Consider the following 57,671-nt stretch of genomic DNA (forward strand, 5'->3'; position numbering starts at 1 on the left):
TCGCCGCTGACTAGGGGGTGTACAGTCGGGGCGACAGGACTCGAACCTGCGGTCTCCTGCTCCCAAAGCAGGCGCGCTAGCCACTACGCTACGCCCCGGTGGCCGTCGAAACCCCTGTCAGTGGAGCCTGACAAGGGGCTTCGACGACTCGAGCGGATGACGGGAATCGAACCCGCGTAGTTAGTTTGGAAGACTAGGGCTCTACCATTGAGCTACATCCGCAGAACCGTCGATGACTCTACCAGCCGACTGCTGGAGAGCGCGATTCCAACTCACCCGATCGCATCGCGTCGGCGCCGCGCCAACTGACGACGGACATCCCTGGTGACCGCGGAGTTGAACGGCAACGCGCCGCCCGCAAGGTCGTCGTCGAGGGACGAGGTGGCGCGCAGCGCGGTGTTCAATGCCCGCTCGACCACGCCGGTCGGCAGGCCGAGCCCCCGCCCGAAGTCCACGAGGTGCCGCCGGATGAGGCCGTCGGTGCGGCCGCCGACGCTGAGCGCGAGCGTGTGGTCACCGTAGGGGAGGGTGCTCAGAACGTCGTACATGGGTGCCACTCGCCACTCGCCGCCCGGGTTCTGCAGCACGGACACGTTCTTGGCGTGCACATCGCCGTTGCCGATGAGCCAGGCGAAGATGAGCTGGATGAAGACGTTGCGCATCGCGACGGGTCGTGCCGCGCATGCGTCCGCCACCGCGGTCGCTGCCTCTTCCGCGGACAGGAGGTACTTGTCGCTGGGATAGCGACCGAGGAGCTGGCATGCGTCCTCGACCGCGCGGCGACCATCCGCCCGGTCGAAGCGGTGCACCACAAGCCCCGATCTGCCCCTCGTGTCGGTAATGATCGCCGCTTCCACGACGGAGAGGCCGAGGCGCCTGGCCACGCGGAGGAAGTACGCCTCGTTCTCGACGGCGAAAGGGTAGTCGGGCGGCGACAGTTTGATGATCGTCGATGCCCCTGATCCGGAGTGACCGGGGAGTGTGATCATCCCGGCGGACAGCTTGTCCTGAACGCCTGGCATGCCGACGGGATCGATGCCGTAGTCAGCGAGCAACGCCGCGAAGTCCAGCGGCTCCTCCACCTCCACCAGCGGGCGGGCGGGAACTGGTGGCCTGCCTTGCGGCAACACTTGGACGTCTCCGATGGTGTCGGTACCTGTAGCGAGCAGCAGGGTCAGTTCGTCGTCTCCAGAGGTCTTGACCGCGCGCTGGAGTGCAGCGAGGCGGCGCCCCTCGGGTAACAGGTTGGTGAAGAAGGGCGGCAAGGTGCGCCCGGGGCGCACGAACCGTGAACCTAAGGGGAGCGAATGGGCGACGGGAGCGCCTGAGTAGCGGTTCACATAGGCAAACGTGGTGTCCACGCCGTCGGCGTCGAGCGTCGCGGCGAGCACCCCGTCCTTGTAGACGTCGGCGACGGTCACGGCTTGACCCTGACAACGAACTCCAGCCCTAGGGTGTCAAGCAGGGCGCGGAGTTTGTCGAACTGCACGGAGACCTTGCCCGCCTCGACGGTGCGGACGAAACGCTCGGAGACCCCGGCGAGGTCTGCGGCGTCGAGTTGCGTCAGGCCCAGCGCTCGGCGCCTGTTGACCACGGTGGTGGCGAGATCCATGCTGCTCCAATCGGCGCGAACGTGCCGGTTCAGGTCATTCTGCCCCTGCGGCACGGCGGGGTCAACCCTATTCGGTGCGTTCGTGCCGAATCTTGCTCGTCAAAGCTCTTCCTCAAGGCGTCGAGGGAGAAATCGGCACGCTTGTGCCGGTCAGCGCGATCCGGTCGAAGTGCTCAGAGGCCGAGGAAGGCGCGGATGGCGTCGAGTTCGCGCCCGGCCTGGGAGCGCCCCGCCTGGAACACCGAGCGCAGCACGGGAACGCGTCGCTCCGAGTTGCGGATCGGCATGGAGTCCGGGAACACCAGATAGGCGCGACCCTCCCGCTCCAGCTCGAGGAGCTCGCTGAGCGAGCGATTGTAGTTGGCCGGCCGCTCAATCAACCCCTGGGCGACGGCGGGGTAGCGCCGGAACAGCGTCCGCATGGCGGCCGTCGAACGGACCGGGGCCTTCCGGTAGCCACGTGGGCGGGTCATCACCACGAGGAAGCGCTCGTAGCCGTCCCCCCTCGCCGCATCGAGGGCGAACCCGCCCGTGGGGCCGAGGGCGCCGTCGCAGTAATCCACCCCGTCGATCGTGGTCAGCGGCATGAGCAACGGCATCGTCGACGACGCCCTCACCCGCTTGGCCAGGGACATGACGTCCTGAAGGTCCTCGCGGCCCCAGTAGATCATCTCGCCGTCCGCGCAACGGACCGCTCCGATGCGGACCTGGGCCGGGTTGGCCCGGAAGGTGTCGAGATCCAAGGGGAGGACCTGGTGGGGGAGCGAGGTCTGCTCGTAGATCCACTCGGCGTTGAACATGCCCTTGCCTGCCACCCAGGTGCGCCAGTCGCCGAACTGGGGCTCGGCCGCGACGTCGACGAACGACCGCTCCGCCCGCCCGGGGTCACGGGAGATGTAGTTGACGGTGCAGCTGGACCCGGCCGAGATGCCGCCCACCCAGTCGAGGTGGATGCCCGCCTCCAGGAAGGCGGCGAGCACCCCGGAGGAGAAGGCGGCCCGCATGCCGCCGCCCTCGAAGACGAGTGCGGTGTCGGTCACGGTGCTGGTCATCACGGGCACCCACTCTAGAGCGGTCCCGGGCCAGAGCGGCGCGGAGGGGCGCGCTGCCGATTGGTGGGCTGGGCATTGACCGATAGACTCGATCCCGATCATTCCAACTTCAGGAGTCCATTCGTGCCTAGCACCTCCCAGAAGCTGAGCCCGACGCGGGTGAAGCTCACCGTCGAGATCCCCTTCGCCGATCTCAAGCCCTACCTCGATGACGCCTACAAGGGGATTGCCGAGCAGATCAACATTCCCGGCTTCCGCAAGGGGAAGGTGCCTGCCACCGTCATCGATCAGCGCTACGGCCGCGGCGTTGTGCTGCAGGAGGCCATCAACGAGGCCATCCCCTCGGCGTACAACGCAGCCATCGAGGAGCACAAGGTTGTGCCCATGGCGCAGCCTGAGGTTGAGGTCACCAAGCTGGAGGACAAGGAGCTCGTCGAGTTCACGGCCGAGGTGGACATCCGCCCGGACGTGACCCTGCCTGACTTCACCAAGGTCGAGGCCACCGTGGACAACGCCGCCAGCATCGACGCGCTCGTCGAGGAGCGCATCGGCCTCCTGCGCGAGCGCTTCGCCACCACCACAGAGGTGGACAGGGCTGCGGCCGAGGGCGACGTGCTCACCCTGGATCTCGTCGCCTCGCAGAACGGCGAGCCGCTCCCTGAGGCCACCGCCGAGGGCCTCACCTACAAGGTGGGTCAGGAAGCCAACATGCTCGAGGGCCTGGACGAGGCCGTGACCGGGCTCAAGGCCGGCGAGTCGAAGACCTTCACCTCCACCCTGGTGGGCGGCCAGTTCCGCGGCCAGGACGCGGAGATCGAGGTGACCGTGATCAAGGTCTCCCAGCAGGACCTGCCCGAGGTGGACGACGAGTTCGCGCAGCTCATCTCTGAGTTCGACACCGTCGAGGAGATGAAGGAAGACCTGCGCAAGGGCGCCGAGCAGCAGGTGAAGGCCGATCAGCTGGCAGATGCCCGTGACAAGGTGCTGGAGGCCGTTCTGGAGGCCACCGAGTTCGAGTTGCCCGAGTCCGTGCTGGCCCGTGAGCTTGAGGCTCGCCGGGCTGAGGTCCAGCGTCAGCTGGCAGGCGGCGGCATGACGGTCGAGGACTACCTCGCCAACTCCGAGGACGAGGAGGCCAAGGATGCCGACGAGTTCTGGGCCATGATCGACAAGCGCTCCGAGCAGGCTCTCAAGGCGCAGGTGGTGCTGGACGTCTACGCCGACACCAACACCGTCGACGTCTCCCAGCAGGACCTGACCGAGCTCATCTTCCGCAAGGCGCAGCAGAACGGCTCCAGCCCGCAGGACGAGATCAACCACATGATGGAGCACAACCACATGCCCGAGTGGATGCAGGAGATCCGTCGCGGCAAGGCGCTCGCGGCCATCTGCGCAGACGCGAAGGTCACCGATGAGGACGGCAACCCCGTCGAGACCGCGCTGGCGGTCGACGCCATCGAGGCCGCCGAGGAAGTCATCGCCGAGGAGGAGGCCGAAGAGGCCGAGGTCGACGCCAAGTAACACCCAGCACAGGATCGCCGCGGGACCCGTTCCCGCGGCGATCCTGTCGTCTCCGGTGACGCCTCGGGCGAACACGGCCCCGCGCTCTTGGGTCCTTGGCGAATGCCGGTAGGTTAGTGGGGTGACTGAGACTCGAAACGACATCCGGATGGCCGGGCCCTCGGGCGCCGGCCTCGGCATGACAGACAACGTGTATTCGTCCCTCCTGGCCAACCGGATCATCTTCCTCGGGTCGGAGGTGCGCGACGAGAACGCCAACGCGATCTGTGCACAGATGCTGCTGCTGAATGCGGAGGACCCGCACCAGGACATCTACCTCTACATCAACTCGCCCGGCGGCTCGGTGGACTCCGGCATGGCCATCTTCGACACCATGCAGTGGATCAGCAACGACGTCGCCACCGTCGCCATGGGCCTGGCGGCATCGATGGGGCAGTTCCTGCTCTCGGCCGGCACGCCCGGGAAACGCTTCGCCCTGCCGCACAGCCGGATCATGATGCACCAGCCCTCCGGCGGGCTCGGCGGCACCGCCTCCGACATCAGGATCCAGGCGGAGCAGTCGCTCCACATCAAGCGCACCATGGCCGCCCTCATCGCCAAGCACACCGGCCAGACGGTGGACCAGATCGAGGCCGACTCAGACCGTGACCGGTGGTTCACCGCCGAGCAGGCGCTCGAGTACGGATTCATCGACCACGTCTACGAGCGCGCATCCCAGATCAAGACGGAGGCCCCGAACCAGTGATCACCAACCTGCCCCAGGGCTCCGCACCCACCGGAATGGACATGAGCTACTACATCCCCCAGTGGGAAGAGCGCACCAGCTACGGCATGCGCCGGGTGGACCCCTACACCAAGCTGTTCGAGGACCGGATCATCTTCCTCGGCACCCCCATCAACGACGACGTGGCCAACGCCGTCATGGCGCAGCTCCTCTGTCTGCAGTCGATGGACCCCGAGCGCCAGATCTCGATCTACATCAACTCGCCCGGCGGCTCCTTCACCGCGTTGACCGCCATCTACGACACGATGCGCTACATCAAGCCGGACATCCAGACCGTCTGCCTCGGCCAGGCTGCCTCCGCCGCCGCAGTGCTGCTGGCCGCCGGCACGAAGGGCAAGCGGCTCGCGCTGCCCAACTCGCGCATCCTCATCCACCAGCCCGCCACCGAGGGCGGCTACGGCCAGTCCTCGGACCTCGAGATCCAGGCCAGGGAGATCCTGCGGATCCGCGCGCTGATGGAGACCATGCTGGCCGCGGACACGGGCCAGGACCTCGACAAGGTGAGCAAGGACATCGAGCGCGACAAGTACCTCACCGCCCAGCAGGCGGTCGAGTACGGCATCGTCGACGACATCCTCCCCTCGCTCAAGGGACTCGACTGAAGACCCCGGAACACTCCGGGCTCGGGAAGGCGTTTCGCAGTCCCCAGCCCGGGTGTCCCGGGTAGGGTGGGAAATCGGAGATCAACGCAAGACACTCGAGCCAAGGAGGTGGAGACGTGGCACGCATCGGCGAGTCAAGTGACCTGTTCAAGTGCAACTTCTGCGGCAAGAGCCAGAAGCAGGTCAAGAAGCTGATCGCCGGTCCCGGCGTCTACATCTGTGACGAGTGCATCGGGCTGTGCAACGAGATCATCGAGGAGGAGTTCCCGGCTCCGGTGGACGCCGGCCTCGTCACTGAGCTGCCGAAGCCGCGCGAGATCCGGGACTTCCTGGACACCTACGTCATCGGCCAGGACGGCGCCAAGAAAGCCCTCTCCGTGGCGGTGTACAACCACTACAAGCGCATCCAGTCCCAGCAGGAGGCGCACGGCCGGCGCGCCGAGCACGACGACGTCGAGGTCGGCAAGTCGAACATCCTCCTCATCGGCCCCACCGGCTGCGGCAAGACCTACCTGGCCCAGACGCTGGCCAGGATGCTCAAAGTTCCGTTCGCGATGGCCGACGCCACTGCCCTCACCGAGGCGGGCTATGTCGGCGAGGACGTGGAGAACATCCTGCTCAAGCTCATCCAGTCCGCTGATTTCGACATCGCCAAGGCCGAGACCGGCATCATCTACATCGACGAGATCGACAAGGTGGCGCGCAAGTCCGAGAATCCGTCCATCACCCGGGACGTCTCAGGCGAGGGAGTGCAGCAGGCCCTGCTGAAGATTCTTGAGGGCACTGTCGCCTCCGTCCCCCCGCAGGGTGGCCGCAAACACCCCCATCAGGACTTCCTCCAGATCGACACCACCAAGGTGCTGTTCATCGTCGGAGGTGCGTTCTCCGGCCTGGAGGACATCATCAACCAGCGCATCGGCAAGCGCCCGCTCGGGTTCAACAACTCGGCGGACGCGCGGAAGCCGGACGTGGACCCGTTCACGGCGGTGCGCTCCGAGGATCTGCACAAGTTCGGCCTCATCCCCGAGTTCATCGGCCGGCTGCCCATGATCACCTCGGTCTCCCAGCTTGACCGAGACGCCCTGGTGCGCATCCTCATCGAGCCGCGCAACGCGCTCGTGCGCCAGTTCCAGAAGCTCTTCGAGCTAGACGGGGTGCAGTTGGAGTTCACCGACGAGGCCATCGTCGCCATCGCGGACCTGGCGCTCCTGAGGGGCACTGGTGCGCGCGGGCTACGCGGCATCCTTGAAGAGCTCCTCCTAGACGTCATGTTCGACGTCCCCTCCGAGGACGACGTGGCCCAGGTGCTCGTCACCAAGGACGCCGTCGACGGTGTCGCGGCGCCCACGATGGTGCCGCGCGCCAAGCTCGCCCGCCGCCGCGACCTCTCGGCCTGATCCCTCACCCGCCACAGTGGCAGGCATGGAGCTTCACCGACTGGTCGCCACGTCGGCGGCCGTCGCCGCCACCCGATCACGCCTGGAGAAGCGACGCCTCCTCGCCGAGGCGCTGAACGCGGCGGACCCTGCAGACGTGGAAGTGGTGGCCACCTTCCTCGCCGGCGGCATCAGACAGCGACGCACAGGGGTGGGATGGCGCACCCTCGCCAGCCTGCCGGCGCCCGCCCTTGAACCCACGCTGACCGCCGCCGCCCTGGACGACGCGCTGGCCCGGCTCGCTGACCTGGCCGGGCCGGGGTCCCAGGAGGAGCGCACACGCGCAGTGCGCGCACTGTTCGGCGCGGCCACCGCGGCCGAGCAGGAGTGGATCAGGGGACTCATCTCCGGTGAGTTGCGCCAAGGCGCGCTCGACTCGTTGCTCCTCGAGGCCATCGCCGAGGCCGCCGCGCTGCCTCTCGCGCTCGTCCGACGCGCCGCGATGTTCTCCGCCCCCACCGGCCCCGTCGCCGCCGCGGCCCTGACGGGGGGCCGCCAGGCGCTGGCCGACTTCCGGCTCGCGGTGGGTCGGCCGGTGCGGCCGATGCTTGCCGCTTCCGCCCCCGATGTGGACGCGGCCCTGGTGGGCCTCGGCGGCGAGGTCGCGGTCGACGGGAAGATCGACGGGATCCGCATCCAGGTCCACCGGGCGGGCCAGGACGTGGCGGTGTTCACCCGCTCGCTGGACGACATCACTGATCGGCTGCCGGAGGTGGTGGCGATGGTGCTGGGGCTGGATGTCAAGGCCGTGGTGCTCGACGGGGAGGCCCTTGCGCTCGGCCCGGACGGCCGGCCACGGCCGTTCCAGGAGACCGGCGCCCGGGCGATGAGCAGGGACGACACCCTCCATGAGGCGGTCCCGCTCACCCCGCTGTTCTTCGACGTTCTGCACATCGATGGCCGGGACCTGATCGACGAGCCGGCCCGGACGCGCTTCGAGGCGCTGGCCGCCGTCGTCCCGGAGGCCGCGAGGGCCCCCCGCGTGATCACCTCTGAGCCCGCCGTCGCGCACGAGTTCTTCGCCCAGATGCTGGCGCTCGGACACGAGGGGGTGGTGGTGAAGGACCTCGCGGCCCCCTATGACGCGGGGAGGCGGGGCTCCGGGTGGGTGAAGGTCAAGCCGCGACACACACTGGATCTGGTGGTGCTGGCGGTCGAGTGGGGCAGCGGCCGCCGCCGGGGTCTGTTGTCGAACATCCACCTCGGGGCCCGCGACGGCGACGGCTTCACGATGTTGGGGAAGACGTTCAAGGGTATGACGGACGAGATGCTGGCCTGGCAGACCGAGCGCTTCCTCGGGTTGGAGGTGCGACGGGAGGGCCACGTCGTTCACCTGCGCCCCGAGCAGGTGGTGGAAGTGGCCTTTGACGGGGTCCAACGTTCCAGCCGCTATCCCGGCGCCGTGGCCCTCCGATTCGCCCGGGTTCTCCGCTACCGCGACGACAAGACCGCCGCCGAGGCCGACACCCTGGAGTCGGTTCGGGCTCTCGCCTAGGCGGTATCGTGGGGCGGTGACTGATGGCTACCTGCGCTTCCCGCACCTTCACCGCGACACTGTCGTCTTCGTCGCCGACGACGACCTCTGGCTTGGATCGCTCGGAGGCGGACGCGCCTCGCGGATCACACTGGGGGAGGAGACGCCCCGCAACCCCCGAATCTCGCCCGACGGCTCCCGGGTTGCCTTCACCGCCACCACCAACGGCGGGTGGGACGCCTACGTCGTTGACCTCGACGGCGGCACGAGGCGGCTGACCTGGCTGAGCGGGCGGCCCATGCTGGTGTCCGGGTGGCTGGATGCCGAGCACATCCTGGTCTGCTCCCAGCACGAGGGCTTCCACCGCGTGGACTCGTCCATGTATTCGTTGTCGCTGGACGGCCGGCTCACCCGGCTTCCGTGGGGGCTGGCCACCTCGGCGGCGGTGCACAGGAAGGGTCGCGTCGCTATCGCGTCGGCGAACTTCCGGGATCCCTCGGGATGGAAGCGGTACCGGGGTGGCATGGCCGCCCGCCTGTACCTCTCTGCGGAGGGCAAGGGCGACTGGAAGCGGCTCCTGCCGGACGTGACCGCCGGCCTCTTCTGGCCCTCCTGGGTGGGGGAGCGGCTGATGTTCACCTCGGATCTGGGGGAGGGGCCGGACGTGCAGGGGCAGGTGTGGTCCGTGAACTCCGCAGGCAAGGACCTGCGTCAGCACACCCGGCACAGCGCCGAGCAGGGCTACGTGCGCGACGCCACCACGGACGGCCAGGCCGTCATTTATCACGCCCGGGGTCGTCTGCACTACCTGGCCACGTTGAAGGCCGAACCCCAGGCCCTGGACATCACCGTTCCCCTGGGGCGCCCCCAGCCGGTGCCGGTCGCGCCCACGGACCGGCTCGAGTCGATCGCACCGGACCGCGGTGGGGACGCCTCACTCGTGGAGTGGCGCGGCGCCGCCTACCTGCTCACCCACCGCGGAGGCCCGGCCCGCGCCGTCGCCGAGTCGCCGGGCGTGCGCATCCGCGAGCCGCGTTTCCTCGCGCAGACAGGACGCGGGGTGTGGGTGACAGACGAGGGGGGCGAGGACGCGCTGGAGATCCGGCAACTAGACGGCTACGGCCCGGCCCGCCGCCTCGGCGCAGGGCGCCTGGGTCGCGTGATGACGTTGGAGCCCAACGCCGAGGGCAGCAAGGTCGCGGTGGGCAGCCACGACGGCACGGTCTACATCCTGGACGTGGCCCGCGGCTCCGCTCGGAAGGTGGGTCGGTCTCCGGTGGGTGAGGCCACCGGCCTGACCTGGTCCCCGGACGGCCGCTACCTGGTGTGGCGCAACGCCGTGGCGAACGAGGGCATGCTGGGCCAGCTCGTCGGCTACGACATGACGGCCGAGGCAGGATTCACGCTCACCCGCGGGCAGTTCAACGACTACTCGCCCACCTTCACCGCGGACGGCAAGTACCTGTGCTTCCTCTCCAGCCGCACCATCGACCCCACCTACGACGAACTCGGGTTCGACCTGGCGTTCACCAACTCCACCCGTCCCTGGCTGGTGCCGCTCAGCGCCACCGAGCCGGCCCCGTTCGGGCCATCGGCCGATGGATGGCCCATCAGCGAGTCCGACGACAAGGATGATGAGAAGAAGTCCGACGTTGCCAAGGACGGTGAGGGGGCGCAGGAGGAGGCGGCCCCCGTCGTGGTCTTCGACCTGGATGGTGTGGAGGACCGGATGGTGCCGCTGCCGGTGGCGTCGTCGCGGTACGCCTCGCTGCAGGCCGCCAAGGAAGGCCTGGTGTGGGTGGCGCTGCGCTCCACCGGTGAGCTGGGTGCCGCCCGGGCCGGGGTCGAGGGCGAGGTCAAGGACCACGTCGAGCACTTCTCGTTCAAGACCCGCAAGCTGACGGTGGTGGTCGAGGGCTGCGACGGCGCCGCGATCAGCGGGGACGGCGAGCGCCTCGTCGTGCGCAGCGGCGAGGACATCTGGGTTCAGCAGGCAGACCACGAGCCCGACGGCGACGACGCCAAGATCCCCGTGGACCTCAGCCGCCTCCGCCGCGAGGTGGACCCGCGGGCGGAGTGGCGGCAGATGTTCGAGGAGAACGCCCGGCTCATGCGGGACCACTACTGGCGCGACGACTTCGACGGCACGGACTGGGCGGCCGCCGTCGCCCGCTACCGGCCGCTGCTCAACCGGATCGCCAGCCACGACGACCTCGTCGACGTGCTCTGGGAGACGGTGGGGGAGCTCAACACCTCCCACGCCTACGTCGATCCGCCGTCGCATCATCACGACGGCGCACACGTGGCGTTCCTCGGTGCGGAGTTCACGCGCAACACCAAGGGCGAGGTGGTGATCTCGCGGATCCTGCCGGGGGAGACCTCGGACCCGTCCGCCCGGTCCCCGCTTCGGGCCGCAGGGGTCGCGGCGGCGCCAGGTGACGTCATCGCCGCAGTCGACGGGCGCTCCACGGCAGAGGTGCCAGACATCGGTGCGCTCCTCCAGGGCGCCGCTGACAAGGTGGTGGAGCTCACCCTCGTGCAGGGGCGGCAGCGCAGGCGCGTCGCCGTGGTGCCCACGCCCAGTGAGGCGCCCATGCGCTACCACGAGTGGGTGGCCGGCCGCGTGGCCCACACCCGCGCCCGGTCCCAGGGGCGCGTCGGGTACGTGCACGTGCCGGACATGGTGGCGCGGGGGTGGGCGGAGTTCCACCGCCTCATCGACGCGGCCATGCGGTGCGAGGCCGTGGTGGTGGACGTCCGCTTCAACGCCGGCGGTCACACCTCCGAGCTGGTCATCGAGCGGTTGTCGCGGCGGGCCGTGGGCTGGAACGGGGCGCGGCATCACGACGACGTCACGACCTACCCCAGCCAGGCCGCTCGCGGGCCGGTGGTGTTCCTCACCAACGCCTATGCCGGATCCGACGGCGACATCGTCACCGCAGCCGCCCAGGAGCTGGGCCTCGGCCCGGTGGTGGGGGAGCGGAGCTGGGGAGGCGTCGTCGGCATCGACGGCCGGTTCACGCTGGTCGACGGCACCGAGGTCACGCAGCCGCGGTACTGGATCGCGTTCGACAAGTACGGCTTCGGCCTGGAGAACCACGGTGTGGACCCGGACATCGTGGTGGAGACGGGGCCGGCCGAGTGGGAGTCCGAGGACGACGTGCAGCTGGACCGCGCCATCGACGAGGCGCTGTCGCGGCTGGCCGATCGACCGGCGGCGAGCCCGCCGTCGTTCGACGCCCCCCGATTCGCGCGCAGGGAGAACTGAGATGACAGGGAAGAACTGGGCCGGCAACGTCACCTACTCCGCACGACGCCTGGCCGAGCCCACGTCCGTCGAGGAGCTGCAGGAGCTCGTCGCGGCCGAGGAACAGATCCGGGTGGTGGGGTCGCGGCACTGTTTCAACGACATCGCGGACACCGTCGGGGTCCAGGTCTCGCTGGGGAGACTGAGCGATGAGGGCCCCGTGCGGGTGGGCGAGGCCACGGTCAGGGTCCCGGCGTGGTGGCGCTACGGCGACCTGGTGCCCGCGCTGCGCGACGAGGGCGTGGCCTTGGCCAACCTGGCCTCCCTGCCCCACATCTCCGTGGCGGGGGCCGTCCAGACCGGCACGCATGGTTCCGGGGACCGCATCGGTTCGCTCGCCACGCAGGTGTCCGCGCTGGAGGTCGTCGACGGTCGCGGTGAGCTGGTGCGGATGGAGCGCGGCGGCGCGGACTTCGACGGCGCCGTCGTCGGACTCGGTGCCCTGGGAGTGCTCACGCACGTGGAGCTCGACGTGGCGCCGGCGCGCCCGGTGGCGCAGAGGGTCTTCGAGGGGGTGCGCCTCGACGCCGTCCTGGGTGATCTGTCGGCGGTCACGGGGGCCGGGGACAGCGTCAGCATGTTCACGACCTGGCAGGACCCGGCAGTCATCGAGCAGGTGTGGGTGAAGTCCGCGGGTGAGCCGTCCGTTGGCGGGATTCTCGCCGCGGGCGGGCGCCCGGCAGGCGGGCCGCGGCACCCGATCGCGGGCATCGACCCCACCCCCTGCACCCCGCAGATGGGCGAGTTCGGGCCGTGGTACGACAGGTTGCCGCACTTCAGGCTGGAGTCCACCCCGTCGGTGGGGGCGGAGCTGCAGTCGGAGTACCTGGTGCCGCGGACTGATGCTGTCGCGGCGATCGAGGCGGTGGCCGGGCTGGCACCGAGGATCGCGCCGCTGCTGTTCGTGTGCGAGATCCGCACCATGGCCCCGGACCAGCTGTGGCTCTCCCCGGCCTTCGGGGCGGACACGGTGGGGCTCCACTTCACCTGGAAGCCGGACGAGGCGGCGGTGCGCGCGCTCCTGCCCGAGCTGGAGGCGGCCCTGCCGGGCACGGCGCGCCCCCACTGGGGCAAGGTTTTCACGATGCCCGGCGGCGAGGTGGCCGCCCGCTACCCGCGGTGGTCGGACTTCGCGGAGCTGCGCGGCCGGATGGACCCGGCCCGCCGGTTCGCCAACCCCTACCTGACCAGGCTCGGCCTGTAGCTCACGACCGACGGACGGGACCGGCGCGCCGTTACTGGTCGGCCGTGGGAGCCAGCTCCACCTCGACACCGAGCGGGGCGTCGACCTCGGCCCACGTCACCTCGCCGACGAGCCGACCCACCGCGCGGAGGTCCGCCTCGATGGTGCGCAGCCTCGCGACGACGCCCGCGGGGCCGGCGAACGCCGCCCGCGACACTTCCGCCTTCATCGAGACCTTCGCCGTCGATTTGGCGCCCCGGATGGCGATCAGCGCGGTGGCCACGTCCGCGAGCAGCGCGGGGTCGCCGGTGGGAAGCTCCTCGACAGTGGGCCACCCCGCCAGGTGCACCGAGGCGCCGTGCGTCCAGCGCCACACCTCCTCGGTGACGAACGGGAGGATGGGGGCGAACAGCCGCAGCTGCACGTCGAGCGCCAGCGCCAGCGCGGCCTGCGCGGAGGCCTGCGCCTCGGGCCCTTGGGCGCCGTATGCGCGTTCCTTGACCAGCTCCAGGTAGTCGTCGCAGAAGGACCAGAAGAACGACTCCGTGGCCTCGAGCGCCCCGGTGTAGTCGAAGTCGTCGAACGCCTTCGTCGCGGTGGCCACCACTCCACGCAGGCCAGCCAGCATCGCAAGATCGACGGGGCTAGTCACGGCCTGGAGCCCGCCCGGATTCTCGGCCATCGTGAGCACGAACTTGCCGGCGTTGAGGATCTTCATGGCGAGGCGACGACCCACCTTCATCTGGGTCTCGTCGAAGGGCGAGTCCATCCCGGGGCGCGCCATCGCGGCGCGCCAGCGCACGGCGTCCGAGCCGTACTTGTCCAGGATGTCTGTGGGCACCACGACGTTGCCCTTGGACTTGCTCATCTTCTTGCGGTCCGGGTCCACCACGAAGCCGGAGATGGTGGCGCGCTTCCACGGCAGGGAGCCGTTCTCGAAGTGCGCCCGCACCACCCGGCTGAACAGCCAGGTCCGGATGATGTCGTGGGCCTGCGGCGCCACGTCCATCGGGAACGTGAGCGCGAACAGTTCCTCATCGCGTTCCCAGCCCGTGGCCAGGTGGGGGGTGAGCGACGACGTGGCCCAGGTGTCCATCACGTCCGGGTCCGCCATGAACCCGCCTGGCTGGTCGCGCTGATCGGCGGTGAACCCGGGCGGGCACGCGGTCACGGGATCGATGGGCAGCGAGGCCTCTTCGGCCACGATGGGGGACTCGTAGTCGGGCTCGCCGTCGGCGTCCAGGCGGTACCAGACGGGGAACGGCACCCCGAAGAAGCGCTGCCGGGAGATCAGCCAGTCGCCGTTGAGCCCCCCCACCCAGTTCTCGTAGCGGTGTGCCATGTGCTCGGGGGTCCACTGCAATTCGTGGCCTCGCGCGAGCATCTCCTGCTTGATGTCCTCGTCGCGTCCGCCGTTGCTGATGTACCACTGGCGGGTGGCCACGATCTCGAGCGGCTTGTCGCCCTTCTCGTAGAAGTTGGTCATGCGCGTGGTGGGCTTGGGGTCGCCGTCGAGGTCGCCGGTCTTGCGCAGCATCGCGACGGTGGCCTCCCGTGCGGAGAACGCGGTCTTGCCGGCGATGGCTTCGTAGGCGCCGGCGTTGACGATCCACTCGGGCGTCTCCCCCTGGATGCGGCCGTCGCGGCCGATCACCGTGCGGGTGGGGAGGTTGAGCTCGCGCCACCACGTGACGTCCGTCAGGTCGCCGAAGGTGCAGCACATGGCAATGCCGGCGCCCTTGTCTGGCTCCGCCGCCTCGTGCGCCAGGACCGGGATCTCCACGCCGAAGAGGGGAGAGGTGACGGTGCTGCCGAAAAGCGGCTGGTACCGCTCGTCGTCCGGGTGCGCGATGAGCGCGCAGACGGAAGCCAGCAGCTCCGGGCGGGTGGTCTCGATGTGCACCGGGGTGCCGTCGGGCCGGTGGAACGCCACGCGGTGGTAGGCGCCCGGGTATTCGCGCGCCTCAAGCTCGGCCTGCGCCACGGCGGTGTGGAACGTGACGTCCCACAGGGTCGGGGCGTAGCTGAGGTAGGCCTCTCCGCGGGCGTGGTTGCGCAGGAAGGCCTTCTGGGCCACGGCCTGCGAGCTCGCGGAGATGGTGGTGTAGAGCGTGGACCAGTCCACCGAGAGGCCGAGCTGCTTCCAGAGGGCCTCGAACGCCTGCTCGTCGACGGCGGTCAGCTCGTGGCACAGCTCGATGAAGTTGGCGCGGCTGATCGGCACCTGCCGCTTGGGGTCCGGCTTGGCGGGAGCCTCGAAGCCCGCGTCGTAGGGGATCGACGGGTCGCAGCGCACGCCGTAGAAGTTCTGGACCCGGCGCTCGGTGGGCAGGCCGTTGTCATCCCAACCCATCGGGTAGAACACGTGCTTGCCGCGCATCCGCTGGTAGCGGGCCACGGTGTCCGTGTGGGTGTAGCTGAACACGTGGCCCACGTGCAGCGAGCCCGACACCGTCGGCGGGGGCGTGTCGATGCTGAACACGTCCTCGCGGCTTGAGGGCCTCACGAACGCGTAGGTGCCCTCCTCGGCCCATACCTGCCCCCACTTGGCCTCCAGGCCTTCGAGGACGGGCTTGTCGGGGAGGGCGCGCGCAGACGCGTTCGAATGGGTCATGGGACCCGATCTTAATAGGCAGCGCGCGCCCGCCCGAACCGTCGCCCGGTCAGCTCTCGAGCTGCTGGCCGCCCGACTCGAACGCCTCGGTGATGGCCCCGAGCAGGCTCTCCGCGGTGGGCTGGATCAGGACGGTCTGGGACTCCTGGTCGTAGAACTCCAGGGCCTGACCGCTCACGAGGAAGGTGGGCGTGGCGCCGATCTGGTCGTCGTTGAACTTCTGGTTGGCGGCGTCGGTGAAGTCGTTGAAGGCCCGGGTGTCGTAGAGCTCCTGGTACCGGGTGAGGTCCTCGCCCTCGATGCCGGCCAAGGCCGGGAACTCCACCCGCAGCTGCTGATCGGTGAAGCCGGTGCCCTCCTGGGCAGGATGGTTGGCGTAGACCACGCGGTGGAAGGCGTCGAACGCGCCCACCTCGTCGGCCGCTGCGGCGGCCAGGGCGGCGCGCTTCGACGAGTCGTTGCGCAGCCCGGCGTCCAGGAAGAACGCGGTGCGGATCTCCGCGGTGATCGAACCGTCGGCCACCAACTGCTCGATGATGGGCCCGTAGCTCTCCTCCCGCGAGGCGCAGGCCGGGCACTGGAAGTCCTCCCACACCACCAGGTGGGGGGTGCCCTCCTGTGGCTGCTTGCCCGCCAGAGCGATGCCGGAGGAGGCCGTGGCGTTGGGGGGCGTCAGCTGCTCCGTCGCTACAGGCGCCTGCTTGGCCAGCGCCTGCATGATCACAATCGCCAGCACCGCGACGATGGTCAGCGCCGCGAGTCCCGCGCCGACGGCGAGAATGCGGCGCGTGCGCTTGGTGCGCTCTTCCATCTCCTGCTGCTGGCGCAGGGCGGCGCGCTTGCTCAGCGACGAATTGTTGGCCATATTGCGAAGCTCCTTGAGGGGCGTGAACGGTGCGGCGGAGCGATGGAACATGGCCCATCGCTGCCTACGGGTCATCCTAACCGGGCAGCTCAAAGGCCCGAATCGGCCATCAGGGTCCACGCGGCCATCGCGGCCCAGGCGCGGTTCGGCCTCGCCCCGACGCCGCTACGCCGGGGCCTTGAGCTCACCGTCGAGGCTCTTCGACGAGAGGCCGGTGCCCACTAGGCTGGGGTGCACCATGACTGACACCACGCACCACGAGTTGACGGCCGCCTTGACGAGCCGGTGGCCCGAGCACCGGGTGGCGCCCAGCCTGACGCGCATCTCGGCCCTCATGCATCTCCTCGGCGACCCGCAGAAGGCCTTCCCCGTGATCCAGGTGGCCGGCACCAACGGCAAGGGCAGCACCGCCATCATGATCGAGGCTCTGCTGCGCGCCGCGGGCCTGCGCACCGGACGCTTCGCCAGCCCGCACCTGAGCGATGCCAGGGAGCGGATCAGCGTCGACGGGGAGGCGGTCAGCGAGGAACGCTTCGGCGAGGTCTGGCGTGACATCGAGCCGTACGTCGCCATGGTGGACGAACAGCGGCTCGACGGCGTGTCGATGACGTTCTTCGAGGTCATCACCGGCATGGCGTACGCGGCCTTCGCCGACGCCCCGGTGGATGTGGCCGTCATGGAGGTGGGCCTCGGGGGAAGGTGGGACGCCACGAGTGTCGCGGACCCGACTGTCGCGGTGGTGACGCCCATCGGGCTGGACCACATGCACATCCTCGGCTCCACCCTGGTTGAGATCGCCGCGGAGAAGGCGGGCATCATCAAGCACGGCTCGACGGCGGTCCTGGCTGGTCAGGACCCGGTGGCTGCGCGGGTGCTGCTGGAGCGGGCCATCGAGGTGGGGGCCCCGGTGAAGGTGGAGGGGCCGGACTTCGGCGTCCTGGACCGCAGCCTGGCCGTCGGCGGGCAGCTTCTGCGCATCGACACGGCGGGCGGCCCGGTGAGCGACGTCTTCCTCCCTCTGTTCGGCGAGCACATGGCCCGCAACGCCGCGCTGGCCGTGGCCGCCGTCGAGGCGTTCCTCGGCGGCCAGCCGCTGAGCCCCGAGGTGATCGTCGAGGGCCTCGGCTCGGTAGAGGCACCGGCCCGGCTGGAGCTGGTCCGGACCTCGCCCCCCATCGTGGTCGACACCGCCCACAATCCACCGGCCGCGCGCGTCACCATCGACGCGGTGGTGGAGTCCTACACCTTCGAGCCCCTGATCGGCGTGGTGGCGATGATGCAGGACAAGAACGCCGAGGAGGTGCTGGGGATCTTCGCGGAGCAGATGGATCAGGTGGTCATCACGCAGGTGTCGTCCTCTACCCGCGGCCGCCCCGTCGACGAACTGGCCGCCGTGGCCGAGACCGTGTGGTCCACGCATCAGGTGCACCGTGCAGCCACCATGGCGGAGGCGCTGGACCTGGCCGTCATGCTGGCAGACACGGCAAGCGCCCACGCCGGCGTGCTCGTGGCCGGCTCCGTGATCGCCGCCGGCGAGGCACGCGACCTCCTGAGGACGGAGCGACACCCGTGACCCTCGATCCCTCAAACCCACTGCGCCCCGCCGCGATGTCGGTGCTCGTCTTCGAGATCATCGTGGTGTGGCTCGCCTTCATCGGCATGATCCAGGTCTCCGGGGTCAACCTCTGGGTGGCCGCCGCCTGGTGCGCCGTCGCCACCCTGCTGTGCCTCGCCGCCGCCGCGGGCCTCAGGAAGCGGTGGGGCTACGTCGTGGGCTGGGTGGCCCAGCTGGTGCTCATCGGGCTCGGCCTCCTCACCCCGTGGATGTACGCCATGGGTCTCATCTTCGCCCTGATCTGGGTGACTTGCGTGGTGCTGGGGAAGCGCCTCGAGGCGGCCCAGGCTGAAAGGAACCTCTCATGACCGAGCAGACGTTCGTCATCATCAAGCCCGACGCGGTAGCCGCCGGCCACGTCGGGGCCATCGTGTCGCGCTACGAGGACGCCGGGCTCCGGTTGGCGGCCATGGAGTTCCGTCAGATCGACCCGGAGTTCGCTGACCGTCACTACTCCGAGCATGTGGAGCGCGAGTACTACCCGCCGCTGCGCGAGTTCATGACGGAGGGGCCGCTGATCGCCATGGTGATCACTGGAGACGACGCGGTTTCCCGCGTGCGTGCCCTCCACGGGGCCACCGATCCCGCCAAGGCCGAGCCGGGCACTGTGCGGGCGGACTTTGCGGAGTCCACTCGGCGCAACGCGGTCCATGCCTCAGATTCGCCCGAGTCCGCGGCCCACGAGATTGCGCTCTGGTTCGGCGAAGGGTAGGTCAAACGCGCCCCCGCGGATATTCTTGGCGGCGTCATGACAACACTTTCCGCGCTGCCCACGCACTCCCTCTTCGCACGGCTGGAGCCGCTGCTCGCGCAGGTGAGCAAGCCCATCCAGTACGTCGGGGGTGAGCACAACTCCGTCGTCAAGGACTGGGATTTGGTCGAGGTCCGCTGGTGCCTGTCGTACCCGGACGCCTACGAGGTGGGTCAACCCAACCAGGGCGTGGCCATCCTCTACGAGATCCTCAACGAGCGCGAGTGGATCCTCGCCGAGCGCACCTACTGCGTGTGGCCGGACATGGAGGCCAGGATGCGGGCGGCCTCGATGCCGCAGTTCACGCTGGACGCGCACCGCCCCGTCGGCATGTTCGACGTGCTGGGGGTCTCCTTCTCCACCGAACTGGGCTACACCAACCTGCTCAACCTGATCGACCTCTCCGGGTTGAGCCTCCACGCGGCGGACCGCATCGACGGCGAGCCGCTGGTCGTCGCGGGAGGGCACGCTGCCTTCAACCCCGAACCCATCGCGGACTTCATCGACGTGGCCGTGCTCGGCGACGGCGAGGAGGCCTCGCTGCTCATCTCGGACATCATCCGCGAGTGGAAGGTGGACGGCCGCGAGGGCGGCCGCGACGGGCTGCTGCTCCGCCTCGCCTTCACCGGCGCGTTCTACGTGCCGAAGTTCTACGACGTGGACTACCTCGACGACGGCCGCATCCAGAGGATCGCGCCCAACCGCGAGGGCGTGCCGTTCCAGGTGCGCAAGCACACGCTGATGAACCTCGACGAGTGGCCCTACCCCAAGCACCCCATCGTGCCGATGGCCGAAACGGTGCACGAGCGCTACTCCGTGGAGATCTTCCGCGGATGCACCCGCGGCTGCCGCTTCTGTCAGGCCGGCATGATCACCCGCCCCGTCCGGGAGCGCTCGATCGACACCATCGGTGCCATGGTGGAGGGCGGACTCCGGGCCACCGGGCTGGAGGAGATCGGCCTGCTGTCCCTCTCGTCGGCGGACCACTCGGAGATCGCTGAGGTCACCAAGCAGCTCGCGGACCGCTACGAAGGCTCCAACGTCTCGCTGTCGCTGCCCTCAACCCGCGTGGACGCGTTCAACATCGACCTGGCCAACGAGCTCAGCCGCAACGGCCGCCGCTCGGGTCTCACGTTCGCGCCCGAGGGCGGCTCGGAGCGGATGCGGAAGGTGATCAACAAGATGGTCACCGAGGATGACCTGATCGACACTGTCGCGGCCGCGTTCTCCTCCGGCTGGCGCCAGGTCAAGCTGTACTTCATGTGCGGCCTGCCCACCGAGACCGACGAGGACGTGCTGGCCATCGCGGACCTGGCGCGCCGCGTGATCGAGACCGGTCGGAAGGCATCCGGCACCCGCGACATCCGCTGCACCGTCTCGATCGGCGGGTTCGTGCCTAAGGCGCACACCCCCTTCCAGTGGGCGGGCCAGGCCAGCGCCGAGACCATCGACCACCGGCTCCAGCTGCTGCGCGACACCATCAGGCAGGACCGCCACTACGGCAAGGCGATCGGCATGCGGTACCACGACGGCAAGCCGGGGACCATCGAGGGCCTGCTGTCCCGCGGGGACCGACGGGTGGGCCGCGTCATCGAGCGCGTGTGGCGCGACGGCGGCAAGTTCGACGGCTGGAGCGAGCACTTCAGCTTCGAGCGCTGGGCCACGGCCGCGGCGGAGGAGCTCGCCCCCTTCGGTGTGGACCTGGACTGGTACACCACCCGCGAGCGCGGCTACGAGGAGGTCCTGCCCTGGGACCACCTGGACGCGGGTCTGGACCGTGACTGGCTGTGGGAGGACTGGCAGGACGCCCTCGACGAGCGCGAGGTGGAGGACTGCCGCTGGACGCCGTGCTTCGACTGCGGCGTGTGCCCCCAGATGGACACATCCATCCAGATCGGCCCCACCGGCAAGGTGCTCCTGCCGCTCGCCGTGGCCAAGCCCTCCCTCCAGTAGGGGGAGGGCCGCCCAGTAGGGGGAGGGCCGCCCGGACCGGCTAGGCTGGCCCCTCGTGGAGAGCGTGCGCAAGGTCGGGTTCGACCGCGAGAAGTATCTGGTCCTTCAGTCCCACCACATCGATGAGCGGCGCAGGCGCTTCGGCGGCAAGCTGTACCTCGAGTTCGGCGGCAAGCTGTTCGACGACCACCACGCCTCCCGTGTGCTGCCCGGCTTCACCCCGGACAACAAGATCGCCATGCTGGAGACCCTCAAGGACGAGGTCGAGGTGGTCATCGTCGTCAGCGCCCACGATCTCGCCCGGAACAAGGTGCGCGCGGACCTCGGCATCCCCTATGAGTCAGATGTGCTCCGGCTCATCGACGAGTTCCGGTCCTACGGGCTGTATGTCGGTAGCGTCGTCATCACGCAGATGACCGATGAGCACCGGCAGGGGAGGGCGTTCAAGCGCAAGCTGGAGCGGCTCGGGCTGAAGGTCTACCGTCACTACCCGATCAAGGGCTACCCCAGCGATGTCGCGCTGATCGTCAGCGACAACGGCTACGGCCGCAACGACTACATCGAGACCACCCGCGACCTCGTGGTCGTCACAGCCCCCGGCCCCGGCAGCGGGAAGATGGCCACCTGCCTGTCGCAGCTGTACCACGACCACAAGCGCGGGATCCCCTCCGGCTACGCCAAGTTCGAGACGTTCCCCATCTGGAACCTCCCGCTGGACCACCCTGTCAACCTGGCCTACGAGGCAGCCACGGCGGACCTCGACGACGTCAACATGATCGACCCGTTCCACCTCGCCGCCTACGGCGAGCAGGTGGTCAACTACAACCGCGACGTCGAGATCTTCCCCGTCCTCAAGCTGCTGTTCGAGCAGCTCACCGGCGCCTCGCCGTACCAGTCGCCCACCGACATGGGCGTCAACATGGCGGGGCAGTGCATCTCCGACGACGAGGTGTGCAGGGCGGCCTCCAAGCAGGAGGTCATCCGCCGTTACTACAAGGCGCTGGTGCACGAGCGACGCGACGAGCTCGAGCCCACGCTGTCGGACCGCATCGCGTTGATAATGCGCACGTTGGGCATCGGGGTGGAGGACCGCCCGGTCGTGGGACCGGCTCTGGAGACCGAACGCCGCACCAAGGGGCCGGCAGCCTCGCTGCAGCTGCCCGACGGCACCGTCGTGACCGGCAAGACCTCGGCGCTGCTGGGCAGTTCCTCGGCCCTCCTGCTCAACGCCCTCAAGCTCCTCGCCGGCCTGCCGGACGAGGCACACCTGCTGGCGCCGGAGACGATCGGCCCGATCCAGACCCTGAAGACGCAGCACCTCGGTAGCGCCAACCCGCGTCTGCACACCGACGAGGTGCTCATCGCCCTGTCCGTGGGCGCCACCTACGACGAGTTCGCCAGACGGGCCCTGGCCGAGCTGCCGCACCTGCGCGGCTGCGACGTGCACACCACGGTGATCCTCGGACCTGTCGACGAGGCCATCTTCCGTAACCTCGGGGTCAACGTCACCAGCGAGCCCGTCTACCAGAGCAAGAAGCTGTACCGGAAGCGGTGATCGGGCCGCGCCGTCCGGTGCTGATCTAGACTGCCGCCCGTGGGAAACCGACAGCCGCCAGTCCAGCAGGCACCTCCGGCGCAGAAGCTGCGGCTGCGCTACGCCAAGCGTGGCCCCGGACGCTTCACCTCGCACCGCGACTTCGGGCGTGCGCTCGAGCGCGCCCTGCGACGCGCGGAGATCCCGATGGCCTACTCCTCGGGCTTCTCGCCCCACCCCCGCATCTCCTACGCCAACGCCGCGCCCACGTCCGCAGCCTCCGAAGCGGAGTACGTGGAGCTGGGCCTCACCGAGGTCTGCAACCCGGTCAAGCTCGTGGAGGCGCTCAACGCGGTCCTCCCGCAGGGCTTCGTCGTGCTGGACGCGGCCGAAGCAGTCAAGGAGTCGCTCGGTGATCTGCTGCAGGCGTCGGACTGGGTGATCAGCCTCGCCGGGGCAGAGCCGGGCGTCCTCAGCTCGGCCGCGTCGTCGCTCCTCGATCGGGAGGAGTACATCATCGAGCGGATGACGAAGAACGGCATGCGGGCCTTCGACGTGCGCGCGGCCATCGTGAGTTTGAGTGTCTCCGACGACGAGACGCTGCTGCTGCGCTCGATTCACCAGGCGCCGCTGGTGCGCCCGGATGACGTGGTGACCGCACTGCGTCAGCTCACCCCCCAGGTGCCCGCGCAGGCCCTCCTCACCCGCCTGGCGCAGGGGCCGCTGGCAGACGGCGTGATCGGCGACCCGCTGCACTGATCGGCGCGGTGATGCGCCAAGTGTTGCGACGGTGTGCGAGAATAACGCTCAGGTCACGGCACCGCCGGTGCCAACCGGGAGCAGCGAGGCTGCACCGCGGCAGATCTGCCGCGACTGCTCGCACTGCCCTGGAGGCCGGAGTCTTAGCGCACAGCGCGTCTGTGCCCGTCCGCGCATCCGCGCCTGAGGAGCCTCATGCTCGATATCGAGAACGACGGCGTCACCACCGCCGAGGAAACCACACCCACCGCCCCCGTGAGGCGCCGCCGCGCTGCGGGCCGCCCGGCAGGCCCACCCCAGGACGCCGCGGCTGAGCCCACGGGTAGCCCCACGGCTGAGCCCACCAGTAGCCAGACGGCTGAGCCGGAAGCGGCTGACCTGACGCCCAAGCGACGCCGCGTCGCCTCGAAGCCGGACGCGGCCGCCGCGCCCGTTCGTCGACGCAGGGTGAAGGCGGTGGAGGCTCCCTCCGAGGAGGCTCCCGCTGAAGTCGCCCCCCTTGAAGAGGCCCCCGCTGCGGAGATCGCCGCGGAGGCTCCCGTCGTGGAGGCGACCCCGCCGGTAGAGGAGAGCAAGCCGGTACGCCGCCGCGCCACCCGCCGCACCGCGCCGCCCGCGCCAAGCGAGCCCGCGCCAAGCGAGCCCGCGCCCGTCGTCACCCCCGCCCAGGTCGATGATTCGCCCGCGCCGGCCGAGGAGTCTTCCGCGACGCCGATCGACGAGCAGTCCCCGGAAGCAGCAGTGCCGCAGGCGTCCGCGCCCGCTCCTGTCCGCCGCCGGCGGGCGTCGCGACCGGCCGCCGCCCCCGAGCCGGTGGTCGCCGCTGAGCCCGCAGCAGTCCCGGAGCCAGCGGCCGCGCCGCAGCCGGCACTCGTTCCCGCCGAGACCGCGACCCCCGTCGCTTCCGAGACCGCACCCGCCGAGGAAGCAGGCCCCACCTCCACCCGCAGCCGTCGTCGGCGCGCCAGCCGCCCGGCGGCCCCGCCCGCCACGCTCCCCGAAGGGCAGGACGAGGACGCCATCGGTGTCGCGCTCCGCGCCGCTGAGGAGGTCGCGGAGGCCCGCCGGGCCCTCCTGACCGACCCCTTCCTCACCGCAGCAGCCCGTGAGCAGCAGCTCGCGGCCCTGGCCGGCGCGATTGCAGGCAGCCCCGCGGAGGAAGGCGAGGCTGAGCCCGAGGACGAAGACGGCGAGCTGACCGAAGCAGAGACGGACGAGGCTGCCGTCGAACCCGCGGAGGACGAGCCCGAATCCGACGAAGAAGACAGCGACGAAGCCGTCGACGATGAGTCCGACGACGACCGTCCCTCCCGCCGTCGCCGCCGACGCGGGGGCAGGCGCCGCCGTCGGGGTGGCTCCCGCGATGGCGCGGAGGACTCGGAGGCCGACTCTGACGAGGCCGAGGAAGCGGAATCGGAGGCCCCCGCGGAGGAGGCTGCCGAGGGCGAGCCTGACGCCGAGGGTGCCGAGCAGGACACGGCTGAGGCAGACGACAACGGAACAACCCGCCGTCGCCGCCGCCGTCGCCGTCGTGGCGAGGGCGCAGATGCCGATTCCACGTCGTCTGACGAGGTGACCGGCATCGAGGGCTCCACCCGCATGGAGGCCAAGCGCCAGCGCCGCAAGGAGTCCCGTGCCGCGGGGCGCCGCCGCGCCCCCATCCTCAGCGAGGCCGAGTTTCTGACGCGCCGGGAGGCGGTGGACCGCAGGCTGGTCATCCGCCAGTCCGAGGACTACACGCAGTTGGCCGTGGTGGAGGACAACATCCTCGTCGAGCACTACGTGGACAAGGCGTCGGCCACCTCCCTGATCGGCAACATCTACGTCGGTCGCATCCAGAACGTGCTGCCCAGCATGGAGGCCGCGTTCATCGACATCGGCCGCGGCCGCAACGCCGTGCTGTACGCCGGTGAGGTGGACTGGGCCAACTTCGGCGTCACAGGGGAGAACCGCAAGGTCGAGAACGTCCTGAAGTCGGGCCAGAGCGTTCTGGTGCAGGTGACGAAGGATCCCGTCGGGGCCAAGGGTGCCCGCCTCACGGGGCACATCTCCCTGCCTGGCCGCTACATCGTCTACTCGCCGGGCGGCCACCTGTCGGGGATCTCCCGCAAGCTGCCGGACACCGAGCGCAACCGTCTCCGCACCATCCTCGGGTCGCTGATCTCCGACGACGAGTCCGTCATCGTGCGGACCGCGGCGGAGGGCGCCAGCGAAGAGGAGCTGATCCGTGACGTCAACCGTCTCAAGGCCCAATGGGAGGTCATCGAGAAGAAGACGAAGCAGGGCAGCGCCCCACAGGCCCTCTACTCGGAGCCGGACCTGACCCTGCGGATCGTCCGCGACCTCTTCACCGAGGACTTCGGCCAGCTGATCGTCCAGGGCGACGGCGGCCCGTCTGACGCCTACGACGCCATCTCGGCCTACGTGAGTCACGTCGCGCCGCACCTGGCGGAGCGCCTGGTGCGCTTCGAACCCGCCGAAGACGGCCGGGACGCGTTCTCGCAGTTCAAGATCGACGAGCAGATCGCCAAGGCGTTGGATCGCAAGGTCTTCCTGCCTTCCGGCGGGTCCCTGGTGATCGACCGCACCGAAGCCATGACGGTCGTCGACGTCAACACGGGGCGCTTCACGGGCACCGGAGGCAACCTCGAGGCCACTGTCACCAGCAACAACCTGGAGGCGGCGGAGGAGATCGTGCGCCAGCTGCGCCTGCGCGACATCGGCGGCATCATCGTGATCGACTTCATCGACATGGTCCTGCCGAGCAACCGCGAGCTGCTGCTGCGCCGCCTCGTCGAGTGTCTCGGCCGCGACCGTACACGTCACCAGGTCGCGGAGGTGACCAGCCTCGGGCTGGTGCAGCTGACGCGCAAGCGGATCGGCACCGGCCTGGCCGAGGCGTTCACCGAGCCGTGCGAACACTGCCAGGGGGCGGGCTATGTCCGCTTTGAGGAGCCTGTGGATTCGCAGGCGCCCTCCGACGGCGGGGAGCGCAGGTCGCCGCGACGCCGCGGCAAGAAGTAGGCCCCATTTGGTCAATTCCACGCGGGCGGGTTAACATTCTACGGTTGCCTGCTCGCGTGGGCTTCACCCCAGAGCAATCCAGGCCATGGCCTGGGCACAGACAACAAGGAGATTCCAGTGGCCGCCACGTGTGATGTTTGCGCCAAGGGACCCGGCTTCGGTCACAACGTTCCTTGGTCGAAGAAGAAGACCAATCGCCGCTGGAACCCGAACATCCAGCGCGTGCGTGCCACCATCAACGGCACCCCGCAGCGCGTGAACGTGTGCACCTCCTGCCTCAAGGCCGGTAAGGTCTCGCGCTAGTTCGCATCCCTGACGCCGAGAGCCGGCGGTCCCCACGACGGGGCCGCCGGTTTTTCGCGTCCCCATCCCGCGCCCCTCGGACTGTCTGCGGGGGCCGGTAGGGTCTTGCTCATGTCCTTCTGGCGCACCCCGATCTACCGCGACCTCGGGCGTCGGCTCGTTGATGTGGTCGGTGGCAAGACGGCCGCAGAGTTCGAGCGATTGGGGATCAGCACCGTCGACGATCTGGTGCGGCACGTGCCGCGCCGCTATATCTCCGGCACGGAGATGTCCGACTTCAGCACCCTCACGGTGGGGCAGGACGTCGCGGTGATCGCCCAGGTGGTCGGAGCGAGGCAGTTCCACTCCTCTGGCGCGGGCCGCGTCCAGGCCGTCCTGAGCGACGGCCACGGGCGGCTCTCGGTGGCGTTCTTCGCGAAGAAGCAGCGGGTGCTGGATTATTGGGAGCGGCAGCTGGCCCCAGGCCGTCGGGGGATCTTCATCGGGCGTGTCGGCCGGTTCAACGAGCAGCTCCAGCTGGCCCACCCGGATTTCGTGATGCTCGACGGCGCCCGCATCTCCGGAGGCAAGGACGCCGAGAAGAGGGCCGCCATGGAGCGCAGCGTGCAGCGCGCCACCATGATCGGGCTGTACCCGGCCACAGGAAAACTACCCACGTGGGTGATCGCCGAGTCGATCCAGTTGGTCCTGCCCACCCTGTCCGGAGACACCCTCCCGGGGTGGGTGGTCGACGAGGCAGGGGTGCTGCCGTTCCAGGACGCGCTCACCGCCGTCCACGAGCCTGTCGAGGTACGGCAGGCGGAGCACGGCCAGGCGCGGCTCCGGTTCGACGAGGCGTTCGGCATTCAGCTGGCCATGGCGGCCAGGCGGAGAGAGGCCGCCGGGGAGCTCGCCACGCCGCGTCCCCGTCGCCCAGGGGGGCTCCTCGAAGCGTTCGACGAGAGGCTGCCCTTCACCCTCACCGACGGGCAGAGAAACATCGGGGAGGTCATCTTCGGCGAGCTCGCAGGCGGGGCGCCGATGAACCGTCTCCTCCAAGGCGAGGTCGGGTCGGGGAAGACGCTCGTGGCGCTCCGGGCCATGCTTGCGGTGGTTGATTCCGGCGGACAGTCAGTACTACTGGCTCCCACCGAGGTCCTGGCCAAGCAGCACTACCAGACCATCTCCCAGCTGCTCGGTGATCTGGGCCAGGGTCGCCAGCTCGGCGCCCACCCGGAAGCCACGGGAGTGGTGCTCCTCACGGGGAGCCGCTCCGCCGCGGCCAAGCGTGGTGTGCTGGCGCAGATCGCCACCGGCGAGGCGGGGATCGTGGTGGGCACGCACGCGCTCCTCAGTGACCCGGTGGCCTTCAACGACCTGGGTCTGGTCGTCGTCGACGAGCAGCACCGTTTCGGCGTCGAGCAGCGGGCCGCGCTCGCCGCGAAGGCGGAGAGGAAGCCCCACACGCTCGTCATGACCGCTACGCCCATTCCCCGATCCATCGCCATGACGGTGTTCGGGGATCTGGAGGTCAGCGAGCTGCGCGAGCTCCCGGCCGGCCGGGCGGCCGTGCAGACGGTGTTCGTCGATACCGCGCAGACGCCGCACTGGGTGCCGCGCGCCTGGGAGCGCATCCGGGAGGAGGTGGAGCGGGGCAGGCAGGCGTTCGTGGTGTGCCCGTCCATCACCGCCAAGGAGGCAGAGGCGGGGGGCGCGCCCGCGATGTCCGCCGTCGAGGAGCTCGCCCCGCAGCTGGCCGCCGGACCCCTCGCGGGTCTGCGCATCGGGACGGTGCACGGCAAACAGCCCGCGGCCGATCGGGACGACGCCATGGCCGCCTTCGCAGATGGGCGGCTGGATGTGCTGGTGGCCACCACGGTGATCGAGGTGGGCGTGGACGTGCCCAACGCGTCGGTGATGGTGGTGGTGGACGCGGACCGCTTCGGGCTCTCCCAGCTGCATCAGTTGCGGGGGCGCATCGGTCGAGGGGAGCATCCGGGGCTGTGCCTCCTGCTCGCCGCAGTCGGGGAGAACCTCGACGCTCTGACCCGCCTCCAGGCCATGACGTCGACCACTGACGGCTTCGAGCTGGCCGAGCTCGACCTGAGGCTGCGCCGGGAGGGAGACGTCCTGGGCGCCGCCCAGTCCGGCGGGGGATCGCTCAAGCTGCTGCGGGCTCTGGACGACGCGGGTGTGATCCAGGCGGCCAAGGCGCTCGCTGAGCGTGTCCTGGAGGACCCGCGGTCCTCCACGGACCCGCTGCTGGCAGACCTGATGGCGAAGGCAGACGCCGTCGCCGCCGGAGAGTGGATGGAGAAGTCGTGAGCAGGATCATCGCCGGCCGGGCGAAGGGACGCCGCCTGAGCACCCCGAAGGGCGCGCGCACCAGGCCCACCACAGACCGCACCCGGGAGGCGTTGTTCTCTGCGCTGTCGAGCTGGTTCAACTCCGCTGACTCGGACGCCTCAGCCCACCTCGCGGGGGTCTCCGTGCTGGACCTCTTCGCGGGCTCGGGGGCGGTTGGCCTCGAGGCGGCCAGCCGTGGTGCGGCGCCGGTGGTGCTCGTCGAACAGGACAGGCCCACCGCCAGGCTGATCCAGGACAACGCCCGGGCCACGGGCCTGGCGGTGGAGGTCGTCGTGGCCAAGGCAGAGGCTGTCGCCGGTTCCCCGGGCCGGACGTTCGACCTGGTCTTCCTCGATCCCCCCTACGAGATGGCCACCGAATCCATCGAGACCCTGCTGGAGAACCTGGCCGTCAGCGCGTTGGCGGGGCGCGGTCTGGTGGTCGTGGAGCGCTCCTCTCGGGACCGTGACCCCGGCTGGCCGCCGGGCTACACAGACACCTGGCTGCGCCGCTACGGTGAGACGACGCTCCACTTCGGGGCTGTGGACTAGGAGTGATGCCATGACGGTCTTGTGCCCCGGGTCGTTCGACCCGATCACCGTGGGCCACCTCGACGTCATCCGGCGGGCGCACGCGCTGTTCGGGGCCGTGGTCGTCGCCATCGGCAACAACTCCACCAAGAACTACCTGTTCAGTTTCGACGAGCGCGTGGAGCTGGTTCAGGGAGCGACGGCGGACCTGGACCACATCACCGTGGAGCCCATGGAGGGGCTCCTGGTGGACTTCTGCCGCACCCGCGGGATTCCTGCAGTGGTTAAGGGCCTGCGGTTCGGGTCTGACTTCGACTTCGAGCTCCAGATGGCCCACATGAACCACGCCATGGGTCCGGTGGAGACTGTCCTGCTGCCCGCCGGCAAGGAGCACGTGACCTTGTCCTCGACCATCATCCGTCAGGTGGTCCGGCTCGGCGGCGACGTCTCCGCCTACGTGCCCGGCAACGTCGCGCTCGCCATCGAGGAGAGGCGTCGAGCGGGCACGCTCTGAGCGCATTTCCGTTTTGGGAATTCTGCGGGCCCTCGGTAGAGTTGGAAGCCGGTCATGACGAGTCATGGACGGTAGACGAAGGGAATCCGACGTGTCACCCGTGCATCCCCACCCGGATCGCCGCTCGCCACTGGTTTTTGAGGTGCACGAGCTCGCGCGCAGGGCTGGGACGATGAAACAGGTAGTCACCACGGTTCCCGCGCCTGCCGACATGGGCACGGAAGTGATCGGGGTGCCGCAAGACACCGACATCGAGCTGGATCTCCGGTTCGAGGCGGTGACCGAAGGCGTCCTGGTGACGGGCACAGCAACCGTGGAACTCCACGGCCAATGCGCCCGCTGCCTGGATGACATCGAGGAGCAAGCCTCCTTCGATGTGCAGGAGCTCTACTTCTATCCCGGCAACGAGATAGACACGGACGAGAGCCTCATCGTGGATGAGACGATCGATCTGGACGAGGCCCTGCGTGACGCCGTGGTGCTCGAGTTGCCGTTCACGCCCCTGTGCGAGGATGATTGCCTGGGTCTCTGCCCCACATGTGGAGCAGACCTCAATGACGATCCCGACCACACTCACGGTCTACAGGTTGATCCCAGGTGGGAGAAGCTGACCGGGCTGAGCGGGGAAGCACCCAACTGAGCAAACCTGTCAGTTACTGACGAAGGAGAAGATCGTGGCCGTTCCGAAGCGGAAGATGTCGCGCAGCAATACCCGTTCGCGCCGTGCGCAGTGGAAGACGACTGTCGTCCCCACCGTCGTGTGCGCCAACCCGGCCTGCCGCGAACCCCACCTGCAGCACACCGCATGCGCGAGCTGCGGACAGTACGGACCCCGCGGCAGCCGCCGCCAGGTCCTCGAGGTCTGAGCCTGGCCCACCCCCGCGGAGCGGGTCGTCCCCGTCCTCGGGGTCGGTGTCACGACGAGACCGCACGCGTGGGGGTCTCAGCGGGATGAGCAGACTGGAAGAGCAGCTGAAGGAGCTGGGCGTCGAGGTGGACGCCCAGCTCTTTGAGTTGTCCTTCACGCACCGCAGCTACGCCTACGAGCACGGCGGCATCGAGTCCAACGAGCGGCTCGAATTCCTCGGCGATGCAGTGCTCCAGATCGTCGTCACCGAGCACATCTTCCGCAGCTATCCGGACCTCCCCGAGGGACACCTGGCGAAGCTCCGGTCCCGCGTGGTGAGTTCCGTGGCCCTCGCGGACGTCGCCCGTCTCCTCGAGCTCGGGGATCACCTGCTCCTCGGCAAAGGCGAGGTGGCCACCCGCGGGCGGGACAAGACCTCCATCCTGGCGGACACGATGGAGGCGGTCATCGGCGCCGTCTACATCTCTGACGGCCCGGAGTCCGCCGCGCGTTTCATCCACCGCAATCTGGATGAGCAGATCGCCGACGCCCAACGAAGCAGGGACTACGCGGATCACAAGACGGCGCTGCAGGAGATCTGCTCGCAGCGCGGTTGGTCACTTCCCCGCTACGAGGTCAGCGGCGAGGGCCCTGACCACCAGCGGGTCTTCACGGCAGTCGTCATCGTCGACGAGCGGGTTCGTGGGCGGGGTACCGCACCGAGCAAGAAGCACGCCGAGCAGATCGCCGCCCGCGCGGCCTGCGAGGATCTCGCCGGTGCCTGAGCTGCCCGAAGTCGAGGTGGTGAGGCGCGGGCTGTCGGGTCACCTCACGGGACGCAGGATCATCCGCGTCAGCGTCCTCCACCCCAGACCCGTGCGAAGCCACCCTGGGGGGCCTGCGGGGTTCGTCGCCAACCTTGAGGGGCGACAGGTCGACGGGGTGCGCCGCCGCGGCAAGTACCTGTGGTGGGTCCTGGGCGACGACGCGATGGTGGCCCATCTCGGGATGAGCGGCCAGTTCAGGCTCAACCGTCCCGGCGACGAGCACGCCCGCAACACGCGCGTGATCTTCGGCCTCGACGACGGCCAGGAGCTGCGGTTCGTCGACCAACGGATGTTCGGCGGACTCGACTGGCGCGCCGGGCAGGCCACGTGTCCAGTCCCTCACGTGGCGCTCGATCCCTTCGACGAGGCTTTCGACGAGGCCGCCGTCTCAGCGCGGCTCCGCAGCAGGCGCACGACCGTGAAGCGGGCGCTGTTGGACCAGACCCTGGTCTCCGGCATCGGGAACATCTACGCCGACGAGGCCCTGTGGCAGGCCCGGACCCACTTCGACCACCCCACCGCGGGGCTGTCACCCCAGCGTTCCCGGAGGGTCCTCCGCGCGGCGGGCGAGGTGATGGCCGAGGCGCTGGCCCAGGGTGGGACGTCGTTCGATTCCCTCTACGTCAACGTCAACGGGGAGTCCGGCTACTTCTCCCGCTCGCTGGAGGCCTACGGGCGCGAGAACGGGCCCTGCTCGCGCTGCGGCACGCCCATCGCGCGCCGCTCCTTCATGAACAGGAGCAGCTACTTTTGTCCGAGATGCCAACGGGCGTGGAAGGGTGGCCAGTGATCAAGAAGATGCTGCACCGCTATCGGAGCTCAATCCGACAGCTCCTCCGCTTCGGCATGGTCGGAGGCCTCGGAGTGGTGGTCAACATGGCCGTCATCTGGGTCCAGCGCCACAGCCTGCCCATCTTCTGGCCGGAGTCCGCCTACGGCGGCGGGGCCTGGTGGTCCATTCCGGGCACCGAGTTCAACATCCGTTGGTATCACGTGATGAGCATGGTGGCCTTCATGGTGGCCAATCTCGTCAACTTCCAGCTCAACAGGTGGTGGACCTTCGGCTCGCACAAGCACTCGGCCTGGTGGCGCGAGTACTGGCCGTTCCTCACCGTCGGGCTCGCCGCGCAGCTCATCGGAATGGGCCTGCTGACCCTGTTGATGTGGGAGCAGTCGCCCATCGCGCTGCCCAGCGACGTCTTCGACAACTCCAGCGGCCTGCGGACCAAGTTCTACTGGGCGCAGCTGATCATGATTTTCTTCACCATCCCGGTCAGTTTCCTCCTGAACAAGTTCTGGACGTTCCGGTCCATTCGGACCGCCCTGCCGCCGGTCGAGGCAGCCTAGAGCAGGTATGTACCTCAAACAGCTGACCCTGCGCGGGTTCAAGTCCTTCGCCTCCGCTACCACGCTGGTCTTCGAACCGGGAATCACGTGCGTCGTCGGGCCCAACGGCTCCGGGAAGTCGAACGTCGTCGACGCCCTCAGCTGGGTGATGGGGGAGCAGGGAGCCAAGACGTTGCGCGGCGGCAAGATGGAGGACGTCATCTTCGCCGGCACCGCCAAGCGTGCCCCGCTGGGGCGGGCCGAGGTCGAGCTCACCATCGACAACTCGGACGGTGCGCTGCCCATCGAATACGCAGAGGTCACGATCACCCGCACCATGTTTCGCAGCGGCGGCTCGGAGTACGCCATCAACGGGGCCGCGGCCCGGCTACTCGATGTCCAGGAACTGCTGAGTGACTCCGGGATCGGCCGCGAGATGCACGTCATCGTCGGCCAAGGCCAACTCGACGCCATCCTCCAAGCCACCCCGGAATCCCGCCGCGGCTTCATCGAAGAGGCGGCCGGGGTGCTCAAGCACCGCAAGCGCAAGGAGAAGGCGCTGCGGAAACTGGAAGCCACGAAGGCGAACCTCGAGCGGCTGGGCGACCTCGTCGCGGAGCTGCAGCGCCAACTGAAACCCCTGGGCCGGCAGGCCCAGGCGGCGCGCAAGGCGGCGGTCATCCAGGCCGAGCTGAGGGATGCCCAGGCACGCCTCCTCGCCGACGACCTCGCCACCGCCCAGGCCCAGCTGGCCGCCGAGCTCGCAGACGAGGCGGCCGCGGCTGAGGCCAAGGCGCTCGCCGAGGCAGCGGTGCGGCAGGCGCTCGAGGCGGAGGAGGCAGCCGAACGGATCCTGCGGGAGACCGGCGCCGCGTTCGATGCAGCCCAGGAGCAGTGGTACGCACTCGCCGGGCTCCGCGAGCGCGTCACCACAACGGTCTCGATCGCAGCCGAGCGGATGCGCGCGGGGGACAACCAGCCGTCGCTGGACGTCGGAGGCCGAGACCCGGAGGCGATCGAGGCCGAGGCAGCCGAGTTCCGGACGAGGGAGCTGGGGCTCCGGGCGGAAGTCGAACAGGCGCAGAGCCGCCTCACGGACGCGTCGCTCAGGCGCTCCAGCGCAGAGCAGCGGCACGCTACGGCGGAGCAGGCCTACGCGGCGGCCCTGAGGGCCATCGCAGACCGTCGTGAAGGACTCGCCCGGCTCACCGGCCGCGTGAACTCCGTCACATCCCGGCTCGAGGCCTCGGACGAGGAGGTCCAACGGCTCTCGTCCCGGCGCGACGACGCGCTGGCGCGCGCCGAGGAGGCGGGACGCCGCTACCACGCCACGGAGTCCTCACTCGCCGGGCTGGGCAGCTCGGAGTCGGACCTCGACGAGGGCTACGAACGTGCCGCCGCCCTGGTGGCAGAGGCGGAGGCGGAGTCCGCCACCATGCGGAGTGCGGAGGCGGAGCTCGGTCGGCGCCGCGCCGGGCTGGAGGCTCGCGTCGACGCGCTGCGCCTCATGAGGCTGCGCCGTGACGGGTCGGCGGACCTGATCGAGGCGGGCCACGAGAGCGTGCTGGGGCGGCTGGGTGACCTGCTCACCATCGAGCCGGGGTGGGAGGCGGCCGTGGCCGCCGCGCTCCGAGGGATGGCCGAGTCCGTCGTCGTTCAGGGCCTCGACGGCGCGTTGGACGCCTCCCGCTACCTCGCCGACGGCGACCTCGGCCGCGCGCCGCTCGTGGTCGCCGGGGCGCCGCGGCACGACGGTGCGCCTTCGGTCGGACGACCGTTGCAGGCACTGGTGCAGGCCCCCGAGTCCCTCGCGGGGGCCCTGGACCGGCTGTTGGGTCCGGCGGTGGCGGTGGAGTCGGCGGACGAGGCGGCGGCCGTCGTCGCCGCGCACGCCCACATTGTCGCGGTGACCCGGTCGGGAGATCTGTTCTCCTCGTGGCTGGTGGAAGGAGGTTCGGCGGCCGCCCCGTCGATCCTCGAGGTGCAGGCCCAGCTCGCCCAGGCGGAGCAGGAGCTCGCCCAGTGCGAGCATGAGGCGCACCGGGCACGATTCGCCGCGGAGGCCGTGGCCGAACGTCTGGACGCCGCACGGCTCGACGAGGCCGCCGCCCTCGCGGAGCTGCACGCCTCGGACGCCCAGCTCGCGGCGGTCGCGGAGCAGCTCAACTCGCACCGTCAGGGGCAGGCGTCGGCCGCACGGGAGGCCGAGCGGCTCACCGAGGCCATCGATGCTGCGCTCGCCGCGAGAACCCGGGACGAGGAGCTTCTGACGGAGCTGTCCGCCCGCCTCGAGGTGGCCACAGCCGAGGGGGAGGACGCCGAACCCGATTCGGCAGACCGGGACGAGCGGGCCGCCGAGGCGCGCCGTGCGCGCCAGGAGGAGATGGACGCACGGCTCACGCTTCGCACCGCTGAGGAACAGGTCAAGGCCATCGCGGGACGGGCGGAGGCCCTCGCCCGGTCGGCCCAGCACGAGCGTCAATCACGGGCCAAGGCCAGGGCGCGGGCCGAGTATCTCCGACGGGAGGCCGAGGTGGCCCGCGTGGTGCATGAGGCCGCGCTCAGGCTGACGGAGTTCGTCGAGGGCGCGCGGCGGAGTGCGTCCACGGCGCGCGACGCAGCCGACGAGGCCCGCCGCCGCGCCGAGTCCGGCACCACTCAGGCCAGGCACGCCGCCAAGGCCGCTGCGGCCCGCCTCGACGAGATCGTCCGTGGGGCCCATCGCGATGAGATGGTCCGGATCGAGCATCGGATGCGCGTCGAGCAGCTGGTGGACAGGGCGCTTGCGGAACTCGGCCTGGAGCCCGGGCAACTGGTGGCCGAGTACGGCCCGGACGAGCTGGTCCCGGTGCTCACCCGCCCGGACGGCACCGCGCTCGCTGAGGACGACGAGCAGCCCCCGCCCATGCCGTACAACCGCGAGCAGCAGGCGGCCAGGCTCCGGGCGGCGGAGAAGAACCTGGCGATTCTGGGAAGGGTCAACCCGCTGGCGCTGGAGGAGTTCGACGCGCTCACCGCCCGCCATCAGTTCCTGGCCGAGCAACTCGATGACCTCAAGCAGACCAGGATCGACCTTCTCGAGATCGTGGGGGAGGTGGACAGACGGGTCCAGGAGGTGTTCGAGACGGCCTACCGCGACGTGGAGCGCAGCTTCGCAGACGTCTTCGGCCGTCTGTTCCCCGGCGGCGAGGGGAAGCTGATCCTCACCGATCCCGGTGACTGGCTCACGACGGGCGTCGATGTCGAGGCCAGGCCCGCGGGCAAGCACGTCAAGCGGCTCTCCCTCCTCTCCGGCGGCGAGCGTTCCCTTGTCGCGGTGGCATTCCTGGTGGCCCTGTTCATCGCCCGCCCCAGCCCGTTCTACATCCTCGACGAGGTGGAGGCGGCCCTCGACGACGCCAACCTCGGCAGGCTGCTGGGTATCTACGAGGAGCTTCGCGCCTCGTCGCAGCTGCTCATCATCACGCACCAGAAGCGCACGATGGAGATCGCGGACTCGCTGTACGGCGTCACCATGCGCGGCGACGGCATCTCCACCGTCGTGTCGCAGCGCCTCCACGAACGTTGAGGCGCACAATGGGCTCGTCGTCCGCAACGGCGACTCGCCGACGATTTCCCGGCACGTCCGGGGGTCGGCACTATGGAGGTCCTTCCCCCAAGTCCTCCGAGAGGAGCCCCGAAGCATGAGTGTCGCGGTTATCGCAGTCCTGTTCGCCCTGGTCCTGGCCGTTGGCCTCCTGGTGGTGGTCGCCGTCTCGGCCGGGCACCTCGAGGTGAAAGAGCCCAAGCTCGGGCGGGTGATCGACGAGGCCAACCGTCACCTCAACGGCACGGGCGAGGTGCCGAAGTTCCTCGAGAGGCTGGATAACAGGGTCGGCTGACCGCCTCGCTAGGATGACCCCGTGGATTGGTTCTTCTGGGTCATCATCGCGATCGTCGGCTTGGCGGTCCTCATCGGCGGCATCGTCGTCACGCTGGACAGGCGCCGGCAGCTCGAACACCAGCAACGCCCCGAGCTGGCCGAGCCGGACCGCGAACCGGATGTGGTTCTGGCGCCGGAGGTTGAGCCGGCAGCTCCGGAGCAGGTGGCTGTCGAACCGGTGGCCGTGGAGCCCGCCGTTGTTGTGCCGGAGTCGCCGGTCGTCGAGGTGTCCCGTGCACCGTCCCTGGAACGGCCCGAGGCCCCCGCATCCCGTTGGGCCCGCCTCCGTCGTCGGTTGTCGAGCAGCAACAATGCGTTGGCCCGCGCGCTGGCCGATCTTCTCTCCGTGGACCGGCTCGACGCGGACACGTGGGATGACTTCGAGACCACGCTCATCACCTCGGATCTCGGGGTGGGCCCGGCCACCGAGCTCACCGAGGCGCTGCGTCGCCGGCTGGCGGTGGACGGCGTTGCTGATCCGGCTTTGGCTGAACAGGTGCTGCACGACGAGCTCCTCAAGCTCGTCGACCCCTCGTTGGACCGTAGCCTCAACCTCACCCCCGGCAAGCCCGGAGACCCGGCCGTCGTGCTCGTGGTGGGTGTGAACGGGACTGGCAAGACCACCACCGTCGGCAAGTTGGCCCGTGTGCTGGTGGCCGAGGGGCGCACCGTCGTCCTCGGGGCGGCCGACACGTTCCGCGCCGCCGCCGCGGAGCAGCTGGCCACCTGGGGCGAGCGGGTGGGCGTGGAGACGCTGCGCGGTGACGAGGGAGCGGACCCGGCCTCGGTGGCGTTCGACGCCGTGGCCGCAGGCGTCGAGCGAGGCGTGGATGTGGTGATCGTGGACACCGCCGGACGCCTGCACACCAAGACGGGGCTGATGGACGAGCTCGGCAAGGTGAAGCGCGTCATCGAGAAGAAGGCGGCCGTCACCGAGGTGTTGCTCGTCCTCGATGCCACCACCGGCCAGAACGGCATGACCCAGGCCCGCATCTTCGCCGAGGTGGTCGACGTCACCGGCATCGTCCTGACGAAGCTCGACGGGTCCGCCAAGGGCGGAATTGTTGTCCAGGTCCAACGGGAACTCGGCGTGCCGGTGAAGTTGGTCGGCCTGGGTGAGGGAGTCGACGACCTGGCGCCGTTCGAGCCGGGGGGATTCGTCCAAGGAATCCTCGGCCGCTAACTTTTGTCCACATTTCCGGGGCGACACGAGCCGACCTAACGTTGGTCAATAGCCCAGACATCTGGGATCGGCAACGATCATCACATGATCGAAGCGAGCCACCTGACGAAGACCTTTGGTCGCAGGACCGTGGTCGACGATCTCAGCTTCAGGGTTGATCCCGGAGTGGTCACTGGTCTGCTCGGCCCTGACGGCGCGGGCAAGACCACCACGCTGCGAATGATCCTGGGCCTGGAGCGCCCCACATCCGGATCTGCACTGATCAACGGGCGCCCCTACTCGCAGCTGGAGCGCCCAGACAACTCAGTGGTCGCCATGCTCGGCGGTAAGTGGCTGAGCCACGGATGGATCGGAAGATTCCGTCGTCGGCAGGCAGACGGCCCGGTCCCCGCCGGCCTGAGGAGGAGGGCCGGCATGGCTGAGGCTGCGCTCGCTGATCCGGATCATTACCTGTTCGACGAGCCGTTCGCAGGCTTGGGACAGGAGGATGCCCGCTGGATGAGGCAGTCGCTCAGGCGGCTCGCCGCGCAAGGGAAGGCAGTACTCGTGACCGGCCACTCGCTGGCCGAGATGGCCCAGGTGGCCGACAACCTGCTCGTGCTGGGCAACGGGCGGCTGATGGCCGCCACGTCGGTGGACGAGTTCATCATCAGCAGTGGTGGCCCGGCGGTTCGGGTCCGGGCGCAGCGCCAGGCCGAGCTGTACGACCTCCTTCTTGGCATGGGCGCGCGGGTGACACCCCGCATCTCAGATCAGGGCGTCTTGCTGCTCGTTCACGGGCTACCGATCGCCCGGGTCGCAGAGGCTGCGGTCAACTTCGGCATCCTGGAGTTGATCGAAGAAGATGCCACGCTGGAACGCGCACTCCTGGAGAGGTCCGGGATGAATGTGCCCACCGTCGGCACGCTCGCCAGGGGTGGGATCACCTGACCGAGGGCGGGTCCAACTCCGCAAGGTCCACCACGCCGAGCTGGATGGCCCGCACCAGGATCTGGGTGCGGGACTTGAGCCCCATCTTGTCGCCGATGTGAGACAGATACTGCTTGATCGTTCCCTCTGAGACGAACATCTTCGTCCCGATCTGCTGGTTCGTCAGTCCTTGGGCCAGCCATCGGAGGAGTTCTCTCTCACGCGGGGCCAGCCCCGGGTCGGCTGGGACGGAGGGCGCCTCCGGCGCGTCCTTCACGTTGGAGACGAGTTCCTTGCGCACGGCGGCGGAGAGAGGCATGTCTCCGTCGATGGCCTGATCGATGCCTGTCAGGAGGGCTGGCCCGCCGGCGTCCTTGAGGAGGTAGCCGGAGGCACCGGCCCGCAGCGCGGCCACGATGTACTCCCGCGTGCCGAACGTGGTCAGCGCGACGATGCAGGCCTTGGGCCATTCGCGGCAGATGTCGCGGGTGGCCTCCACCCCGGACTTCTCGGGCATCTGCAGATCCATCAGGACGACGGAGGGGCGGAGGCGCCGGTAGGCCGTCACGGCCTCTTTGCCATCGCGCGCCTCACCCACCACCTCGTAGTCGCTGTGGCGTGAGAAGAAGGTCCGGTAGGCCTCGCGGACCATAGGGTCGTCATCCACCACCAGGATGCGGCGCACAATGTTCATTGCCTTACCCTAACGGGGTGTGGCCGCTCCATTCCCCTCGGGGACGGCCGATAGTGAACTCTGGCCATTAGTCAGTGTTGGAATTGGCGAGAGGACGGTTGACTATGGGGGAACATGACGTTCTTCAGCGCAAAGGACATTCCCATGAAGCTCCGCCCACTCATCGCCGGTCTGATCCTGACCGTCGCGATCGCCCCCACCGCCATGGCCGCCCCCAAACCAGCTCCGGCGCCTCAGCCCGTGGCAGGATCCAGCAGCACTGTCACCCCGCAGTTCATCTGCCACATCTGGCCCTCCTTGGCCTTCTGCCACCGCTGAGTCGCGGCGTTGACGCAGCGCTGATCGCCTCAGCCGGCCTACCGGTACGATCGAGCGCATCCTGAGCCTGATGGAGCGGTCTGTCACGTGAGTCGTTCCACCGATCCCCGTGGGGGGGGCCTCAACCTCGCAAAGTACATCGTTGCTGCCATGGTGTTGTACGGGTCGTTCAGCACCCTCCTCGCGTGGCAGAGACTGGGCTGGCACACCGCGGTTTCTCCGATTGCCCAGATCACGGAAGGCCTCGCCTGCGTCCTGGTGCTGTGGCGCCCGCGCGCCGGGCTGGCCATCGTGCTTGTCCCGCTGGCGCTGACGCTCACCTTCGGCACAATGGAGGCCGATCTTCTTGCCATTCTTCTGGTTCCCGCTGCCTTCGCGGCCATGTCTCGTCCTCGTGAGGCGGCTGGCGTCGCGGGGCTCTTCTTCAGTTACGCGGCTGCCAGGAGCCTCCAGGCGGCGGAATGGGAGGTCGGGGCCTCCTACCTCATCCTCCTGATTCCCAGCCTCACGGCAGGGCTGTTGCTTCGGGCCATGCTGATCGCCAGGCGCCGCGGGCAGGGCCGCGTCCAGGTGATGGGGGAGGACGCGAGGCGGATCCGTAGCGAAGAGCGGGCTCGGCTCGCGGCCGAGCTGCGGACCCTGGTGTCGGCACGGCTGGCGGACAGCAGCGGCATCCTCGCCGCGGCATCGCGACTCACTGATCCCGACCAGATGCGCACGGCCATCGCCCGGGTGAACGCGGCCTGCCTGGGGGCGTTGGTGGAGGTTCGTGCACTCGTAGGGATGTTGCGGGAGGATCCGACCACAGACGGTCACGACGAGGCGATCGCCCGTCCCGCCGTCACCACCGCGGTGTCCCGGCTCCGCGAGCGGCTGGAGGCGCGCGGCGTCCGCGTCATCATCGAGGTACCCGCGGAGGCGGACCTGGCCACTCGAGTCACCCAGTCCACCGTGATCAGGGTGATGGACGAGATCGCGGACGACGTCGTCGCGGGCGGCGTCGCCGGCGCGGAGGTGACGGTGAAGGTTGAGCGACGACGAGGTTGGATGAGTCTCGAGGCCCTGTACCCGGATGCCCCCGGCTCCCTGGGAGGCCATGAGGGTCGGATGGACCGGCTCCGCCAACGGGCCGAGACGCTGGGCGGGAGCCTGAGGAATGAGGCGCAGGGTGGTGTGCGGCACCTCCACCTCGAACTCCCCCCAGCCGTCGATCCCCCCGCGGGGAGGGGGGGCGACGTGGCGTTGACAGTGTGGCGGCGTCTGGTGACCGCGGCGGCCGCGCGTGGTCTCCTCACAATGGCGTTGACCATCGGCGGCTTGAGGGCGGGTGCGGGACTCGCCGAGGCCTTCGCTGCCGGAGAGGTCAGGTGGGACGCCCTCTGGGAGGTGGCCGGCTTCATCGCCGCCGGCCTGATGCTGTGGTGGCCCGTCGTGGGCGCGCTGCCCGCCGCGGCCGCCACGGTCGGTTTGCTCTACACCGCGCACTCCGACGATCTGGCCCTTGCCGCCATTCTCCTGGTGGCCTGCTGGCACGCTGCCCACGTGACTCACCGTCGGGCGGCCATCGCGCTGGGATTGGTGGCCTCGGGAGCGTTGGTCATCGCGACGGTGGCCGACGTGGGGGCTATGCGCGAGCGGGCCATCGTCGCTGCCGTCATTCTTCTCGTGCTACCGACCCTCATCGCCACGCGCCACTTCCTGATCACGCGACGCACCCAGATCGAGGAGATGGCGGGGCTACGACGCACCACGGAGGGCATCCGCAACGAGGAGCGAAACCTGCTCGCGCGCGAGCTGCACGACGTGGTGGCGCACCACCTCTCGGTGGCCACGCTGCAGTCCATGGCCTACGGCGAGAGCGACAACCCCGATGAACTCCGCACTGCACTGACGCGGATGGAGCGGTCGACGAAGGGGGCGGAGGAGGAGATGGAGCTGCTGAGCAGCATCATGGCCGAGACCGGGGGAGAAGAGACCGGCATCGCCCTGGTGCGCCCCACCACGGTGGTCGGCTTCCTGGCCGAGACCCTGCGGGACAACGGATTCCGAGTCTCCGTCTCTGTGGATCCGCTCTCGGATGAGCTGCCCGCACCAACCCTGCGTACCCTGACCCGCGTCATGCAGGAGTGCGTGACCAACATCCTGCGCTACGGTCGCCGCGACGGGGCGTGCACCCTGACGCTCGACGTCGGCACCCACGAGGTGACGCTGCGGATCGCGAACGCGTTACCGGCCCGGCGTCGGAGCTCACCGCTCTCGCTGGGCTATGGCCTGGCGGGGATCCGCGAGCGGGTCGACCTGCTGGGAGGCCGGTTCGCCGTCACCGCAGATGCGGGCACCTGGGTGGTCGAGGTCGCGCTCCCGCGGGACGGTTGATCCTCGGCGGACCGGGTCAGACCGCGGCCCCGACCGCGGCAACCAGGGCGTCGGCGCTTCCCTTCGCATCCCCGAACAGCATCGCCGTGTTCTCGTTGAAGAACAACGGATTCTCCACGCCGGAGTAGCCGGCTCCCATGGAGCGCTTGAACACCACCACCTGCCGCGCCTCCCACACGTGCAGGACCGGCATGCCGGAGATGGGCAGCCCGGGCTCCATGGCTGCCGGGTTGACCGTGTCGTTGGCGCCGATGACCAGTACCACGTCCGTGCGCGGGAAGTCGTCGTTGATCTCGTCCATTTCAAGGACGATGTCGTAGGGAACCCTGGCCTCGGCGAGGAGCACGTTCATGTGGCCGGGCAGGCGCCCAGCAACGGGATGGATCGCGAAGCGCACTGTCTTGCCCTGCGCGATCAGCCGCCGCGTCAGCTCGGCGACAGGGTGCTGGGCCTGCGCGACCGCCATGCCGTAGCCAGGCGCGATGACCACGGAGTCAGCGTCGCGGAGCCACCCGGCCACTTCCTCCGCGTCGGCGCTGATGGCTTGACGTGGGTTGCCGTCGGCGTCCAGGAGCGCCACCTGCGTGCCGGTGGAGTCCGCGGTGCCGAAGCCGCCCAGCAGGACGTTGGCGATCGAGCGGTTCATGCCGCGAGCCATGACGATCGAGAGGATGATGCCCGACATGCCGACGATGGTCCCCGCGACCACGAGCAGATCCGATCCGATCGCAAATCCTGAGAGAGCGCCCGCCCAACCCGAGAAGGAGTTGAGGAAGCTGACCACGACGGGCATGTCCGCACCGCCGATGGCCATCACCATGATGATCCCGACCACATAGCCAAGCACGTGGGTGATGATCAGCGCCCAGAGATTGGGGCTGGCCAGGTGCCATCCCAGCGATCCGAGGAGACCTACTCCCAGGATGGCCATGACCACGCCGCGGGCAGGCACCGTCAGCGGTTTGGAGGTGATCCTCCCGCCGAGCTTCCCGAAGGCGACCACCGACCCGGAGAAGGTGAGCGAGCCGACGAAGACCGCGAGCCAGACCTCAACGCCGTGGACGATCTGGTCCGTGAGGACGGGATAGTTGTCCACACCGAGGGAGGCGTTGATGCCGACCAGGGCGGAGGCCTGCCCACCGAATGCGTTGAACAGCGCGACCAGGCCCGGCAGCCCCGTCATGGCCACGCGCGCCGAGTACATGAGCCCGACGGCGAAGGCGATGACGAGCCCCACGGCAAGCAGGATGAAGCCGGTGGTGTCCCACCGCTGGGCGAACGTGTGGATGATCGTGGCCACCACCGCGAGGGTCATGCCGACCATGCCGTAGACATTGCCGCTGCGCGCGGTCTCCTGCTTGCCCAGCCCGACGATCCCCAGGATGAACAGGAGGGCGGCGGCGATGTAGCTTCCGAAGACGATGTTGGACAGCATTTGGTCAGCTCCTCTGGAACATGGCGAGCATGCGGTGGGTGATGGAGAACCCGCCGACACAGTTGATCCCGGCCAGGACGATGGCGACGAAGGCGAGGAGTTGGACGTGCAGCAGGTCCGAGGTCAGCTGTGTGATCGCGCCGACGATCGTGATGCCTGAGATGGCGTTGGACACGCTCATCAGTGGCGTGTAGAGCGCCGGCTGTACACCCCAGATCACGTAGTAGCCCACCACGCAGGCGAGGCCGAACACCAGAATGCTGGACAGGAATCCGCCCGGGAGAATCAGTGTCAGAAGCAGCCACACCCCCACCGCGAGCAGCACGCCGCGGAAGCGGGACCACTGGTCCGGTGGTGGGGGCGGAGCGGCGGGCGCAGCCGGGACCACCGCGTCGGCGGCCTTGACCGGTGCCACCGACACTTCGATCGGCGGGGGCGGGAACGTGACCTCCCCGTCGCGCGTCACCGTCATCTGGCGGTGGACCTCATCGTCGAAGTCCAGCTGGGCGACGCCGTCCTTGCCAGGGGTGAGCAGTTTCATGAGATTGACGACATTGGTGCCGTAGAGCTGCGAGGCCTGCCCCGGGAGCCGGCTCGCGAGGTCTGTGTACCCCACGATGTGGACCCCGCCGTCGGTCACGTAGGACTCACCCGGCCGGGTCAGCTCGCAGTTTCCGCCGCCGCTGGCGGCCAGATCCACGATCACGCTTCCGGGGCGCATCGAGGCGACCATCTCCGCGGTGATCAGCTTGGGTGAGGGTCGCCCCGGGATGGCCGCGGTGGTGATGATGACGTCAACGTCCCGGGTCTGCTTCGCGTACAGCTCCGCGGCGCGCGCGGCGTAGTCGGCAGTGGTGGCCTTCGCATATCCGTCGGATGAGATGCCTTGATCTGTCGCCGCGACGGCCAGGAATCTGCCCCCCATGGACTCCACCTGCTCGGCGGTCTCCGGCCGCACATCGGTGGCGGTCACCTCGGCGCCGAGGTTACCTGCGGTCCCGATGGCCGCCAGGCCCGCGACACCGGTACCGATGACGAACACCTTCGCCGGAGAGACCTTGCCTGCGGCGGTGACCTGTCCGGCGAAGAAGCGGCCGAACTCGTGACCGGCCTCGATGACTGCGCGGTAGCCGGCGATGTTGGCCATCGAGCTGAGCGCGTCGAGCGACTGCGCGCGGGAGATGCGCGGCACCATGTCCATCGACAGGGCGGTCACTCCCCGGGCAGCCAGTGCCTCCACAAGGTCAGTGCCGGTTCGCGGATGCAGGAAGCCGATCAGCAGCTGGCCGGGGTGGAGCCGCTCCAGCTGGGCAGCCGTCGGCTCGCCGACCATGGCGACAATGTCCGAGGACCAGGCTGTCTCCGGGCCGACGACGGCCGCACCGGCCTCCGCGTAGGCGCTGTCCGGCAACGCGGCCAGCATGCCGGCCCCGGTCTCCACGGCCACGTCGTAGCCGAGCTTCAGCAGAGCCGACACCGTGACCGGTGTCGCGGCCACCCGCGTCCCTGGGGACTCATTGGGAATGCCGATCCTCATGCGTGGGGTCCTTTCGCCGGTGCCGGTGCGATCCTCAAGGGAGCCTAACGGTCCGGCGCCAGGAAGTCCCGGCTGGGGGTGCCTGGGGCGCCGGGCGCGCTGAACCTGGCCGCCTCGCCTATCCTGGTGCGGTTCACACATCTTCGAAGGGCTCAGATCAGTGTTCGACACTCTGCAGGACCGGCTGTCGTCGGTATTCAAGGGGTTGCGCTCCAAGGGGCGGCTCACCGAGGCCGACATCGACGCCACGATGCGCGAGATCCGCATCGCGTTGCTCGAGGCAGACGTCAACCTGGGGGTCGTCAAGGAGTTCGTCGCGGCGGTCAAGACGCGCTCCCTCGAGGCCGAGCTGTCCAAGGCGCTGAACCCTTCTCAGCAGATCATCAAGTTCGTCAACGAGGAGCTCGTCAGCATCCTCGGGGGCGAGGCGCGGGCACTCAGGTTCGCCAAGCGCCCGCCCACGGTGATCATGCTGGCCGGCCTCCAGGGAGCAGGCAAGACAACCCTGGCCGGCAAGCTGGCCAAGTGGTTGAAGTCTGAGCAGCACACACCGCTGCTCGTGGCGGCGGATCTTCAGCGGCCCAACGCGGTCAACCAGCTCCAGATCGTGGGTCAGCGCGCCGGGGTCCACGTGTTCGCGCCGGAGCCCGGCAACGGCGTGGGGGACCCCGTCGACGTGGCCCGGCGTGCCATTGTCCATGCAGAGGCGAAGCTCTACGACGTGGTGATCGTCGACACCGCCGGCCGGCTCGGCATCGACCAGGAGCTGATGCGTCAGGCGGCCGACATCAAGGCCGCGGTCAACCCGGACGAGACGCTGTTCGTGGTCGACGCCATGATCGGCCAGGACGCCGTCAACACCGCCAAGGCCTTCGACGAGGGCGTGGGCGTGGATGGCGTGGTCCTCACCAAGCTCGACGGCGATGCCCGCGGTGGCGCCGCCCTGTCCATCGCGCGGGTGCTCGGCAAGCCGGTCATGTTCGCCTCCAGCGGCGAGGGCCTGGCGGACTTCGACAGGTTCCATCCGGACCGGATGGCCTCTCGGATCCTCGGCATGGGCGACGTCCTCACCCTGATCGAACAGGCGGAGAAGACCTTCGACGCCGACGAATCGCGCGCCGCGGCCGAGAAGTTGATGGGCAGGAACAAGTTCGGCCTGCAGGACTTCCTGGGTCAGATGCAGCAGCTGCGCAAGATGGGCCCCATGTCGAAGATCCTCGGCATGCTGCCCGGCGCAGGTCAGTTCAAGGAGGCCATCAACGACATCGACGAGAAGGAGATCGACCGCATCGAGGCGATCATCTACTCGATGACGCCGAAGGAGCGCGACGACGTCTCCATCCTCAACGGTTCGCGCCGCTCCCGCATCGCCAAGGGTGCGGGAGTCCAGGTCTCCGAGGTCAACAAGCTGGTCAACCGCTTCGTCGAGGCCCGCAAGATGATGGAGGCCATGGCCGGCGGCGGCATGCCCGGGATGGGAGGCATGCCGGGGGCGCCCGCCATCGGGGGCGGACGCCGGGCCCAGCAGAAGAAGCAGCAGCAGAGGAAGCAGCAGCGCAAGGGCCCCAAGGGCGTGCGCCAACAACCCGCGCAGCAGCCGCAGATCCCGCAGTCCCTCGACGACTTCCAGTTGCCGCCGGACCTGCAGAAGATGTTCAACGAGAACAAGCCGAAGTTCTAGGAGTCACCATGGGGGCAGCGCTCCATCTCACAGGGACCTTCCTCCCCGATGAAGAACCGCGGGAGGCGTGGATCGCCGACGGCGTGATCTCGCACGAACCGGTCTCGGGGGCAGACACCGTCGCCACGGACGCCTGGGTGATCCCCGGGCTGGTCGACGCCCACTGCCACATCGGGCTGGGACCCCAGGGTGCCGTCAGCGCGGAGACGGCGCGGGGCCAGGCGGAGACGGACCTGGCGGCGGGCACCATGCTCATCCGCGACGCCGGCTCTCCGTCGAACACTCGGTGGATGCAGCAGGCCCCCGAACTGCCGCGGCTGATCCGTTCTGGGCGACACGTGGCGAGGCCGCTGCGCTACATCCGCTATCTCGGCATCGAGGTCGAGCCGGAGCAGCTCGTCGAGCAGGTCCGCCATGAGGCGCGAGACGGCGACGGGTGGGTCAAGCTGGTGGGGGACTGGATCGAGCGCTCCGTCGGCGACCTGGCCCCCCTGTGGCCGGCCGATGTCGCGGCCGCGGCGATCGCGGCCGCGCACGAGGAGGGCGCGCGCGTCACCGCACACTGCTTCGGCGAGCAGTCGGTCCACGAGCTGGTCGAGGCCGGCATCGACTGCATCGAGCACGGGACCGGGCTCTCCGATGAGGGGATCGCGCGGATGGCGGAGCGGGGCACGGCGCTGGTGCCAACGATGATCAACCTGGACAATTTCCCGCGATACGCCACCCCCGCCCGCGAGAAGTTCCCCAGCTACTACACGCACATGATGGACCTCTATGCCCGGCGCAAGCAGACCATCGGTGCGGCCATCGAGGCAGGTGTCTCGGTGTTCGCCGGAACCGACGCGGGCACCGTCGTCGAGCACGGCCGGATCCGCGACGAGGTGGAGGCGCTGGCCGAGCTCGGCGGCACCGAATTCGCGCTCGGTGCCGCCAGCTGGCGCGCCAGGGCATGGCTGGGTGCCGACACCCTCACGCCGGGGGCAAGCGCCGATCTCATCGTGCTCGACGCCGATCCACGGGAGGACCTCACCACCCTCCGTCGTCCTCTCGCGCTGATCCTGCGGGGCAGGATGGTCGGCTGACTGGGTAGTCTGGCGGCTGACCGAAGGAGGCCCAAGTGTCCGACCCCAGCCAGTCGTTCCCGCCGCCCAGCGTGGAGCAGCGCTCAGCCGATCTGCCTCAGCCCGCATCGCCCCCCAAGCCGCCAGAGCCGCAGCCGCCGCGGCAGCCGGCCGGTCCGCAATTTGCGCCCGCGCCGAAGCAGCCGAGCGGGTTCGGGCGCGGGTTCGGCATCGGAGCCGGCATCGGACTGGGCCTCGGGGCGGCGTCCCTGCTCATGGCCGTGGTGCTCGGCGCCATGACGATCATCGGCTCCCTCACCCTCGTGTCGACCGCCAGCGGCGTCGCCACCACCCAGCTGGCCACCATCTGGGGCGACGGGAGCCAGAGCCTCCGCGCCATCCCGGTATCGGGGCCCATCATGGCCGACGCGTCGGATGGTGCCCTGCTCAGCGCGGGATCGTACGGCTACGAGATCGCCTCCCAGCTCGATGAGCTGACGGTCGACGACGCAGCCGGCGTGGTGCTGCTCGTCAACACCCCGGGAGGGAGTATCGCGGGCTCGCGCGCCGTCAGTGACGCGGTGGTGAGATACCAGGAGCGCACCGGGCAGAAGGTCCTGGTCCATGTGAGTTCCATCTCGGCCTCGGGCGGGGTCTACGCGACGGCGCCAGCCGACGAGATCATCGTCGATCACGGTGCGCTGGTGGGCTCCATCGGGGTCATCTTCGGCCCGTTCGACCAGTACACGGACGTGATCGCCACCAGCGGGACCCTGTTCGAGTCCGGTGTGACCACCACTGGAGGCATCACCAGTGAATACCTGTCGCAGGGGGAGGGCAAGGACTTCGGCAACCCCTTCCGTCCGATGACCGACGAGGAGCGCGCCATCTACACGGCGGGCCTCGCCACCGAGTATGACGCCTTCGTGGCGCACGTCGCGCAGCACCGTGACATCACCGAGTCCGCGATCCGCGATCAGATCGGGGCGCACCTCTATGATTCGGAGCGCGCGCAGGAGTACGGGCTGATCGACGGCGTGTTGGGACGCGACGAGTTCTTCAGGCATGCCGCGGAGGCCGCGGGGCTGGATCCGGAGGACACCCGAGTCGAGGCCGTCCGGCAACCGAGCTCGTGGGAGGTGTTCCTCGGGGTGGAGCGACCGTTCGGGGCTGCGCCGGCGGTGCTGACCGGGGAGGGCATCGTGCCCGCGCTCAGCCCCGCTCTCTGTCGTCCCTCCCAGCCGTTGGCGCTTGCGGGAAGCCTCGAGGTCTACTGCGGCTAGGTCAGCCCCAGCCCAGTGAGTGCAGGGCCTCTTCGTCGATGCCGTGATAGTGGCCCAGCTCGTGCACCAGGGTGATCCAAACTTCGTCGTAGAGTTCGTCGGCTGTGCGGCACATCCGGCTCAAGGGTCCGCGGAAGAGGACGATCCGGTCCGGCAGCTGCCCGTAGCCGTACTGGTCGCGCTCAGTCAGCGCGGTTCCCTCGTACCAGCCCAGCGAGTCGGAGCCGTCCTCCGGTTCGTCCTCGACTACGAAGATGAGATTGTCCAGGCCGGTGACCAGCTGCTCGGGGAGGGCGTCGAGGGCCTCCTCGACAACCGCGTCGAAGTCGGATTCGGAGATGTCCACGGCTCCGATGCTACGTGCCGGCTGCGCCGAGGATTGGTCGTCGCGCGCTGATCTGGCACAATGTCGGGTGCACCTCTTTGCCCGGGCCCTCTCATCCGAGCGTTGAGGCCCCTAGGTTTGTCCGCGCCGTGCCCCACACGTCGAGGGCGTCCATCCACATCGTCTGCTGGCAGACGCTTTCATCAACAGGAGAACCCACACCCGTGGCCACCAAGATTCGCCTTAAGCGGCTCGGCAAGATTCGCTCGCCCCACTACCGCATCATCGTCATCGACTCGCGCGCCAAGCGTGAGGGTAAGGCCATCGAGGAGATCGGCCTGTACCACCCGAAGAATGATCCGTCCGTGATCCGCGTCGACTCCGAGCGTGCCCAGTACTGGCTCTCTGTCGGCGCCCAGCCCACGGAAGCCGTCGTCGCGCTGTTCAAGCGCACCGGAGACTGGCAGCAGTTCTCCGGCGATAAGTCCCCGTCCGGTGTCGATCCCCAGCCTGAGCGGCGGGACCGTGAGGCCGAGTTCGCCAAGGCCCTGGCCGAGGACAGCGGCGCCACCTCACCCGCCATCTCCAAGGCGAAGAAGAAGGCCGACGAGGCCGCTGCGAAGGCCGCGTCCGCCGAGGCTGAGGCCGCTCCGGCCGCCGAGGCCGAGGCTCCTGCCGAAGAGGCGTGAGCGTGCTCGCCGAGGCACTTGAACACCTCGTCGCTGGGATCGTCTCGCATCCTGACGAGGTGAGTGTCAAGGACAAGGACCTGCGCCGCGGACGCCTTCTGGAGGTGCGGGTGCACCCGGAGGACGTCGGCAAGGTGATCGGCCGCCAGGGTCGCACCGCGCAGTCCCTGCGCACCGTGGTCGCGGCGCTCGCCGGCAAGGAGAGCGTCCGCGTGGACTTTGTGGACGTGGACCGACCCCGTCGGCCCTGACCATCATGTGAATCGATGCCCCGGCACCCCCACGGGTCCGGGGCATCGTCATCCCCGCACGAGGCGGGCTGAGTGAAGGAGAACCCCGTGCAGGACATGGTGGAGGTGACCGTCGGCAGGATCGGCCGTGCGCACGGCCTGGGCGGCGAGGTATTCATCGACCTGCGGACCGACGAGCCCGTTCGACGTTTCACGGCCGGCGCCACACTGCTCCTCGGGGACACGGGGCGCAGCGTTGAAATCGCCACGGTGCGGTGGAACCGGGGACGGCTGATGCTGACCTTCGCCGGGTACCCGGACCGGACGGCCGTCGAGGCGCTCACCGGGCAGGTGCTGGCCACGCGAGTTCCTGCCGAGGAGCGCCCCAGCGAGCCCGAGGAGTTCTTCGACCGACACCTGGTGGGGCTCAGAGTCCTGGACCACACCGGCAGCCAGGTGGGCACCGTCACCGATGTGCTGCATCTCCCCGCGCAGGATGTGCTGGAGGTCGCCGTCGACGGCGGGGAGCGGCTGATCCCGTTCGTCGCCGCACTGGTGCCCGAGGTGGACCTCGCCGCCGGTCACGTGCGGCTCGCGGAGGTCGGCGGCCTCCTCGAGGACATCGAATGAGGCTCGACGTCGTCACGATCTTCCCGGAGTACTTCGCGCCTCTCCGCCTGAGTCTCGTGGGCAAGGCCATCAGCTCAGGTCTGGTCGATCTGGCGGTCCACGACCTCCGCCAGTGGACACATGACCGTCATCACACCACCGACGACACCCCCTACGGCGGGGGTGCGGGCATGGTGATGAAGCCCGAGCCGTGGGGGGAGGCGTTCGACGCCCTTGAGGTGGCGTCGCCGCTGCCGATGACGGTGGTGGTGCCCACGCCCGCCGGCACCCCGTTCACGCAGGCCACCGCCTACGAGCTGGCGTCACGGGAGAGACTCGTCTTCGCGTGCGGTCGCTATGAGGGCATCGACCAGCGGGTGATCGACCACTGCGCGGAGCGCTATGACGTGGTGGAGGTCTCGCTCGGCGACTACGTCCTCAACGGCGGAGAGGTGGCCACCCTGGCCATCGTCGAGGCCGTCGTGCGTCTGCTGCCCGGCGTCCTAGGGAACCCCGCCTCGCTGGTGGAGGAGTCACACTCGGATGGCCATCAGCGCCTGCTGGAGTATCCCAACTACACCAAGCCGCCCGTCTGGCGGGATCGTGCGGTCCCGGCGGTGTTGCTGAGCGGCCATCACGGCCTCATCGAGGAGTGGCGACGTGAGCAGGCGGTCCGGCGGACGATCGAGCGCCGTCCGGACCTGCTCGCTGACGACATTTCGTGAGCGAATCGGCACGTAAATGGCCTAGCTAATCGCGCCTTCGGTAACCGAACCCCGATGCCCGCAGGCTTGCTGGTTTGGCTACAGTGGGGTCCGTGGCAACAACACTCACCATTCATCAACGGGCGTTGCGAAGCACGGTCGTCAAGAAGGTCATCATGGCAGTGACCGGCTTGATCATGATCGCCTTCCTCCTCGTGCACATGTACGGCAATTTGAAGATGTTCCTCGGTCCCGAGGCCTTCGATCACTATGCCCACTGGCTGAAGGGGACCACCGAAGACGGCGGAATCCTTTATCCCGTCCTTCCGGCCGGATGGTTCATCTGGATCTTCCGGTCCGCCCTTGTCCTCTCCGTGATCCTTCACATCTGGTCCGCCTACACGCTCTCCATGGAAACGCGTCGCAACCGTGGCACGAAGTACGTCAACAGCCAGAAGAAGGTGCAGACCTACTCCTCGCGCACCATGCGCTGGGGCGGGATCATCGTCGCGGCGTTCCTCATCTTCCACCTCATCCAGTTCACGATCGTGCCCGGATCCTTCGGCGGCAGCGCCGACGAGCCGCACACCATGGTGCTGGCAGCGTTCGAGCAGTGGTGGATGGTGGCGCTGTACGCGGTGTGCATGGTGCTCATCTGCATGCACATCCGCCACGGCTTCTGGAGCGCCTTCACGACGCTGGGCGGCAACACCAGCGCCCAGACCCGTTCAGTGCTCAACGCCCTGGCCATGATCGTGGCCGTCGTCCTCTTCGTCGGCTTCATGATCATGCCTCTGGCCGTTCTCTTTGGAGTTGGTATCTGATGACCGCAACCACCACCGCTCCTGCCGTCAGCACCCAGCACTGGGTCGAGGGCGCGGATATCGCAGACACGAAGGCGCCCACCGGCGTCGACATCGACAAGGTGTGGAAGACCCGGCAGTTCCAGGCCCGCCTGGTGAACCCGGCCAACCGCCGCAAGCTCAGCGTCATCATCGTCGGTACCGGCCTTGCCGGCGGCGCTGCTGCCGCGACGCTCGGCGAGGCGGGCTACAACGTCCTCAACTTCTGTTACCAGGACAGCCCTCGTCGCGCCCACTCGATCGCGGCTCAAGGTGGCATCAACGCCGCCAAGAACTACCGCAACGACAACGACTCCACGCACCGCCTGTTCTACGACACGGTCAAGGGTGGCGACTACCGCGCCCGCGAAACCAACGTGTATCGGCTCGCTGAGGTCTCGGCCAACATCATCGACCAGTGCGTGGCCCAGGGCGTCCCCTTCGCCCGCGAGTACGGCGGCCTGCTGGACACCCGCTCGTTCGGCGGTGTGCAGGTGCAGCGCACCTTCTACGCCCGCGGGCAGACGGGTCAGCAGCTCCTCATCGGTGTCTACCAGCAGCTGGAACGCCAGATCGCGGCCGGCACTGTCAAGATGTACGCCCGCCACGAGATGGTGGAGATCATCGTCGTCGACGGTCGTGCCCGCGGCATCGTGACCCGCAACATGATCAACGGCAAGGTCGAGACGTGGACCGCTGACGCCGTCGTGCTCGCCACCGGCGGCTACGGCAACGTCTTCTTCCTCTCCACCAACGCCATGGGCTGCAACGTGACCGCCACGTGGCGTGCCCACCGCAAGGGCGCCTACTTCGCCAACCCCTGCTACACGCAGATCCACCCCACCTGCATCCCTGTGCACGGCGACACTCAGTCCAAGCTCACGCTCATGTCCGAGTCGCTGCGCAACGACGGCCGCATCTGGGTGCCGAAGCGGGCCGAGGATTGCGCCAAGGATCCCCGGCAGATCGCCGAGGAGGATCGCGACTACTACCTGGAGCGGATCTACCCGGCGTTCGGCAACCTGGTTCCCCGCGACATCGCTTCCCGGCAGGCCAAGAACATGTGCGACGAGGGTCGCGGTGTGGGTCCGGCCGTCACTGAGCGCGATGCCGACGGCACCGAACGCCAGGTCCGCCGTGGCGTCTACCTCGACTTCTCCGATGCGATCAACCGCATGGGCCAGAAGACGGTGGAGAACAAGTACGGCAACCTCTTCGACATGTACGCGCAGATCACGGGTGAAAATCCCTACGAAACGCCGATGCGCATCTATCCGGCTGTGCACTACACCATGGGCGGTCTCTGGGTGGATTACGATCTGCAGTCGTCCATCACCGGCCTGTACGTCACCGGTGAGGCCAACTTCTCGGACCACGGCGCCAACCGCCTGGGTGCCTCGGCGCTCATGCAGGGCCTGGCCGACGGCTACTTCGTCCTTCCGAACACGATCAACGATTACCTGGCCGACGCACCGTTCGACAAGGTCGCCGATGATCACCCCGCCGTCGTCGAGGCGCGGGAGTCTGCCCAGGAACGGATCGACACGCTGCTGTCCATCCAGGGCACCCGGTCGGTGGACTCGTACCACAAGGAACTCGGCCACATCATGTGGGAGTACTGCGGCATGTACCGCACCGACGAGGGCCTGAAGAAGGCCATCGGCCTCATCCAGGACCTCAAGGCCGACTATTGGAAGAACGTGCGCGTCACCGGCGTCAACGAGGACTTCAACCAGGCCCTCGAGCGCGCGGGTCGCGTGGCGGACTTCTTCGAGCTCGGCGAACTCATGTGTGTCGACGCCCTGCACCGGCGTGAGTCGTGTGGCGGTCACTTCCGCGGCGAGTCTCAGACCGAAGAGGGAGAGGCGCTGCGTCACGACGACGAGTACCTCTACGTCGGCGCCTGGGAATGGGGCGGCGAGGGCGGCAAGCCCGTGCTGCACCGTGAGCCGCTGATCTACAAGGCAATCGAACTGAAGCAACGGAGTTACAAGTGAAGCTCAAGCTACGTATCTGGCGTCAGGCCGGCCCGGGTGCAGCCGGCCGGATGGTCGAGTACGACCTGGACGGCGTGTCGGACGACATGTCCTTCCTGGAGATGCTTGATCTGCTCAACGAGAACCTCACCCAACGCAACGAGGAGCCGGTGGCCTTCGACCACGACTGTCGCGAGGGTATCTGCGGCATGTGCGGCGTCGTCATCAACGGCATCGCCCACGGCGCCCCGGAGGGTGTCCGGACCACCACCTGCCAGTTGCACATGCGCTCGTTCGCCGATGGGGCCACCATCGACATCGAGCCGTGGCGGGCGGGCGCCTTCCCGGTGCTGAAGGACCTCGCTGTCGACCGCACCTCGTTCGACCGGATCATCCAGGCCGGCGGTTTCATCTCCTCCAACACCGGCTCGGCGCCGGACGCCCACGCCACTCCCGCCCCGAAGCGGGAGGCCGACGTGGCTTTCGACAATGCCACCTGCATCGGTTGTGGCGCGTGTGTCGCGGCCTGTCCCAACAGCTCCGCCATGCTCTTCACCGCGGCGAAGATCATGCACCTGGCGATGCTGCCCCAGGGCCAGCCCGAGCGGTACCGCCGGGTGAAGTCCATGGTGGCGCAGCACGACGAAGAGGGCTTCGGCAACTGCACCAACATCGGCGAATGCGCCGCGGTGTGCCCCAAGGGCATCCCGCTGGAGTCGATCTCGGCGCTCAACAGGGACCTGATCTCCGCCATGTTCAAGAAGGACGGGAAGTGAGTTTCTGCCGCTGAAAGCGACAGAAACTCAGGTTGAGTAAGGACGAGCCGCCAGGCGAGTCCGCATCGAGACAATCGCGAGGGGCCCGGGCACTCAGCCCGGGCCCTTCGTGATGCTCAGTCCACCTCAGTCGCCGCTCTGGAGGCAGGGGAGAGGGGCGAATTTTCCGGCCTCGTCGTCGTCTGCCATAATGACTAGTCGTTGCCCATACCCGGGCAGCCCGGATTCGTCGCAGCTCCTGCCACTGGGGGACTGTCTGTGGCCGTCCGGTCAGATCAAACCGCGGTGACCTGTGGCACTGACGGAAGGGTTCACACATGACCAACCAGCTGATCCAGCAGGTCAACAAGGCCTCGCTTCGCGACGACATCCCGGACTTCCGCGCCGGTGACTCGGTGAAGGTGCACGTCAAGGTCGTCGAGGGCGCGCGATCCCGCGTGCAGGTCTTCGCGGGCGTCGTCATCGCACGCAACGCCGGTGACGTCCAGGAGGCGTTCACGGTCCGCAAGGTGAGCTTCGGCGTCGGCGTCGAGCGCACCTTCCCGCTGCACAGCCCCATCATCGAGAAGATCGAGGTTGAGCGCCGTGGAGACGTGCGTCGTGCCAAGCTGTACTACCTGCGCGGCCTCCGCGGCAAGGCCGCCAAGATCAAGGAGAAGCGCTACTGATCGCTCACTCCCTTCGAGCAATGCAACCGCCGGTGGCCCGTGGCCGCCGGCGGTTCGTCGTGTCCGGGCCCCGTGAGGACTCGCGGTATGCTCTGGGGAGCGCCTGCCGCTCCGCCCCCGAAGGACTGAACTCTTGAACTCGACGACCGATTCGCTCGAAGACGCCCCGGCGCACCGCAGCTTCGGACGGAAGCTTCTAGGGTGGCTCACCGAGGGCGTGCTGATCCTGATCGGCGCAGTCGTCATCGCCACGCTCCTGCGCACCTTCGTCGGGCAGATGTTCGTCATCCCGTCCGGCTCCATGGAGAACACCCTCAAAGTCAACGACAGGGTACTTGTTGCCAAGTTCGGTGGCTTCCAGCGCGGCGACGTGGTGGTGTTCGAGGACCCAGGATCCTGGCTCGGGCCCAGCACCCCGTCGACCAATCCCGTCAAGATCGCGCTCGAGTTCGTGGGAGTGCTGCCCAGCTCCGGCACCGAACACCTGATCAAGCGGGTGGTCGGGATGCCTGGAGATCATGTGCGCAGCACCGAGGACGGGAAGATCGAGGTCAACGGCTCGGTCCTCGACGAGACGGGCTACCTCTACAGCGAGGAGGGCATTCAGGTGGCGCCGGTCACGGTCCCCTTCGACATCGTCGTGCCCGCGGACCGGCTCTTCGTGATGGGTGACCACCGCAACGCGTCGGCTGATTCCCGATGCCGGCTGGCGGAGGTCTCGCAGAACCCGGGGGAGAGTGCCTTCGTGCCCACCAGCAAGGTGGTGGGCGCCGCAGTGGCCATCGTGTCCCCCCTGGACCGGCTCGCCACCTTTACGCTCCCTGAGACTTTCACGGAAGTCCCGGCTGCCGTGGAGCCCGCGCCCGAGGAGCCCGAGCTCATCCATGTGGAGCCCGGCTGCTGATGATCCGGCTCGGACGGGGTGCCTACGGGTACGAGCGGGCTTTGGTGCGCGCGGGCCTGGGGCCGGTGGCGGGCGCCGACGAGGCAGGCAGGGGAGCCTGCGCCGGTCCGCTTGTGGCGGCGGCGGTCATTCTGGACCCGGGCCGCCCGATCGTCGGCCTCGATGATTCCAAAGTGCTGTCCGAGGCGACGCGCGAACGATTGTTCGAGGAGATCACCCGCCGTGCCACGGCCGTGGCAGTGGCGGTGGTCGAGGCCGATGAGTGCGATCGTCTGGGCATGCACCAGGCAGACCTGCAGGGGCTGCGACGGGCGGTCGGCCGGCTGGATGTGGCACCCAACTTCGTGTTGACCGACGGATTCGCCGTCGATGGACTGGGCGTCCCGGGGCTGGCGATGTGGAAGGGGGACAAGGTGGCCGCCTGCGTAAGCGCGGCCTCCATCATCGCGAAGGTGACGCGCGACCGCATCATGGTGGCTCACGACGCTTCATATCCGGCATACGGGTTCGCCGTCCACAAGGGGTATTGCACCTCGGTCCACCAGTCTGCGCTGGACCGGCACGGACCCTCCGCGATCCACCGGTGGTGCTTCGACAACGTGTCGAGAACGGCTAGAGTGATGGAACCATGAGCGCCGAGGATCTAGAACAATACGAGAGCAAGCTTGAGCTCGATCTGTACCGCGAGTACAAGGACGTGGTGGGCATCTTCACCTACGCCGTGGAGACCGAGCGGCGCTTCTACCTGTGCAACGCCGTGGATCTGAAGGTGCGCACTGAGGGCGGTGACG

General features: G+C 68.7%; 52 protein-coding genes and 2 tRNA genes (1 of these 54 only partly in view). 43 read left to right on the forward strand and 11 right to left on the reverse strand.

Annotation, left to right across the window (positions count from 1 at the left end; genetic code table 11):
• Positions 1-25: 25 nt before the first annotated feature.
• From ACZK39_RS08175 to ACZK39_RS08195, 5 genes are all read right to left on the reverse strand, one after another.
• Positions 26-98 (reverse strand) — tRNA-Pro (locus ACZK39_RS08175).
• Positions 99-151: 53 nt separating this feature from the next.
• A tRNA-Gly gene (locus ACZK39_RS08180) sits at positions 152-222 on the reverse strand.
• Between the two features lie 50 nt (positions 223-272).
• Positions 273-1,421 carry a type II toxin-antitoxin system HipA family toxin gene (locus tag ACZK39_RS08185; protein WP_463613039.1) on the reverse strand — a complete coding sequence of 383 codons (1,149 nt, stop codon included), beginning with the start codon at positions 1,419-1,421 and terminating at the stop codon, positions 273-275.
• Positions 1,418-1,612 carry a type II toxin-antitoxin system Y4mF family antitoxin gene (locus ACZK39_RS08190; protein ID WP_463613040.1) on the reverse strand — a complete coding sequence of 65 codons (195 nt, stop codon included), beginning with the start codon at positions 1,610-1,612 and terminating at the stop codon, positions 1,418-1,420. Before ACZK39_RS08190 ends, ACZK39_RS08185 begins: the two co-directional genes overlap by 4 nt.
• Before the next feature lie 173 nt (positions 1,613-1,785).
• Complete coding sequence (locus ACZK39_RS08195) at positions 1,786-2,664, reverse strand: patatin-like phospholipase family protein (protein WP_463613041.1); 879 nt, start codon at positions 2,662-2,664, stop codon at positions 1,786-1,788.
• Between the two features lie 123 nt (positions 2,665-2,787).
• Between ACZK39_RS08195 and tig the strand changes: the two genes are divergently transcribed.
• The 7 genes from tig (at position 2,788) to ACZK39_RS08230 (ending at position 12,992) form a co-directional block, all read left to right on the forward strand.
• Positions 2,788-4,185: a trigger factor gene (gene tig / locus ACZK39_RS08200; RefSeq protein WP_182799400.1), complete on the forward strand. Its 1,398-nt coding sequence runs from the start codon at positions 2,788-2,790 to the stop codon at positions 4,183-4,185.
• 148 nt (positions 4,186-4,333) lie between these two features.
• Positions 4,334-4,930, forward strand: coding sequence for an ATP-dependent Clp protease proteolytic subunit (locus tag ACZK39_RS08205; protein WP_182784009.1), 597 nt, complete (start codon positions 4,334-4,336; stop codon positions 4,928-4,930).
• Between the two features lie 41 nt (positions 4,931-4,971).
• Positions 4,972-5,571 carry an ATP-dependent Clp protease proteolytic subunit gene (locus ACZK39_RS08210; RefSeq protein WP_182784011.1) on the forward strand — a complete coding sequence of 200 codons (600 nt, stop codon included), beginning with the start codon at positions 4,972-4,974 and terminating at the stop codon, positions 5,569-5,571.
• 116 nt (positions 5,572-5,687) lie between these two features.
• A complete protein-coding gene (gene clpX, locus ACZK39_RS08215) occupies positions 5,688-6,968 on the forward strand; it encodes an ATP-dependent Clp protease ATP-binding subunit ClpX (RefSeq protein WP_182783682.1) in 1,281 nt (426 codons plus the stop codon).
• 25 nt (positions 6,969-6,993) lie between these two features.
• Complete coding sequence (locus ACZK39_RS08220) at positions 6,994-8,502, forward strand: ATP-dependent DNA ligase (protein ID WP_463613042.1); 1,509 nt, start codon at positions 6,994-6,996, stop codon at positions 8,500-8,502.
• A gap of 16 nt (positions 8,503-8,518) precedes the next feature.
• Positions 8,519-11,749, forward strand: coding sequence for a S41 family peptidase (locus tag ACZK39_RS08225; RefSeq protein WP_463613043.1), 3,231 nt, complete (start codon positions 8,519-8,521; stop codon positions 11,747-11,749).
• A gap of 1 nt (position 11,750) precedes the next feature.
• Positions 11,751-12,992 (forward strand): D-arabinono-1,4-lactone oxidase, encoded by a 1,242-nt coding sequence (locus tag ACZK39_RS08230; protein ID WP_463613044.1) that lies wholly within the window; start codon positions 11,751-11,753, stop codon positions 12,990-12,992.
• Positions 12,993-13,023: 31 nt separating this feature from the next.
• Here ACZK39_RS08230 and valS read toward each other — a convergent pair whose 3' ends face one another.
• Complete coding sequence (gene valS, locus ACZK39_RS08235; protein ID WP_463613045.1) at positions 13,024-15,585, reverse strand: valine--tRNA ligase; 2,562 nt, start codon at positions 15,583-15,585, stop codon at positions 13,024-13,026.
• A 49-nt stretch (positions 15,586-15,634) separates the two neighbouring features.
• The gene (locus tag ACZK39_RS08240) at positions 15,635-16,450 is read right to left on the reverse strand and encodes a DsbA family protein (RefSeq protein WP_463613046.1); all 816 of its coding nucleotides are present in this window, start codon (positions 16,448-16,450) and stop codon (positions 15,635-15,637) included.
• Between the two features lie 238 nt (positions 16,451-16,688).
• Here ACZK39_RS08240 and ACZK39_RS08245 point away from each other — a divergent pair, with 238 nt between their 5' ends.
• The 20 genes from ACZK39_RS08245 to ACZK39_RS08340 all read left to right on the forward strand — a co-directional run bounded on the left by ACZK39_RS08245 (position 16,689) and on the right by ACZK39_RS08340 (position 38,793).
• A complete protein-coding gene (locus ACZK39_RS08245) occupies positions 16,689-18,023 on the forward strand; it encodes a bifunctional folylpolyglutamate synthase/dihydrofolate synthase (protein WP_463613047.1) in 1,335 nt (444 codons plus the stop codon).
• The gene (locus ACZK39_RS08250) at positions 18,020-18,373 is read left to right on the forward strand and encodes a DUF4233 domain-containing protein (protein ID WP_370586069.1); all 354 of its coding nucleotides are present in this window, start codon (positions 18,020-18,022) and stop codon (positions 18,371-18,373) included. Before ACZK39_RS08245 ends, ACZK39_RS08250 begins: the two co-directional genes overlap by 4 nt.
• On the forward strand, positions 18,370-18,777 hold the full coding sequence (ndk, locus tag ACZK39_RS08255) for a nucleoside-diphosphate kinase (protein ID WP_459054695.1): 408 nt from the start codon (positions 18,370-18,372) through the stop codon (positions 18,775-18,777). Before ACZK39_RS08250 ends, ndk begins: the two co-directional genes overlap by 4 nt.
• 36 nt (positions 18,778-18,813) lie before the next feature.
• Positions 18,814-20,769, forward strand: coding sequence for a TIGR03960 family B12-binding radical SAM protein (locus ACZK39_RS08260; RefSeq protein ID WP_463613048.1), 1,956 nt, complete (start codon positions 18,814-18,816; stop codon positions 20,767-20,769).
• A 55-nt stretch (positions 20,770-20,824) separates the two neighbouring features.
• Positions 20,825-22,324, forward strand: coding sequence for a DUF1846 domain-containing protein (locus ACZK39_RS08265; protein WP_459054693.1), 1,500 nt, complete (start codon positions 20,825-20,827; stop codon positions 22,322-22,324).
• A 39-nt stretch (positions 22,325-22,363) separates the two neighbouring features.
• Positions 22,364-23,062, forward strand: a complete 699-nt coding sequence (locus tag ACZK39_RS08270; RefSeq protein ID WP_182799411.1) for a TIGR03936 family radical SAM-associated protein — start codon at positions 22,364-22,366, stop codon at positions 23,060-23,062.
• A 195-nt stretch (positions 23,063-23,257) separates the two neighbouring features.
• Positions 23,258-26,086, forward strand: a complete 2,829-nt coding sequence (locus ACZK39_RS08275; protein ID WP_459054692.1) for an Rne/Rng family ribonuclease — start codon at positions 23,258-23,260, stop codon at positions 26,084-26,086.
• 117 nt (positions 26,087-26,203) lie between these two features.
• Complete coding sequence (rpmB, locus tag ACZK39_RS08280) at positions 26,204-26,389, forward strand: 50S ribosomal protein L28 (RefSeq protein WP_182783707.1); 186 nt, start codon at positions 26,204-26,206, stop codon at positions 26,387-26,389.
• A gap of 111 nt (positions 26,390-26,500) precedes the next feature.
• Positions 26,501-28,693 carry an ATP-dependent DNA helicase RecG gene (locus ACZK39_RS08285; protein ID WP_459054691.1) on the forward strand — a complete coding sequence of 731 codons (2,193 nt, stop codon included), beginning with the start codon at positions 26,501-26,503 and terminating at the stop codon, positions 28,691-28,693.
• Entirely contained in the window at positions 28,690-29,265 is a 576-nt protein-coding gene (rsmD, locus tag ACZK39_RS08290) for a 16S rRNA (guanine(966)-N(2))-methyltransferase RsmD (protein WP_182799414.1), read from the forward strand. Before ACZK39_RS08285 ends, rsmD begins: the two co-directional genes overlap by 4 nt.
• 10 nt (positions 29,266-29,275) lie before the next feature.
• A complete protein-coding gene (gene coaD, locus ACZK39_RS08295) occupies positions 29,276-29,758 on the forward strand; it encodes a pantetheine-phosphate adenylyltransferase (protein WP_182799415.1) in 483 nt (160 codons plus the stop codon).
• A 91-nt stretch (positions 29,759-29,849) separates the two neighbouring features.
• Positions 29,850-30,398, forward strand: a complete 549-nt coding sequence (locus ACZK39_RS08300) for a YceD family protein (protein WP_370586071.1) — start codon at positions 29,850-29,852, stop codon at positions 30,396-30,398.
• Between the two features lie 34 nt (positions 30,399-30,432).
• Positions 30,433-30,624, forward strand: a complete 192-nt coding sequence (gene rpmF / locus ACZK39_RS08305) for a 50S ribosomal protein L32 (RefSeq protein ID WP_182783717.1) — start codon at positions 30,433-30,435, stop codon at positions 30,622-30,624.
• 85 nt (positions 30,625-30,709) lie between these two features.
• Positions 30,710-31,390, forward strand: coding sequence for a ribonuclease III (gene rnc / locus ACZK39_RS08310; RefSeq protein ID WP_463613049.1), 681 nt, complete (start codon positions 30,710-30,712; stop codon positions 31,388-31,390).
• Positions 31,383-32,222 (forward strand): bifunctional DNA-formamidopyrimidine glycosylase/DNA-(apurinic or apyrimidinic site) lyase, encoded by an 840-nt coding sequence (mutM, locus tag ACZK39_RS08315; protein WP_459054690.1) that lies wholly within the window; start codon positions 31,383-31,385, stop codon positions 32,220-32,222. The genes rnc and mutM overlap by 8 nt, the downstream gene beginning before the upstream one ends.
• Positions 32,219-32,779, forward strand: a complete 561-nt coding sequence (locus ACZK39_RS08320; protein ID WP_463613050.1) for a GtrA family protein — start codon at positions 32,219-32,221, stop codon at positions 32,777-32,779. The genes mutM and ACZK39_RS08320 overlap by 4 nt, the downstream gene beginning before the upstream one ends.
• A gap of 7 nt (positions 32,780-32,786) precedes the next feature.
• Positions 32,787-36,326, forward strand: coding sequence for a chromosome segregation protein SMC (smc, locus tag ACZK39_RS08325; protein ID WP_463613051.1), 3,540 nt, complete (start codon positions 32,787-32,789; stop codon positions 36,324-36,326).
• A 115-nt stretch (positions 36,327-36,441) separates the two neighbouring features.
• The gene (locus ACZK39_RS08330; protein ID WP_182799421.1) at positions 36,442-36,639 is read left to right on the forward strand and encodes a hypothetical protein; all 198 of its coding nucleotides are present in this window, start codon (positions 36,442-36,444) and stop codon (positions 36,637-36,639) included.
• 21 nt (positions 36,640-36,660) lie between these two features.
• A complete protein-coding gene (gene ftsY, locus ACZK39_RS08335; protein ID WP_463613052.1) occupies positions 36,661-37,863 on the forward strand; it encodes a signal recognition particle-docking protein FtsY in 1,203 nt (400 codons plus the stop codon).
• An 84-nt stretch (positions 37,864-37,947) separates the two neighbouring features.
• Entirely contained in the window at positions 37,948-38,793 is an 846-nt protein-coding gene (locus ACZK39_RS08340; RefSeq protein ID WP_463613053.1) for an ATP-binding cassette domain-containing protein, read from the forward strand.
• Here the strand turns inward: ACZK39_RS08340 and ACZK39_RS08345 are convergent.
• Positions 38,786-39,466, reverse strand: a complete 681-nt coding sequence (locus tag ACZK39_RS08345; RefSeq protein WP_182799423.1) for a response regulator — start codon at positions 39,464-39,466, stop codon at positions 38,786-38,788. The two genes, ACZK39_RS08340 and ACZK39_RS08345, sit on opposite strands and share 8 nt — an antisense overlap.
• Positions 39,467-39,610: 144 nt before the next feature.
• Here ACZK39_RS08345 and ACZK39_RS08350 point away from each other — a divergent pair, with 144 nt between their 5' ends.
• Entirely contained in the window at positions 39,611-39,784 is a 174-nt protein-coding gene (locus ACZK39_RS08350) for a hypothetical protein (RefSeq protein WP_463613054.1), read from the forward strand.
• Positions 39,785-39,934: 150 nt separating this feature from the next.
• Positions 39,935-42,160 carry a sensor histidine kinase gene (locus ACZK39_RS08355; RefSeq protein ID WP_463613055.1) on the forward strand — a complete coding sequence of 742 codons (2,226 nt, stop codon included), beginning with the start codon at positions 39,935-39,937 and terminating at the stop codon, positions 42,158-42,160.
• A 16-nt stretch (positions 42,161-42,176) separates the two neighbouring features.
• Here ACZK39_RS08355 and ACZK39_RS08360 read toward each other — a convergent pair whose 3' ends face one another.
• Complete coding sequence (locus ACZK39_RS08360; RefSeq protein WP_182799426.1) at positions 42,177-43,595, reverse strand: NAD(P)(+) transhydrogenase (Re/Si-specific) subunit beta; 1,419 nt, start codon at positions 43,593-43,595, stop codon at positions 42,177-42,179.
• Positions 43,596-43,599: 4 nt separating this feature from the next.
• A complete protein-coding gene (locus ACZK39_RS08365) occupies positions 43,600-45,132 on the reverse strand; it encodes a Re/Si-specific NAD(P)(+) transhydrogenase subunit alpha (RefSeq protein ID WP_463613056.1) in 1,533 nt (510 codons plus the stop codon).
• Between the two features lie 160 nt (positions 45,133-45,292).
• Here ACZK39_RS08365 and ffh point away from each other — a divergent pair, with 160 nt between their 5' ends.
• Genes ffh through ACZK39_RS08380 form a run of 3 tightly spaced genes read left to right on the forward strand, consistent with a single transcriptional unit; the run spans position 45,293 to position 49,157 of the window.
• Entirely contained in the window at positions 45,293-46,813 is a 1,521-nt protein-coding gene (ffh, locus tag ACZK39_RS08370) for a signal recognition particle protein (RefSeq protein ID WP_463613057.1), read from the forward strand.
• A gap of 8 nt (positions 46,814-46,821) precedes the next feature.
• Complete coding sequence (locus tag ACZK39_RS08375; protein WP_463613058.1) at positions 46,822-47,895, forward strand: amidohydrolase family protein; 1,074 nt, start codon at positions 46,822-46,824, stop codon at positions 47,893-47,895.
• Between the two features lie 35 nt (positions 47,896-47,930).
• On the forward strand, positions 47,931-49,157 hold the full coding sequence (locus tag ACZK39_RS08380; protein WP_182799430.1) for a S49 family peptidase: 1,227 nt from the start codon (positions 47,931-47,933) through the stop codon (positions 49,155-49,157).
• A 1-nt stretch (position 49,158) separates the two neighbouring features.
• Here ACZK39_RS08380 and ACZK39_RS08385 read toward each other — a convergent pair whose 3' ends face one another.
• Positions 49,159-49,503 carry a metallopeptidase family protein gene (locus tag ACZK39_RS08385; protein WP_182799431.1) on the reverse strand — a complete coding sequence of 115 codons (345 nt, stop codon included), beginning with the start codon at positions 49,501-49,503 and terminating at the stop codon, positions 49,159-49,161.
• 203 nt (positions 49,504-49,706) lie between these two features.
• Here ACZK39_RS08385 and rpsP point away from each other — a divergent pair, with 203 nt between their 5' ends.
• The 11 genes from rpsP to ACZK39_RS08440 form a co-directional block, all read left to right on the forward strand.
• Positions 49,707-50,171 carry a 30S ribosomal protein S16 gene (gene rpsP, locus ACZK39_RS08390; RefSeq protein WP_182783747.1) on the forward strand — a complete coding sequence of 155 codons (465 nt, stop codon included), beginning with the start codon at positions 49,707-49,709 and terminating at the stop codon, positions 50,169-50,171.
• Between the two features lie 2 nt (positions 50,172-50,173).
• Positions 50,174-50,422 carry an RNA-binding protein gene (locus ACZK39_RS08395; RefSeq protein WP_182783749.1) on the forward strand — a complete coding sequence of 83 codons (249 nt, stop codon included), beginning with the start codon at positions 50,174-50,176 and terminating at the stop codon, positions 50,420-50,422.
• Between the two features lie 72 nt (positions 50,423-50,494).
• Positions 50,495-51,031 carry a ribosome maturation factor RimM gene (rimM, locus tag ACZK39_RS08400; RefSeq protein WP_459054681.1) on the forward strand — a complete coding sequence of 179 codons (537 nt, stop codon included), beginning with the start codon at positions 50,495-50,497 and terminating at the stop codon, positions 51,029-51,031.
• Positions 51,028-51,735, forward strand: a complete 708-nt coding sequence (gene trmD, locus ACZK39_RS08405; protein WP_182799432.1) for a tRNA (guanosine(37)-N1)-methyltransferase TrmD — start codon at positions 51,028-51,030, stop codon at positions 51,733-51,735. The genes rimM and trmD overlap by 4 nt, the downstream gene beginning before the upstream one ends.
• 155 nt (positions 51,736-51,890) lie before the next feature.
• Positions 51,891-52,538 carry a succinate dehydrogenase cytochrome b subunit gene (locus ACZK39_RS08410; protein ID WP_370586086.1) on the forward strand — a complete coding sequence of 216 codons (648 nt, stop codon included), beginning with the start codon at positions 51,891-51,893 and terminating at the stop codon, positions 52,536-52,538.
• A complete protein-coding gene (locus ACZK39_RS08415) occupies positions 52,538-54,553 on the forward strand; it encodes a fumarate reductase/succinate dehydrogenase flavoprotein subunit (protein ID WP_463613059.1) in 2,016 nt (671 codons plus the stop codon). Before ACZK39_RS08410 ends, ACZK39_RS08415 begins: the two co-directional genes overlap by 1 nt.
• Positions 54,550-55,308: a succinate dehydrogenase/fumarate reductase iron-sulfur subunit gene (locus ACZK39_RS08420; protein WP_182783755.1), complete on the forward strand. Its 759-nt coding sequence runs from the start codon at positions 54,550-54,552 to the stop codon at positions 55,306-55,308. Before ACZK39_RS08415 ends, ACZK39_RS08420 begins: the two co-directional genes overlap by 4 nt.
• 317 nt (positions 55,309-55,625) lie before the next feature.
• Complete coding sequence (gene rplS / locus ACZK39_RS08425; RefSeq protein WP_182799434.1) at positions 55,626-55,976, forward strand: 50S ribosomal protein L19; 351 nt, start codon at positions 55,626-55,628, stop codon at positions 55,974-55,976.
• Between the two features lie 133 nt (positions 55,977-56,109).
• Entirely contained in the window at positions 56,110-56,880 is a 771-nt protein-coding gene (gene lepB / locus ACZK39_RS08430) for a signal peptidase I (RefSeq protein ID WP_182799435.1), read from the forward strand.
• Positions 56,880-57,512, forward strand: a complete 633-nt coding sequence (locus ACZK39_RS08435; RefSeq protein WP_459054677.1) for a ribonuclease HII — start codon at positions 56,880-56,882, stop codon at positions 57,510-57,512. The genes lepB and ACZK39_RS08435 overlap by 1 nt, the downstream gene beginning before the upstream one ends.
• Positions 57,509-57,671 carry the 5' portion of a DUF2469 domain-containing protein gene (locus ACZK39_RS08440; RefSeq protein WP_182783763.1) on the forward strand. The gene runs 149 nt beyond the window's last position, so the window shows 163 of its 312 coding nt (coding positions 1-163); its start codon is at positions 57,509-57,511; the stop codon falls past the right edge of the window. Before ACZK39_RS08435 ends, ACZK39_RS08440 begins: the two co-directional genes overlap by 4 nt.

It is taken from the genome of Tessaracoccus luoxuelianae, assembly GCF_055326245.1.

Excerpts from the sequence above, each read along its gene's own strand:
- ACZK39_RS08190 (WP_463613040.1), bottom strand. The coding sequence starts at position 1,612 with ATGGATCTCGCCACCACCGTGGTCAACAGGCGCCGAGCGCTGGGCCTG.
- ACZK39_RS08195 (WP_463613041.1), bottom strand. The coding sequence starts at position 2,664 with ATGACCAGCACCGTGACCGACACCGCACTCGTCTTCGAGGGCGGCGGC.
- ACZK39_RS08205 (WP_182784009.1), top strand. The coding sequence starts at position 4,334 with ATGGCCGGGCCCTCGGGCGCCGGCCTCGGCATGACAGACAACGTGTAT.
- ACZK39_RS08210 (WP_182784011.1), top strand. The coding sequence starts at position 4,972 with ATGAGCTACTACATCCCCCAGTGGGAAGAGCGCACCAGCTACGGCATG.
- ACZK39_RS08220 (WP_463613042.1), top strand. The coding sequence starts at position 6,994 with ATGGAGCTTCACCGACTGGTCGCCACGTCGGCGGCCGTCGCCGCCACC.
- ACZK39_RS08230 (WP_463613044.1), top strand. The coding sequence starts at position 11,751 with ATGACAGGGAAGAACTGGGCCGGCAACGTCACCTACTCCGCACGACGC.
- valS (WP_463613045.1), bottom strand. The coding sequence starts at position 15,585 with ATGACCCATTCGAACGCGTCTGCGCGCGCCCTCCCCGACAAGCCCGTC.
- ACZK39_RS08240 (WP_463613046.1), bottom strand. The coding sequence starts at position 16,450 with ATGGCCAACAATTCGTCGCTGAGCAAGCGCGCCGCCCTGCGCCAGCAG.
- ACZK39_RS08245 (WP_463613047.1), top strand. The coding sequence starts at position 16,689 with ATGACTGACACCACGCACCACGAGTTGACGGCCGCCTTGACGAGCCGG.
- ndk (WP_459054695.1), top strand. The coding sequence starts at position 18,370 with ATGACCGAGCAGACGTTCGTCATCATCAAGCCCGACGCGGTAGCCGCC.
- ACZK39_RS08260 (WP_463613048.1), top strand. The coding sequence starts at position 18,814 with ATGACAACACTTTCCGCGCTGCCCACGCACTCCCTCTTCGCACGGCTG.
- ACZK39_RS08275 (WP_459054692.1), top strand. The coding sequence starts at position 23,258 with ATGCTCGATATCGAGAACGACGGCGTCACCACCGCCGAGGAAACCACA.
- ACZK39_RS08285 (WP_459054691.1), top strand. The coding sequence starts at position 26,501 with ATGTCCTTCTGGCGCACCCCGATCTACCGCGACCTCGGGCGTCGGCTC.
- coaD (WP_182799415.1), top strand. The coding sequence starts at position 29,276 with ATGACGGTCTTGTGCCCCGGGTCGTTCGACCCGATCACCGTGGGCCAC.
- rnc (WP_463613049.1), top strand. The coding sequence starts at position 30,710 with ATGAGCAGACTGGAAGAGCAGCTGAAGGAGCTGGGCGTCGAGGTGGAC.
- smc (WP_463613051.1), top strand. The coding sequence starts at position 32,787 with ATGTACCTCAAACAGCTGACCCTGCGCGGGTTCAAGTCCTTCGCCTCC.
- ACZK39_RS08330 (WP_182799421.1), top strand. The coding sequence starts at position 36,442 with ATGAGTGTCGCGGTTATCGCAGTCCTGTTCGCCCTGGTCCTGGCCGTT.
- ACZK39_RS08340 (WP_463613053.1), top strand. The coding sequence starts at position 37,948 with ATGATCGAAGCGAGCCACCTGACGAAGACCTTTGGTCGCAGGACCGTG.
- ACZK39_RS08345 (WP_182799423.1), bottom strand. The coding sequence starts at position 39,466 with ATGAACATTGTGCGCCGCATCCTGGTGGTGGATGACGACCCTATGGTC.
- ACZK39_RS08350 (WP_463613054.1), top strand. The coding sequence starts at position 39,611 with ATGAAGCTCCGCCCACTCATCGCCGGTCTGATCCTGACCGTCGCGATC.
- ACZK39_RS08355 (WP_463613055.1), top strand. The coding sequence starts at position 39,935 with ATGGTGTTGTACGGGTCGTTCAGCACCCTCCTCGCGTGGCAGAGACTG.
- ACZK39_RS08360 (WP_182799426.1), bottom strand. The coding sequence starts at position 43,595 with ATGCTGTCCAACATCGTCTTCGGAAGCTACATCGCCGCCGCCCTCCTG.
- ACZK39_RS08365 (WP_463613056.1), bottom strand. The coding sequence starts at position 45,132 with ATGAGGATCGGCATTCCCAATGAGTCCCCAGGGACGCGGGTGGCCGCG.
- ACZK39_RS08375 (WP_463613058.1), top strand. The coding sequence starts at position 46,822 with ATGGGGGCAGCGCTCCATCTCACAGGGACCTTCCTCCCCGATGAAGAA.
- trmD (WP_182799432.1), top strand. The coding sequence starts at position 51,028 with ATGAGGCTCGACGTCGTCACGATCTTCCCGGAGTACTTCGCGCCTCTC.
- ACZK39_RS08410 (WP_370586086.1), top strand. The coding sequence starts at position 51,891 with ATGGCAGTGACCGGCTTGATCATGATCGCCTTCCTCCTCGTGCACATG.
- ACZK39_RS08415 (WP_463613059.1), top strand. The coding sequence starts at position 52,538 with ATGACCGCAACCACCACCGCTCCTGCCGTCAGCACCCAGCACTGGGTC.
- rplS (WP_182799434.1), top strand. The coding sequence starts at position 55,626 with ATGACCAACCAGCTGATCCAGCAGGTCAACAAGGCCTCGCTTCGCGAC.
- ACZK39_RS08435 (WP_459054677.1), top strand. The coding sequence starts at position 56,880 with ATGATCCGGCTCGGACGGGGTGCCTACGGGTACGAGCGGGCTTTGGTG.